The sequence below is a fragment of the Tunturiibacter gelidiferens genome, assembly GCF_014201335.1.
Classification (GTDB): Bacteria; Acidobacteriota; Terriglobia; order Terriglobales; family Acidobacteriaceae; genus Edaphobacter; species Edaphobacter lichenicola_E.
Genome location: NZ_JACHEB010000016.1, coordinates 57,672 through 115,342, shown reverse-complemented (window position 1 = coordinate 115,342; position 57,671 = coordinate 57,672). Strand labels below are relative to the sequence as shown.

Genomic DNA, 57,671 nt, shown 5'->3' with positions numbered 1-57,671 from the left:
GGAGGAAGACTGGTGGAAAGCTGTTCGCGATGCGGGATCTTTGTCCGCACCGGGGGATTCCGCTTTCAGCTGGCTGGTTCGATGGGGAGACCGTGACGTGCAAGTATCACGGGTGGAGGTTTGAGCCCTGCAGTGGGCAGTGTAAGGAGATTCCTTCGCTGACGAGCCATGAGACGCTTGATCCGACGAAGATTTATGCGAGTGCGTTTCCTTGCGAGGAGCGCGATGGATTTGCGTGGGTGTATCTTCCTGCGCCGGGGACGGGGCGGGTGGGTGAGGCGTTGCCGGCGGTGCCGGAGGTGCCGAAGTTTTCTGCGAAGTTTCGCAGTGCGCACCTGGTGGCGGAGCTGCCTTGCAATGTCGATCATGGGATTATCGGGTTGATGGATCCGGCGCATGGGCCGTTTGTGCATCAGGCCTGGTGGTGGCGGAGTAAGGCTAGTATTCATGAGAAGACGAAGCACTTTGAGCCGTTGACCGATGACGAAAATGGCGGGAGGAACGCCGGGTTTCGGATGTCTTCGCATGCGCCTAGTGCGAACTCGGCGCCTTATAAGTTGCTGGGGGTATATGGCGAGCCGATTACGACGACGATTGATTTTGTGTTGCCGAATCGGAGGTACGAAACGATTCGGGCTGGGGAGAAGTGGTTTTCGAGTTTGACTACGGTGACGCCAATTACCGCGTCGACTTGTCGGATTGATGTGATGGCGGCTTGGAATGTTTTTTACCATGTGCCATTTGTAACTTCGATTGCTACGTTTTTTGGAGCGCGGTTTGTAAGGCAGGATCAGCAGACGATGGTGGAGCAGGCGGAGGGGCTACGGTTTCATCCGGGGCTGATGCTGATCGACGATGCGGATAAGCCGGCGAAGTGGTACTTCGCGTTGAAGCAGGCGCGACTGAAGGGGACGGGGGAGCATCCTTTGAGTGGGCCGGTTACTTTGCACTGGCGGAGTTAGTGCGTCGGGTCCTGCCGGACAGGCCCACTACGCGTGGGGCGGTCACTTCGTGACTTGTGTACCTTTACTTGGTTGGTGCGAGGCTTTGGGCCTTCCGTTGGTCGGCGGTTGGCACTAACGCGTAGTGCGGGCTATGGCTGCGCGGAGGGCGGGGATGCCGCCGTTGTTGATGGCGCCGTGGCCGCAGGCGAAACGCTCGATGGGGTAGGCTAGCAGCTTGTTGGCGGTGGCTACCGCGGTGGACTTGCTCCAGGTGCCTACGTTGGGGAAGAACCATGGGGGATAACCGCTGACGGTGACGTGGCCGAGGCTGGCGACGGCGTCTCCGGCGTAGAGGGTACCGTCGCGCTGGTCGAGGAAGGATAGGTGGCCGGGGATGTGGCCGGGAGTTTCGATGACGAGAAGAGAACCGTAGAGTTCGCCTTCGGTGAGGAGACGGGTGGGGCGGGCATCGATGCCGGGGAGACCGCCTCTGATCTCTTCGTTGGACTCGCCGGGTTGGAGAGATTTGTCGGGTGGTTTTTGCAGCAGAGGGAGGGAGCGGGTGTTGGAGGCGAACTCGACTTGCGTGGGGCCTAGTTTCGCCAGGAGGGCATCGACGGAGCCGACGTGGTCGACGTGGGCGTGGGTGAGGAGGATGCGGCGAATGGGAGCGCCGAGAGTCTTTGCGGCGGCGAGGATGTCGTCGTGGGAGTTGGAGAGGTTGGCGTCGATGAGTGTGAAGCCATCGGTCTCGCGGACGAGGTAGCAGTTGACTAAGCCGAGACGGGTGAGTTGAAAAGCATTGGCGGCGACCGGGGTGGTCTTCATGGTGAGTTTGATGCGTAGGGTGTCTGTGAAGACACCATTTGATAGATCACCTGGGGTGACATAGTATTTCCCCACACCTTCTAAAGGCCCGCTGTAGTGAGTGGAGTACTTCCTTCTTCCTCTGTTGTGGATCTCCTCGTCAAAATGAGATTCGAGTTCTGCGCGAGGTGGATCTCACAAGCCCGAGCTTCTAAGGAGAACTGATGCGGTGTGTGTCCAGAACTTTCTTTGCATGTGTTCTGTCTTTGTCTATGGCCTTCGCGGTCAGCCCGTTTGGACGGTGCGATATGTCGCAGCAGATGACGCCACTGCTGCTTACGGTTCATGATGCGCCGGTGCCATTCAAAGGTTCGGACGGTCTGGTGCACCTGGTCTACGAGGTGTGGCTCGCGAATATCTCAAGCGGCGAGGTAGATATACAAGATATCGATGTGATTGGTGACGGCGCGGTTCTGCAGAAGCTCGATGCAACGGCTGTCTCTCATCGTCTTCAGCCTGCGGGTCTGCGAGAATCCTCCGCAGTGCTTACTCGGGGCACTCAGTCGATACTTTTTTTGAATGTCATTCTTCCAAACGGAACTCCGATTCCGAAACAGCTTTTGCATCGGGTAAAGGCGAAGTACAGCGCTGCGCCTCCGGGACAACAGGAGATCGTCGAGAGCGGCGGCGCGACGACGCCGGACCTCCAGCCGGTTGTCCAGATCAGTGCGCCTCTTCGTGGGGATGGTTACGTCTCTGCTGATTCGTGTTGCGACTCCACGCGACACATGCGGGCAGCGATGCCTATCAACGGACGTGTGTATGTGGCTCAGCGTTACGCTGTCGATTGGGAGCAGTTGGATGCAGGCAATCGTATCTATTCAGGCCCACGAGAGAAACTTGAGAGCTATACGATCTTCGGAAAGCCTGTCTATGCGGTTGCGGATGGTGTTGTATCAGTTGCGATCACAGGCTTGCCCGAACAGACGCCTGGAAAGTATCCGGCGAATATTTCGATTGAAGAGGCTGATGGGAACGCGATCATTGAGGATCTTGGGGGGCATCACTTTGCCTGTTACGCGCACATGCAGTCGGCGAGCATCCGTCTTCATCCCGGGGATAGGGTGAAGCGTGGGCAGGTCATCGGCATGGTGGGGAACTCGGGTAATTCTGTGGCTCCGCATCTGCACTTTCATGTGATGAGTTCGGAGTTGTCGCTGGCATCGAACGGGCTGCCGTATCAGATCGATGAGTTCAAAGTTACGGGTGCGACGCCGGGCACGAAGGCTTTCGATGAAGCAGAGGAAAAAGGGGAACCAGTTACGATCACTCCCTTTTCACCACCGCAACTGGTGAAGGATTCGCTACCGCTTGATCAGTTGATTATTTCGTTGACGCCTCGGTAGAAATTAGAAGATGCTGACGCCTTCTTCTATGACTAGCTGATCGACTTTGATGTTCATGATCTCGCCTAGTTTTTTGAAGCCTTCTTTCCACTCGTCGGTCCAGTAGTTGTTGTCGCTGCGGCGGAGGAGATCGTTCCAGATGTTCTGGGCCTGCCAGATGCTTACCTCGAAGGGCATCTTGTGAATGGTCTCGGCGATTTGAAGGGCTGTGGGAAGAGCGTCGACGGCAGAGGGATCGCCTTCGGCAGCGGCTTCGAGGCGAATCATGGCGCGCTTCATGCGTTGGCCGGTGGTGTAGCCGAGGAGCGTTGTATTGAGTTCGATCTGGTCGGCGGTGGCGCGACCCAGGAGGGATTCGATCACCGCGGCGTCGAAGGTATCTGACTCGATGGCGTGGCGCAGGCTGGCGTTGATGGCGAAGCGGGCGGCGGTGGCGAGTGCGGGCGGGGCGGTCATGCCCGATTCGGTGAGGAAGTGGAGGAGCGAGGCGTGGTCTTCGTAGATCTTGCGGAGAGAGTCCTCCATCTCGGAGACGGTCTGGTTGAGGATGCTGGTCAGGATGCGGTGCTGCTCGTCGGCGAAGAGCGAGGTGAGGGAGTAGGCGGTCTCGCCGAAGAAGCGATCGATAAGGCGGATGACTTCGGGTAGGTTGGCGCGGCGGATGGCGGTGCTGATGTCGGAGGAGAAGGTGGCGAAGGCCTCGACTTCGGCGGGGTCGGTGGAGTTATAGGCTTTGACAGCGGCGGATAGGTTTTGATCGCCAAGATGGAGGACTGCGAAGCAGAGCTCTTCGCTCTCCTCGGTGATGCGGGAGTAGACGAGGGCGCGGCCGAGGGCGACGCGGCCGCGACCGGAGTTGAAGACCTCCTGGCCTTCGCGGTGGACGTCGAAGCAGAAGAGTTCGCCTTGTTCTGGATAGGCGCGGAAGATGGAGCTGATGGCGTAGTGGGCGCCGACCTGCTCGAGGCCGATCTTCATGTGGGTGACGTAGCGGCGATAAACTTCGGCCCCGTCGCCCATCTCTGGAACGTTGCTTTTGGCGCGTGCAAGGCGGGTAAGGAACTCGGCTTCGAGAGCTGTGCCGGCGGGGCCGAAGAGTTTGGCGGCGAGCTGGAGGACGCGGCCTGCGTAAGCGATGATCTGGATGGTTTCGATGCCGGAGATCTCGTCGAAGAACCAGCCGCAGCTGGTGTACATCAGCTGGGTGTGGCGTTCGAGCTCGAGAAGTTCGAGGGCGGCGACGCGTTCGTTTTCGGTGAGGGGACGAATGGCGTGATCGGCGAAGAACTTGATGATGGCAGCTGGGGAGCGGTCGAGGACGACCTGGATGTAGGCGTCGCGGGTGGTCCAGAGATCGTTGAAAAAGGACTTGGAGATTTGTTCGGCTAGAGGTGCGGTGGCGTCGCGGAGGTAGTCGAGGGCTTCGCGCAGAGGGGCGCGCCACTCCTGGTTCCATCCGGCCTTGCCGCCATTGCAGCCGCAGTTGGAGCGCCAGCGTTCGATGCCGTGGGCGCAGGACCAGGAGGTGTCTTCGGCTACTTCGGCTTCCCATTTGGGCGGGAATTTTTCGAGAAACTCGCCGTAGTTGGTCAGCTTGGCCTTGCCGCCTTCTTCGATCCAGTGCATGGCGTAGGAGAGAGCCATCTCGCCGTGTTTGTGATGGTGGCCATAGCTCTCGCCGTCGGTGGCTACGTGGGAGAGTTGGGCGACTTCGGGATCGCCGGGAGAGGCGGGGTGAAAGCCTGCGAGGAGGCGGCTGCCGAAGTTTTCGCCGCTGTTGAGGAGGCCTTCGAAGGCGATGGCGCGGGAGCTGGGGCCGTCATAGAAGAAGACGGCGATGGTGCGGCCTTCGTCGAGCTTGACGAGGTAGGGATGGGTGGGATCTACGTTAGCGTTGGGGGTCTGGATCCAGGTGTCTTCGCCGGGAGCGGCAGGGGATTTCGCAGCTGCGACGGGGTCGAGGTCGGGTTTGGAGGCCGTGGTTACGGGGGGCTCGAGGCGGCGAATGCGGGCGCACTGGAGGGGAGCGAGAATGGTGAATTTGATCCCCTCTTGTGCCATGAGGTCGAGGACGCTGCGGTTGACGGCGGTCTCGGCGAGCCACATGCCTTCGGGCTTGTGGCCGAAGCGGAACTCGAAGTCGGCGATGCCCCAGCGGATCTGGGTGAGGGCGTCGCGGCGGCTGGCGAGCGGCATGATGATGTGGTTGTAGACCTGCGCGACTGCCGATCCATGGCCGCTGTAGTGCTGGGCACTGACTTTGTCGGCATCGACGATCATGCGGTAGGTGCGGGGTGCCTTGTCTGAGAGCCAGCTGAGGAGGGTGGGGCCGAAGTTGAAGCTCATCCGCGCGTAGTTGTTCATGATACGGATGATCTCGTTTTGCTTGTTGGTGATGCGGGAGGCGCCGTTGGGGGCGTAACACTCGGAGGTGATGCGGTCGTTCCAGTCGTGGTAGGGGGCGGCGGAGTCCTGAATCTCTACGGTCTCGAGCCAGGGATTCTCGCGGGGCGGCTGGTAGAAGTGGCCGTGAACACAGACGAAACGGGGCGCTTCGACGGCGGAGGCAGAGATATCCGCCGTAGATTTTTTTCTGGGCGCCGGTTTGGCTTGGATCTTTTGTTTGGTCATGTGCCGTTCGAGATTTCTAGCGTTCATGTTTGTGAGATGCAAGGTTTCGATCTTTGGCCCCGTCGCCTAGTTTCTCAGATTTGAGAAGAGGTATGGGGCGGGGAGGAGAGATTCTCGTAACGCGAGAGCGCCCAGAGTGAAAAGGACAGGGTTGAAACGGAGAGGTAGAAGAAGGCGTATCGCAACTGGTCAGAGTAGAGGGCGAAGGTGACGACAAAGGGCGCAAGCAGGATGAAGGTCGTCACGCCGACAAGCAGGAAGAGGCGCGGGAGATTCATGGGAAGGAAAAAAGAGATGCAACTCACAAGGATTGCCAGCAGGGGAAGGGTCATCCGGGGATGGAAGGCGCGGGGGATGTAACGCAGCTTGAGGGAGTTTTGCTGAAGTTGTTGCAGGAAATTCACAAAAGGATGAGGGGCGAAGATGGGCAGAGTGACGGCGCAGGCTGCCACAAGAATCAGGAGGAAGAGTAGAGCGGTTCGGGTGCGGGAGGTGCGCTGCGAGGTGAGAGCAAGGAGGGGAATGAGAACCAGGGCGTAGATGATGCGGGAGGAGAGAGTGACGCCGAGGAACAGGGCGGCGGGAACGGAGGTATAGATCGATGTGCCAAGGGAGCTGTAGAAGAGAGCGATTGCGATGGCGACATAGAAGAAGTTTGTGAGGTAGTCGCCACCTGAGGTGAAGTCGCTGAGATGGCCGGGCGCGAGGAGTAGAAAGAGAGTGAGAAATAGGAGAGCGGTGGCGCGGTAACGGAAGAAGCGCAGGGTGAAGACGAAGAACAGAGCGAGCCAGAGGAAATTTTGCCAGGCGATGTGTCCGACCGCGAAGAAGGGGGCGGCGAGCAGCATCGCGCCGGGTAGAGGGGTGGGTGGATTTCCGAGGAAGGTTCGGGTGGAGTAGGGGTACTGGTGGTGACGGACTGCGTCGAGCTCGATGCGGAGTGCGTCTTCGCGGTCGGAGCCGCGATTGAGGGTGTGCTTGAGCGAGATGGGATAGAGCACCGCGAAGGCTGTTGTGAGAAGGAGAAAGAGGAGGATAAACCAGCCGAGGCCGATCTGAAGATGACGCCGGTTGGTGCGGTCGAGCCGTAGCATTGCGAGAACGATCCCGATAGAACCGAGTGTGATGGCGGCGGCTTTAGTGGAGGAGAGATACTTCCATAGCGGAGCGGCTGAAGTGAGTGTCCATGCCATGCAGAGGCTCACGATCAGAAGGGCTCGATGAAGCCGCTGATTCTGAGGCTGTTTGCTGTCTGATGTGATCTTGTCCGATGCGATCACTGCGGGGTGTCCTGCTTTTTCACGGCGAGATCGCAGGCTCGCCAGAGATACCAGCTTGCTATAGAGCACCAGGGCTGCCATTTTTTTGCACGGCGGTGCATGACGTCGGGTTTGGGCAGGTCCATCGGGGTGACTTTGTCGGTGGGTTTGAGCTTGCCGAACGTGAGAGCGAAGCCTTTGCGGACGCCGTAGTCGTCGACGGGGAGGACGTTGGGGCGGCCGAGGCGGAAGATCAATAACATTTCCACGGTCCAACGGCCTATGCCGCGTACTGCGGTGAGGTGCTCAATGATGGCTTCGTCGGGCATACGACGGATGCGGGCGAGGGTGGGGACGGTGCCGTCGAGGGTTTTGGCGGCGAGGTCGCGGAGAGCGAGGGATTTGTTGTGGGAGAGGCCGGCGGCGCGGAGTTGCTCGTTGGGGCAGTCTAGGAGATGTTGTGCGGCGAAGTGCTCGTTGCCAGTGACGGGGTAGAAGCTCTCTAGCAGGCGGCGATGGATGGTGGCGGCGGCTTTGCCGTGTAGTTGCTGATAGATGATGCTCTCGACGAGGGCTTCGAAGGGTGATTGGGTGCTGGAGACGCTGAGTTTGAAGGGGCCAGCGCGCTCGATGAGCTTGCCTAATTTGGGGTCGGCGGTAGAGAGATCGAGCAGGGCTTGTGCGACGTTGTAGCGAGGCGGACGTGGGGTGTGGAACGGGCGCGGCATGACACTGACGGTATCGCAGGAGGGGCGGGAAAGTCTCGTGCGCGATTAGCAGAATTCGGACTAACTTGGTTTGCATTTACAAGTCCGATACGTTTCGGGCAGGGTAGATGTTGTATTGGTTTTCAGCCGATGAACAAGCATGCACGAGATATTGTGCCGGCGGTCGCGAGTCAGGTTCGATAATCGGATGTTGCAGGAAAAAAATCAGTTGCGAGTGGTTGCAGATGAGTTGAGACATTCTTTTCCACTGCTATACTCTGAGTTTCGAGACAGGAATTTTTTCGGGGCACCTCCGATTGCGGACGCTCCAGCCGCCGGAGTATGGATCGCCCGGTAATTTGATAGCAGCAGTACCTAACCCTTGACAGCAACTTCTCAACCCTTAGCTCAGGTAATGCAGAGGAAGCAGGAACGTACTCATGGCGCAAGTTTTTGACCGCAGTTCGAACGCGCTGGCTCGATTCAGCCTGGTATTGACGGGCGTGATCGTCATTGCGCTCGGCGTAACCCTGGACCAGCTACAGCGATCACCGTGGGTGACGCGGCAGGGCCAGCGGCCAGATCAGCCGATACCGTTCAGCCACAAGCACCACGTTGAGGGACTTGGCCTCCAGTGCCAGTACTGCCATACGCAGGTGGAGAAGGCCGCGTATGCCGGTATCCCTCCGACCAAGACGTGTATTAACTGTCATGCGCAGATCTGGACCAATGCGGAGCTGCTTGAGCCGGTTCGGCAGAGCTGGGCGACCGGCGCGTCGATTCAGTGGATCCGGGTGCATGACCTGCCGGACTACGTTTACTTCAACCATGAGATCCACGTGAATAAAGGTATTGGTTGCGCGAGTTGTCATGGACGCGTGGACCAGATGCCGCTGATGTATCAGCAGAACACGCTGCAGATGGAGTGGTGTTTGAACTGCCATCGCAATCCGGCAGTGAACCTGCGGCCGACCAGTGAGATCTACAACATGGCGTGGGCTGGACCTTCGGGCGACAAGCCGGTGTGGTGCACGAGCACAGGAGTCGGAGCGGCTGGATCTGGTCCGACGGCGCAGAATGTAAGCTGCACGACGACCAATCCTTCGGGCAAGGGTCCTGAAGTGGCGATGCTACAGCTGAACACCGAGTTGAATGGGCCGACGTCGAGCGACGTGCCACCAATGGGGATCACGATGCCGGCGAGCTATCAGAAGTTTACGAATCAGATGGACCTTGGCAGATACCTGACTACTCAGTACCACATCCGCAATCCGGAGCAGCTGTCGAGTTGCGAGACGTGCCACCGATGATGAAGACGACTGGGAATGGAACTGAAGACACGATGGCTGAGATGAAAGCACCGGCAGGACAACCCGTAGTGGTCACGCAGATTGCTCCGGCGAAGATGACGCTGGCTGAGGTTCATGCCAAGCTGGACGGCAAGACGGGGCGACGCTTCTGGAAGAATCTGGATGAGCTGGCGGAGACGCCCGCGTTCCATGAGTTGATGGAGGAAGAGTTTCCGCGACAGGCTGGCGCAGGCGAGTGGGTCGACGCGGTGAGCCGGCGTGGATTTCTGAAGGTGATGGGCGCGTCGCTCGCGCTGGCGGGACTGGCCGGATGTACGAAGCAGCCGGATGAGCCGATCTTTCCTTACATCAAACAGCCAGAGGATTTGATTCTCGGCAAAGCGATGTACTTTGCGACGGCTTATCCGTTCCCGACGGGTGCGATTCCAGTGCTGATTAAGTCGGACTCGTTCCGCCCGATCAAGGTCGATGGAAATCCCGAGCACCCGATGTCGAAGGGCAAGTCGGACGCGTTTACGCAGGCGACACTGCTTGATCTGTATGATCCCGATCGATCGCAGCATGTTCTGCATCGCGGGCAGGTTTCATCGTGGGGCGAGTTTCAACAGGCGTTTGCGACGGCTGCGAAGAAGACTTCGGGCGGACAGGGTATCTATTTCCTGAGCGAGACGATTACTTCGCCTTCACTGGCGGCACAGTGGAAGCAGGTGCAGGCGGTGTATCCGCAGGCGAAGCTGGTGCAGTGGGAGCCAGTGAACCAGGATTCTTCGCGCGCGGCTTCGAAGGCTGCGTTCGGCAGCTACACCGATGCTCAGTACAAGCTCGAAGAGGCGGATGTCATTCTTTCGCTCGATGCGGATTTCCTCGGGGGGATTGGGCATCCGGGGTTCCTGCCGCTGGCGGCTGGATATGCCGAACGGCATCGGTACGAAGAAGGCAAGCCGATGAATCGGCTGTACGTCGTCGAGACGATGCCGACGGTGACTGGATTCAAGGCAGAGCATCGTCTGGGATTGAAGCCGAGCGAGATTGCGACCTTCGCGTTGGCGCTGGCGAATGGCGCGGCTCCGCAGGGTGCAACCGCTGAGCAACAGAAGTTTTTTGCGGCGTTGAGCGCTGACTTGAAGAACAGCGGCGGTAAGTGCGTGGTGATTCCGGGAGAACAGGCTTCGCCGGCGGTACATGCGGCGGCTTATGCTCTGAACTCTTCGCTGGGTGCGGTCGGCAAGACAGTCATCTATACCGAGACTGTGAATCCGATGCCAACCGACCAGCTGGCAGAGTTGAAGTCGCTGGTTGCCGATATGAAGGCCGGCAAGGTGCAGTGGCTGGTGATGTTAGGTGTCAATCCGATCTATTCAGCTCCGTGGGATCTGGGTTTCCGCGATGCGTTTGAGAATGTTCCGGTGACAGTGCAACTCGGAGCGCATGTGGATGAGACGGGAGCGATCTCGAACTGGCATATCAACAAATCGCACTACCTCGAGAGCTGGTCGGATGCGCGGGCGTACGACGGAACGATTACGATCATCCAGCCGATGATCGATCCGATGTATCAGGGCAGGTCGGCTCATGACATGTTGCAGGCGCTGCTGGCAGATCCGCAGCAGTCGGCTTACGACGTTGTGGTGGCGAACGCGAAGACTTACATCAAGGGCGATTTCGCGACCGGGTGGCGTAAGGCGCTGCATGATGGTTGGGTAGAAGGAACGGCGTTTACGGCGAAGGCTGGCGGTGCAGGTAAGAGCGCGATGGCCTCCTTCCCAACACCATCTGGGACGAACGGTCTGGAGATCTCGTTCCGGCCTGATCCTTCGATCTATGACGGTCGTTTCGCGAATGTGGGCTGGTTGCAGGAGTTGCCGAAGCAGGTAACGAGCCTGAGCTGGGATAACGCGGCGATCATGAGCATCAACACCTTGGCTGACTTGAAGCTTGACGAGTCTGATCCAGTGAAGATTACGCTCAATGGTCGTGAAGTGATTGCTCCGGCGATGATGATCCCAGGCCATCCAGACGGCGTGATCACGGTTCACCTTGGATTTGGCCGCGGCGTTGAGGCTGGTCGTGTAGCTCAGGGTGTCGGCTTCGATGCTTACCAGATTCGTATCGCGGATGAATTGCTATTCACCTCAGGTGCAACAGCGAAGAAGGTTCCTGGAACGTACGATCTTTGCATTACGAAGGTTCATAACATTGAACATCGCGGCAGCTTCGCACAGCATGATCTGGAAAAACCGCTCTCTGATAAAGATGGCGTGTATTCGCTGGCTGGGCATGAGGCGGAGGAGCGGTCGATCATCCGGTATGCGACTTTGGATGAGGTCAAGAAGAATCCAAACTTTGCGCATGAGGGTGGCGCGAGCGGAACGCTCATCGACAAGGTTGGATATTCGCCGCAAGGTGAGAAGGTGCCGCACGATAACTCGTTCTTCCCGGACAACTGGAACTACGAGAAGCAGGACCCGTCGACGTTGAAGATTCAGAACGCGTGGGGAATGGCGATCGACTTGAACAGCTGCATCGGTTGCAATGCTTGCATCGTGAGCTGCTATGCGGAGAACAACATTCCGGTGATTGGCCGCGAGCAGGTGAAGGTTGGGCGCATCATGCAATGGCTGCGCATCGACACTTACTTTGAAGGCGATTTGCATGCTCCCAAGGCGCACTTTCAGCCGATGGCTTGCCAGCACTGCGAGAACGCAGGTTGCGAGCAGGTCTGCCCGGTAGGCGCGACAGTGCATACGCCAGAGGGGCTCAACACGATGGTCTACAACCGTTGCGTGGGAACCCGCTACTGCTCGAATAACTGCCCGTATAAGGTTCGCCGGTTCAACTTCCTGCTGTACTCGGACTACGACACGGAGAGCCTGAAGTTCATGCGCAATCCTGATGTCTCGGTGCGTTCACGCGGTGTGATGGAGAAGTGCAGCTACTGCGTTCAGCGCATTGAGCAGGCGAAGATCACGGCGGACAAGGAAAATCGCGAGATTCGTGACGGCGAGATCGTGACGGCATGCCAGCAGGCCTGCCCGACCAACGCCATCACGTTCGGCAATATTAACGACAAGGCGAGCAAGGTGGCAAAGGCCAAGGCTGAGGAGCGCGACTACCAGGTACTCGCTGATCTCAACTTCCGTCCGCGTACCACCTACACGGCCGGAGTCATCAACCCGAATCCGGAGCTGGCATAAATGGCGACCAAAGGACCCATGCAAGACCCGATCGTCGATCCCATGATCGACCCGCGTACTGGCGAGTATGCGGTTATCGCGCCGGGCCATAACTTCAAGTCGGTAACGCAGAAGATCGCCGGAATCGTGCTGACGTCAAACACCCCGTTGGGGTGGTTCTTTGGCCTAATTGTGGGCGCAGGCGTTGCGCTGGGCGTTGTGATCGGATGCACCTGGCTATTTCTGAAGGGCACTGGAATCTGGGGCGTCACGATTCCAGGCGCGTGGGGATTCGCCATCATCAACTTTGTGTGGTGGATTGGTATCGGCCACGCGGGTACGCTGATCTCCGCGATTCTTCTGTTGTTCAAACAGACATGGCGAAACTCGATCAATCGGTTCGCGGAAGCGATGACGATCTTTGCGGTGGTCTGCGCTGGAACCTTCCCACTGATCCACGTTGGCCGTCCGTGGCTGGCCTACTGGCTCTTCCCTTACCCCAACACGATGAATGTGTGGCCGCAGTTCCGCAGCCCGTTAGCGTGGGACGTGTTTGCGGTTTCGACGTACGCGTCGATCTCGATCATCTTCTGGTATATCGGTATGATTCCCGACTTCGGGACTCTGCGTGACCGCGCGACGATGCCGGCGGCGAAGTATTTCTACGGGATGCTGTCATTGGGTTGGCGTGGTTCGACCCGGCACTGGATCCGATATGAGTCGGCTTCCCTGCTGCTGGCGGGTCTTTCAACGCCACTGGTGCTCTCGGTACACACGGTCATCAGCTTCGACTTCGCGGTGGCGGCGCTAGCTGGCTGGCACACAACGATCTTCCCGCCTTACTTCGTTGCCGGCGCTGTGTATTCAGGTTTTGCGATGGTGCTGACGCTGGCGATTCCGATCCGCAAGTTCTACCACATGGAAGACCTAGTAACGCTGCGGCATCTGGACAACATGGCGAAGGTCATGCTGGCGACGGGTTCGATCGTGGCGTACGGGTATGGCATGGAGGTCTTCATGGCGTGGTTTTCGGCCAGCCATTGGGAGTTCTTCATGATGTGGAATCGTATGTTCGGGCCGATGGGCTGGGCGTACTGGATCCTGATCCTGACCAATATCGCGATTCCGCTGACGACGTTGTGGTCGCGGAAGCTTCGGGTCAACGTAACGTTCCTGTTTATCCTCTCGCTCATCGTGAATACGGGCATGTGGTTCGAACGCTTCGTCATCGTTGTGACGAGTCTCTATCGCGAGTATCTGCCTTCGAGCTGGGGAACCTATCGCGCGACGAAGTGGGATTACATGATCTACGTGGGAACGATGGGACTGTTTACCTTCCTGTTCTTCCTGTTTGTCCGGTTCCTGCCGATGATTCCGATGTCTGAAATTCGAATGATGCTGCCGCAGACCAAGGTGACGCGCGGCGGGCCCGATGCTGAAACGGTCAGTAAGGAGACAGTCTAATGCCCGCCCGCGAAGGAACTTACGGATTGCTGGCCGAGTTCAATACGCCGAGCGAACTAGTGCATGCCACGGAACAGGCGCGCCATGCGGGCTATCGCCGTATGGAGTGCTACACGCCCTACCCGGTGGAGGAGGCAGCCGAGGCGCTGCACTTCCACAAGACGCGTGTGCCGATGGTGTGCCTGATCGGCGGCTTGATGGGCGTGACGACGGCGTTTCTGATGGAGACCTGGATCAATGTCTGGGCTTATCCGCTGAATATTGCTGGCCGGCCATTGTTTTCATGGCCTGCGTTTATTATTCCGGCTTACGAGTGGACGATTCTGTTTGCCGGGTTTTCGGCGGCGCTTGGAATGATTGCGCTGAACGGTCTGCCACAGCTTTATCATCCGGTCTTCAACGCGCCGAACTTTAGAAATGGCGCGACGACCGACAAGTTTTTCCTGTGCATTGAGGCGGTCGATCCTAAGTTCTCACTCGCGGAGACGCGGACATTCCTCGAGCAGTTCCCTGCGGTTTCCGTGGTGGAGGTGGATCATTAATACGCAAGTGAGATTGACATCCCGACGGTTTGCATTCGCTGCGGCGGCTATGTCGTTGCTGGTCGCAGTGGGCTGTCGCCAGGATATGCACGATCAGCCAAAGTTCTTCCCCCAGCGCGGCACGGATTTTTATGCGGATGGCCGCTCGGTGCGCCCGCAGGTTGAGAACACGGTTGCACGGAGCCAGCTGCGTGAGGACTCCTACTTCTATACGGGCCTGGTCAACGGTAAAGAGGGTGATGGTATGCCTTTCCCGGCGACGATGCAGGTGCTGGAGCGTGGACAGGAGCGTTACAACGTTTACTGCACGCCATGCCACTCGCGTGTGGGCAATGGGATAGGGATGATCGTGCAGCGCGGCTACTCGAAGGCTGGCAGCTTCCATTCAGCCCGGCTTGAGAGCGCGCCGCTGGGACACTTCTTTCATGTGATCTCGAACGGCTATGGCTCAATGCCAGACTATTCGTCGCAGATCGCGCCGGCGGACCGCTGGGCCATTGTGGCGTACATCAAGGCTTTGCAGTTGAGCCAGAAGGCGACTCAGGCGGATGTTGCGCTGGGGGCTCACGTTGAGCCGCTCGCAAGCATCGCAGAGCGGGAGGGCTTACCCGCCTCTTTTGCGAACGAGTGGGTGTTGCCGCCGACAGCTGTGACCGGCACACCCGACAATGGACTGTATGTGCTTCCGGTTCCCGGAGCTGCGGGAACGACTCCTGTCACACCGTCTCATAACAACGCAGTTGCTCCGGCCGCTGGATCTGCCGGACAAACCGAACCGAAGCAGTAACCTCGGAAGCTTCCGAACGAAGGCTTGAAACGCATGTCATCTGGACACGAACATAACGGAGAAGCGGGCGGCCACCACGGCCACTATGGGCCGCGCGTGTTGCCTGCATCGCTAGCTGCACCGGAGATTCTCTCCGCATGGCGGATGCGTGCGCTGATCGTCTTTGTGGTCGCAACGATCCTGTCGGCTTTCTTCGCCTTCAGCCATGAGGGAAAGAATCACATCCTTCGTGCCTACTTATTGGGCTACATGATCTGCTTCAGCTTTGCCGGTGGTGGACTGGCGATGCTGATGCTGCAGTATGTCAGCGGTGGTAAGTGGGGTTTGTTGCTACGGCGGCCGCTCGAAGCGATGACACGCACGATCTGGCTGGTGGGGCTGATGTTCGTGCCAATCATCTTTCTGTGGAAGCATCTATATCAGTGGGCTGCGTTTCCGACTGCCAGCGCGGTGGCTCAGGCATTGTCGAATCATGCAGTGACGCTCGAGCAGGCGATGACGCTGAACGCGAAGCGCGCTATGTTGAATCCTGGCGCTGCGATCTTTCAGACGTTTTTGATCTTTGCGATCATCGGCCTGTTCGCGTTCCTTCTCAATAAGTGGTCGCTTCAGCGCGATGCCGATCCCGAGCGCGGTACGGAGCCGAGTTTTGACCGCTGGCGGGTGAAATTTGAGAATTTGAGCGGCATTGGAATTCTGATCTACGTTATTCTCCTCACCGATGGCGCGATTGTTTGGATCAAGTCGCTGGATATTACCTGGTACTCATCGATCTGGGGCTTACAGTTCCTGGTTGGTCAGGGCTATGCGGTGCTTGCACTCGGCATTCTTACGGTGATTCTGCTGTCGCGATTTGAGCCGATGAAGACGATGTTGAGAGCGACTGAGCAGCATGATCTGGGCAAGCTTGCATTTGCCTTCGTAATGCTCAACATCTATCTCTGCTTCGCCGAGTTTCTGATTATCTGGTCAGGTAACGTGCCGGATGAGATTCCCTGGTATCTGAATAGAATTCATGGCGGATGGTGGTATGTCTGCTCTTTGGATTTCATCTGCCACTGGTTGATTCCCTTCTGTCTGCTGCTGTCGCGCGATTTGAAGCGGAACAAACAGAAGATGATCTGGCTGACGTGTTTCATGATCTTCGCGCGCTGCCTCGATATGTTCTGGCTGATTGAGCCGAACTTCGCGGATGCTGCGGGGAATCTGCACATCGCTGGCAATATTGGAATTCTTGCCTACATCACTGTTCCCGTGGCTGTGATTTCTTTGTGGGCCGCTTATTACATGACCCAACTGCAAGCACGTCCTTTGCTCAACGTGAATGATCCTCACGTTGAAGAGATGCTGGAGCCAGAACATGCCCACTAATGATCACGAGATGCATCAAACGCCAGGACCACACGACGCGCATTTACGAGACGACGATTCGCCGGGCTACGAAACGACCGACGTCAACGCCGGCGGCGTGGCTGTATTTTTGGCTGGCCTGTTCGGATTTGTGCTGGTCTTCTTTGTCTTTTGCTTTGTGATGGGTAAGGTCATCAATTCTGCGATCGAGAAGTCGGATGGGCCGACAACAAAGTGGAACAAGCTGTCTGCGTTTGCCGGGGCGGAGACGACCAATGGCAAGCGGCAAGATCTTGCCAGCAACCCTGAGATGCAACAGAAAGAGTTCCAGCAGATGACGTCGACCTTCCCGGAACCTCGCCTTGATATTGACGATGGCAATCAGGCGACGGCGGACATGCATGCGAGGGAAGATCTCCTGCTGAGCTACTACAGTGTCACTCCGGCGGAGACCGGGGGGGCGATTCGGATTCCAATTTCACGTGCGATGGAGTTGATCGCGCAGCGCGGGTTGCCGGTCAATAGCCAAGCTGCCTCGGCTACCGTCGAGATGGCAGGGGACGAAAAATCGGTTGTCCAGGCGCCTTTGACCTCGGGGTTTGCCCGGACCGGCTACGAACTTGAGGTCATCGAAGCACGAGAGCAAAAAATGTCCTACGGCAAAGCTGAGGCTGCGACGCAGGCGGAGCTTGCTCCAGCGAAATAATAGATTTGCCGAAGCGATTTAGCATAGAGAAGAGACGATATGTGGGCAGGGCGAACAATTCGGGGTGGATGGCAGGCGGCGATTCTTTGCGGCGCCCTGCTGTGCGCTCCTGTGTTCGCGCAGGTCTCAAGCTATGGGGAGAAGCAGAGCGGCGAAAATGCAGGCGACCAGTTGCCGCAGGTGCTCCAAAAGGTTGGGGTCTCGCAGCATTTGAATCAGCAACTTCCATTGGATGCGTCATTTGTGGACGACACGGGGAAGACTGTCAGGCTAGGGGACTATTTTGGGAAGCACCCTGCGATTCTTTCGCTGGTCTACTACAACTGTCCGATGCTGTGTTCGGAGGAGCTGGATGGCCTGACGGGCGCGCTTGAGATGGTCAAGCTGACGCCGGGCAAAGATTTTGATGTGGTCATTATCAGCATTGATCCGAGTGAGACTCCGGAGACTGCAGCAGCGAAAAAAGCTTTCTATGTCAAGCGTTACGGGCGTCCGGAGACCGCTGCCGGCTGGCATTTCCTTACGGGCCAGAGACCGGCAATCGACGCGGTCACAAATGCAGTCGGTTTTGGGTACGTCAAGGTTCCAGGGCCCGATGGAAAGCTGACGCAGTTTGCGCACGCCAGCTCAATCGAGATTGTTACGACCGACGGGAAGTTGGCTCAGTACTACCTAGGAGTTGAGTATTCGCCGAAGGACATGCTGCTGGGGCTGATCGACGCTTCGGGCAATAAGATTGGGTCCCCCGTGGCGAATATTTTGACTTATTGCTATCACTACGATCCCCAGACGAACAAACATTCCCTGATCATTGCGCGCGTTGTGCAGTTCGGGGGAATGGTAACGGTGGCAGGTTTAGGTGGCTTCATGTTTTTGATGTTCCGTAGAGATGTCAACCCAGCGCGCGAACACGACCTGACGAAGAAAGAGAACGGATAAGGGTAACGATGCATATTAGTCCAGTCCTGTGGCAATTTTTGGTGAAGTGGCTTAACGCTTCGGCGCTTTTCCCGCGCGAGGCGTCGACCATAGCGCCCTACGCTGACGCGCTCTACTTCTTCCTGCTGTTGATCACGGTAGTCGGCCTTGCGCTGGTGGGCGCACTTATCTTCGGTTTCTCGATCCGCTACCGTAAGGAGAAGCACCCCGTGGCTGTTCAGGTGGAGGGCTCGACTCTGCTTGAGGCGACCTGGACCATCATTCCCCTGGCCCTGTTTCTGATTGTGTTTGTGTGGGGTGCGCTGCTGTACTTCAGGATCTACAATCCTCCGACAAACGCGATGAATATCTACGTGGTCGGCAAGCAGTGGATGTGGAAGGCAGAGCACCCGGGCGGACAGCACGAGATCAATGCGTTGCATGTGCCGACTGGCGTTCCTGTGCAGTTGACGATGATCTCCCAGGATGTGTTTCACAGCTTCTCTATTCCCGACTTTCGGGTGAAGCGTGAGGTGATTCCGGGACGCTACTCGACGGTGTGGTTTCAGGCGACGACTCCGGGGACCTACCATATCTTCTGTACGCAATATTGCGGGACAAACCACTCTGCGATGATTGGCGAAGTTACGGTGTTGACTCCGGATGATTACGCTAAGTGGACGCAGGAGTCGACGAGCGGCATGTCACTGGCACAGAACGGCGAGCGGCTCTTTGCCAGCATGGGCTGCAACGCTTGTCACTCGGGAAGCGCGGCTGCACGTGGACCGAACCTTGCGGGGGTTTACGGATCGAAGCTGCAGTTGACAAATGGCTCGCAAGTGCTGGTCAACGACGCTTACCTGCGTGACGCAATTCTGAATCCGTCGCAGCATATTACGGCTGGATATGCGCCGATCATGCCGACCTACCAGGGACAGATTAGTGAAGACGGCCTAATCGACCTGGTTGAGTACATCAAAGCTATGCAGAACAACTATCGTGTGCAGCAGACGCTGACCACGTCAACGTCGAACCAAGCGGCGCCGACAACGCCAGGGATGGTGAAGCCATGAGTGCAACAAGTCACACAATTGTCAATTTGCCTGATCAGAGAACGGCTACGATTCCCAAGCGCAATTATCTGAACAATGAGGACGGGCTGCTCAGCTGGCTGTTCACCGGCGATCACAAGCGCATTGCGATCCTGTATCTCATCTCGATCACGTTCTTCTTTTTCATCGGCGGTGCGTTTGCGGGTTTGATACGCCTCGAGCTGCTGACACCTCAGCCTGATCTAGTAGCTTCGGACACTTACAACAAGTTTTTCTCGATGCACGGCATTGTGATGATCTTCCTCTTTCTGGTGCCTTCGGTGCCGGCAACGCTGGGGAATTTTCTGATACCGATCATGATTGGTGCGAAGGACCTGGCGTTCCCGAAGGTGAATCTGCTGAGCTGGTACCTGTACTGGATCGGCGGGTTGTTCACGATGGCGGCGCTCGTTCTCGGCGGCGTGGATACGGGGTGGACGTTTACGACTCCTCTTTCGACCCACTATCTGAACACACACGTGGTGACAGCTGCCACGGGAGTTTTCATTATCGGGTTCTCGTCGATCTTCACTGGATTGAATTTCATTGTCACGCTCCATCGGATGCGGGCGCCAGGGATGACTTGGTTCCGGTTGCCGCTTTTTTGCTGGTCGAACTACGCTGCGTCGATTCTGATGGTGCTCGGTACGCCGGTGTTGGCGATTACGCTGGTACTGGTTGCGCTCGAAAGACTGGTTGGAATCGGGGTCTTCGATCCGACCAAAGGTGGTGATCCGCTGCTGTTCCAACACCTTTTCTGGTTCTACTCGCATCCTGCTGTGTACATCATGATTCTTCCAGGTATGGGAGTGATCTCTGAAGTCATCAGTACGTTTAGCCGTAAGCGGGTCTTCGGTTATACGGCGGTTGCGTTCTCGTCCGTAGCGATCGCGCTATTTGGTTTCTTCGTGTGGGCTCACCACATGTTCATCATGGGCGTGTCCAACTATTCGGCCCTGGTGTTTTCGCTCTTGACGATGCTAGTTGCGGTGCCGTCTGCGATCAAAATCTTCAATTGGGCGTTTACGCTCCAGAAGGGTTCTATCACGTTCGAAACGCCAATGCTCTACGCATTTGGATTTCTGGGACTCTTCACGATCGGCGGCATGACGGGAGTGTTCCTCGGCGCGCTGGGCATGGACATTCACCTGACGGAGACATATTTCATCGTTGCTCACTTTCACTTTGTGATGGTGGGCGGGATGCTGATGGCGTTCCTCGCGGGTATTCACTTCTGGTGGCCAAAGATGACAGGCCGCATGTATCCAGAGTCGCTTTCGAAGCTTGCGGCGGTCACGACCTTTATCGGATTCAACTTGACCTTCCTCCCGCAGTTCATTCTTGGCTACCTGGGGATGCCGCGACGCTACCATGCCTATCCGCCTGAGTTCCAGGTATTGAATGTTCTTTCAACAGCGGGAGCGACGGTGCTTGGTGTTGGTTATATGCTCCCACTGCTTTATCTGGGTTGGTCGCTGAAGTACGGCGCGATTGCCGGTAACAATCCATGGCAGGCTACCGGTCTTGAGTGGCAGATTCAGTCGCCGCCGCTGACCGAAAACTTTATCGAAACGCCGGTCGTTGATCATGAAGCGTATGACTACGAGTGGCTCGAACACAAGACTGCACAAGAGGTGACGACCGTTGGATAATGCGATCGTAGCTACGCGTCCCCATTCGCATGAGACTGCAGTTGCGGCAGAACATGAACACGTTGTTCTTCCGCAGCACCGTCATCACTTTGAGACGAAAGAACAGCAGCGCGAGGCCGCCACGTTTGGTATGTGGTTGTTCCTGCTCACCGAAATTATGTTCTTCGGTGGTCTCTTCTTCGCGTACCTGTTGTATCGCAATTGGTACCACGATGCGTTCGTCGTCTCTTCCAATCAGCTCAGCATCCCTCTCGGTGCAGCTAACACGGCGATCCTAATCAGCTCTGGCTTTTTCATGGCGCTGGGGGTTTGGGCGGCAGAGGTTCAGAAGAAAAGCCTTCTGGTTCTTTTTCTTGTTCTCACCACTGTTTTTGGTGTGGCCTTTCTCGGGATTAAAGGTGTCGAGTATCACGAGAAGTGGGAGAAGCACCACATCCCTGGCTCCCACTTCGACGTATCGGAGTTCATTAATCCTCCGATAAATCCCAAGACTGGCAAGCCAACAGAGACCCCGCTGGCGCCTGATATGGCGCAGAAGACTCAGGTGTTCTTCTTCCTATATTTTGCGATGACTGGGATGCACGCATTCCACATGATTCTCGGTATTGGGCTATTGTTCTGGCTTACCTGGCGGGCGAATCGAGGGGAGTTCTCTGCGGGATATGTTGCGCCGATCGAGAACTTCGGATTGTATTGGCACTTCGTGGATATCGTCTGGCTCTTCCTGTTCCCCTTGCTCTACCTCATCAACCGACACCCCGGCTACTAGCCGCGACTGCAGTTGCAGCTTCGCTGGAAGGAGAAGACCATGTCCGAGTTTCATGATCCGTCGAATGTCCTCAATCCGGAGCACGCTGATCATCAGATCATCACGCCGGCCACCTATGGGATGGTCTTTGCAACGCTACTGATCTTTACCGGAGTCACGGTGGGAGCGGCTTATATAGATCTCGGGATCTTTAATCCCGTCGTCGCGCTGGCTATTGCATGCTTCAAGGCTGTGGTCGTGATCCTGTTCTTCATGCACGTCAAGTATCAGTCCAATCTGATCAAGTTGACGGTGGCCGCTGGATTTTTTACTTTCATCGTTCTGATCACGATGACCATGAGCGACTATATTAGCCGCGCATGGGGTCTTTGGTAGTGGTCAAGTCTAGTTTCACAGGGATGCGACCTGCGGGTCGCATTTTTGTTGCGGTCAAACCTGCACTGAGAGCGGATCGTACACTTTTAACATGGCGATCGCGCGATCCGCATCCCCGGAAGAGCTCATTGAGTGGTCGAACGATCCTCGCGTAACAGTCCGGCGGGAGGGAGCGCCGGATCCGACTGGCAAGTGCGTTGTGTACTGGATGCAGCGGGCACAGCGCGGCATCGATAATCATGCGGTTGATCTTGCGGCTAAAGTCGCGAATCTGCTTGGCCTTTCGCTCGTGGTGTATTTTGCAGGTATCTCTAACTTTCCCCATGCCAATCTGCGGCACTATGTCTTTCTCAACCAGGGTCTGCCTGACATTGAGGCGGACCTTGCAGCTAGGAACATCACGTTCATTATGCGACGGGCACCGCGTGAATCGCATGAACAACTGCTGGTCGATGTTCGCGCAGCCTTCTTGATCGGTGATGAAAATCCTACACGTGTGCCAGAGCAATGGCGCAAGCGGCTGGCTTCGCGGATAAGGATTCCGTTCTGGACAGTAGATACCGATGTGGTGGTTCCTTCGAAGCTGATGGAGAAGGCCCAGTACGGTGCTTACACGATTCGGCCTCGACTGTATCGCCTGCTGCCGGAATATCTTGTTCCTTACGAGAATCTGCACGCTGACCATTCGTGGAAGCGGCCGAAAGGATTCCATGCCGACTCGGTTCATCAGGATATGACTCGCGACTGGAAGGAGCTTGACCGCAGCGTGCTACCAGTCGAGGCCTGGAAGGGAGGGACGCGTGCTGCGCTTCAACGGCTAAAGTACTTTTCAGGGAAACTTCTGGAAAGCTATGACGCACAACGAAATCGTCCCGAGATCGATGGAACCTCCTGCATGTCGCCTTACCTCCATTACGGACATATCGGCCCGATCACGATCGCGCTTGCAGTTGACGCAGTGACGAAAAGGCAACCCACGTTGAAGACTGCACGTGACAGCTACTTCAATGAGTTGATTGTGTGGAGGGAACTCGCTGTCAATTTCGTCCGATACACGCCGAACTATGACTCGCCTGACTGTGCTGAGGACTGGGCGAAGAAGACTATCGCTGACCACGCACGTGATGAGCGAGAACATTTGTATACGCTTCGCCAGCTGGAAAACGCGGACACTCATGATGATTTATGGAATGCCGCACAGATTCAGATGGTGAGATTCGGGTGGATGCACAACTATTTAAGGATGTACTGGGCGAAGAAGATTGTGGAGTGGACCCCTAACGTTGCTACGGCAATGAAGTACTCGATCCACCTCAACGATAAATATTTTTTGGATGGCCGCGACCCAAATGGTTACGCGGGTATTGCATGGGCAATCCTAGGAAAGTTCGATCGTGCCTGGGGAGCACGGCCCATCTTCGGCAAGATTCGCTACATGTCGGGAGCGTCCACTGGTAGAAAGTTCGACTCGAGAGAATACATCCGGCAGATGGGAGTTCTGCCCCAGCAAGGCTCGCTGGCGCTTTAGATGTTTAGGCTAGCCTATGTGGGGCTGGGCGGCATACTCAGTCGCGTCTCTTTAGGGCGTCCTGAAAAAACCTACAACCATGGTGAGATTGTGGCGTGGTTGCAGGGGGTGTTAGATTCTAAAAACAGTCGACGATTGGCTGATTGCGGCCTACATCGGTCGATGGGGTAAGCTTTGAAGAGTGGCCGTAGAGCCTCGTACAATTTGGAACGGCGAACATGATGAGAGATTTCTCATCCCGTTCCGGCACTGTCTGTCGTATCTTCTCCCGCTCCAGCGTTGACTCCTCCGACGTCAGCTTGCAGCATCAGTGTTAGCTGTTTTTCCTTTGCTGATCGCAAGCTATGGGCCTGGTCGTATTCTCACAACACGAGCGTCTCGCAGCTCTGCTCCGCCACGGCGTGCGGTGCGCGTTTTTTGCTCTGTTGTTTTTCCTCGAGCTCGCCGCACCCGTCCTTGCCTCTGGTCAATTGCCCTCGGCACCGACAACTTCACAGCAAGAAGGCAGAGTGCCTTCCGCCGCTTCCGTTTCGCCACACACGATTCGTTCCCGGCGTTTCCTGAGTGGTCGAACTCTGGCCGGAGCAGTTCCGGCTGCACGAGCCATGGACACCGCTCGTCAGGAGCATGCGGCGATGCTGGTGCAACAGGCGGCTTCTTTGCCTCAACTGTCGAGCTTGAGTGCGCCGTGGCAGGCAGTGGGGCCAAATCAGGTTGACAGCATCGCCTATGGCAACGTGACCGGCCGAGTCACGGCGATTGCGGTCGATCCAGCAGATGCAAGCGGCAATACAGTCTATTTGGGAACAACTGGTGGCGGCGTTTGGAAGTCGACCAATGCGGCAGGTCCATCGGCCAGTGTCACCTTCGTCCCTCTGACTGACACCCTGCCTGTCTTCAGCGCGAATGCGGGAACCGCGGCCATACCATCGCTCAGCATAGGTGCGATCAGCGTTCAACCCGGGGTGATCCTGGCCGGGACAGGAGATCCTAACGACGCTTCCGATTCTTTTTACGGCAGCGGCCTCTTGCGATCTGCCGACAACGGGGTGACGTGGACACTTATTCAGAATTCGCAGGATGGTACTTCAGGAAAGCATCTTTTCAGTGGGCTCGGCTTTGCAGGATTTGCATGGAGTACGGTGACGCCGGGTACTGTCGTCGCCGCCGTGTCGCAGGCGGCGGAGGGGGTTCTGGTCAACGCGCCGGACGCGATCAACAGCGTGATGGGTCTCTATTATTCGACTGATGCTGGTATGACTTGGCAGATGTCTACCCTTATGGACGGCACCCAAACTGTGCAAACCCCCAAGCCCACCGGCGGAGATCTTGGGGGCAGAGCAGCAACAGCCGTAGTTTGGAATCCTGTTCGTCAACGCTTCTACGCTGCAGTCCGCTATCACGGGTACTACGAGTCAGCGGACGGTGTGACCTGGACGCGTCTGGCGAATCAGCCAGGACTGGGTCTCACTACGACGGCGTGTCCGCCGGATCCAGGGTCGATCGGCAGTACGACATGTCCCATCTTTAGGGGGGCACTGGCGGTGCAACCAGAGACAGGCGACACGTTTGCGTTGACGGTTGATCAGAACAATCGCGATCAAGGATTGTGGCAGGATGTGTGTGGCCTGTCTGGCGCTGATTGCAGCAGCAGTACGATCATCTTCGGCCAACAGTTGCCATCGTCCGCGCTGGAGGTCGGCAGTGGCAGTACCGTCATACCGCAGGCAGATTATAATCTTGCGCTCGCCGCTGAGCCGTCGGGACCAACCGGCTCGAACCAAGACTCGATTTTGTATATTGGGACAACCGATCTTTATCGCTGCTCGCTTGCAGCTGGGTGCGTACTGCGGAACACCACGAACGCGATCAACGGATGTGCGGCTCCTGCGCAGGTTGCGCCAGCTCAGCATGCGGTTGCCGCGTTGGCGACCGCGTTGCAACCACTTGTGTACCTAGGCAACGATGGTGGCGTTTGGCGATCGAATGACGGCGTCGACGAACAAGGAACTCCGTGCTCTACCGATGACGCAACTCATTTTCAAAACCTTAACGGCGGGCTGGGCTCGCTGGCAGAGGTCATCAGCTTTGCTCAGCATCCTACCGACGCCGGTACGGTGGTTGTTGGACTGGGCGCGAATGGTACTGCCGCCACGTCTTCTGCAACTGTCAACGCTAGCTCGTGGCCGCAGCTTTCCACCGGTGAAGGCGGCACGGTCGGGATCGACCAGGCGAATCCATCGCTCTGGTATGTCTCTACTGGTGCTGGTGTGAATATTCGGCAGTGCTCTAGTGGAGCTGGTTGTACTGCCGCGGACTTCACGGGAACGCCGACGATTGGTCCTTCGCAAGTAGATCATGATGACTCCGTGATCGATGCTCCCTGGTTGCTCGACCCCACGCTTCCTTCCAACATTCTTGTCGGAACCTGCCGTGTGTGGCGTGGCCCTGCGGGCGATGGGTCAACCTGGTCTTCGTCGAATGCGATCAGCAATCTTCTGTCGGGCCCTCAAGGGGCATCGTGCGCCGCGACTAACCCGGTGCTACGATCTCTGGCTGCAGGGGGAGTTCTCACTAATATCTCGGGGGTGCAGGATGCGGGCTCGCCAGTGCTTTACGCAGGAATGGCGGGGGTGCTGGATGGCGGTGGAGTCGTTGGCGGTCATGTTTACTCCATCACCACGGCGGGGACTGCGAACAATACGACAGCCTGGACGGATCTTGCCACCTCTCCTGTCACAAATGGTCAAGGAATCGGATTTAACTCCGCGGGCTTTGATCTCTCTTCGCTAGCGGTAGATTCTCACGATGCTAGTGGGGCGACCATTTACGCGACAGTAATGGGTTTCGGCGCAAATGGGATTGATCTGCCGCATCTGTATCGCTCCACCGACGGCGGAGCGCATTGGAGCAACATCAGCAGCAACCTGCCGGATGCGCCGGCCAACAGTGTCATCGTTGATCCGAATGATGCCAATACACTCTATGTAGCGATGGATACGGGAGTGTACGTTACGACAGAGGTTACGACCTGTGCCACTGCGAATTGCTGGAGCGTCTATGGTATCAACTTGCCGAATGCTCCTGTCGTCGAACTTGCGGCTGCGCCCGCTATGGCCACTGGCGATGGTCGCGTCGGTGAGCTGCGCGCTGCAACTTATGGTCGTGGAATATGGCAGATCCCCTTGGTTACGGCAGCTATCGCAGCACAACCTTCGATTAGCCTCAATCCTGCGGCGCTTACTTACAGTGTGCAGTCGATTGGCACTGCGAGCCCTATACAAACTATTACGGTTACAGATACGGGCCTTGCCCCGCTAACAATCAGTTTGGTGGCAGTCACAGGCGATTTCAATGAAACTGATAACTGTGTGGCTGCAACGGTTGCCATCAACCAGAGCTGCGCGATTCAGGTGAGATTTCTGCCTACTGCGACCGGTAGTCGCAGCGGTATTCTCACTGTCTACGGCAACGTTGCCGGCGGACAGGCGACGGCGACACTTTCGGGTACCGGGTCGGCTGCGGCGGCTATCGTTCTTGATCCTGTAGTGCTCGCGTTTCCTTCGACACCTCTCAATGCGACTAGCGCAGTTCAAAACATCACAATTTCCAACACAAGCAATGCCGCTGTGAGGTTGCAGTCACCGACCATATCCGGCGGAGACTTCAGAATTACGGTTAACACCTGTGGCCCGAGTCTCGGACCCGGGGTCGGATGCACAGTTGGTATTGCTTTTACGCCCACCGCCTCTGGAACGCGCAGCGGAACCTTCAGCATGGTCGATGACGCTGGCACGCAGACTGCCTCTCTGAGCGGAGTGGGGACATCTCCGGCGACAGACGCGCTTTCTCCGTTGACGCTGACGTTTGGAACGCAACAGGTTGATACTGCAAGCCAAGCGCAGCAGGTCACTCTGTCCAATACCGGCGATCTGCCGCTGACGCTGATCGCGGCCCAGATCACAAGCGGAGATTTTACCGTGGTCAATTCGTGTGGAAATTCGCTGAACCCGCACTCTACGTGCTCGATGAACGTGGCGTTTGCGCCTAAGGATGTTGGTCCGCTGAGTGGCGTGCTTGCAGTTTCAGACCAATATCGAACTCAGACCGTCGCCCTGAACGGTATCGGTATTGCTCCACCCGGTGTGTCACTTGCCCCGTTCTCGACGGTCGTGTTTCCCCCAACTGGCGTCGGCCTTCAGTCTCCGTCAAAGACCGTGACACTGACTAATAACGTTGGTGTTCCGCTCTCGATACAAGGCATTTCGATTAAGGGGGACTTCGTGATTCTTCCGAATGGTAGTACCTGCGGTGCAACTGTCGCGGCATACACCGCGTGCATTTTGCAAGTCGCGTTTGCGCCCAGTGTCGGTGGACCCGGTTCGGGATCTCTGACGGTGACAGATAGCGCCGGCAATTCGCCACAAACACTTTCACTTACGGGCGCTGGTGTCGACTTCACACTGACTACAAATGGAATTACCAGCGTTACTATTAAGAGTGGCCAGAACGCAGTATTTCCACTCCTGCTTAGTTCGAACTCAAACGTCTCTGGAACGGTCACGTTCGCTTGCACCGGAATGCCGGGTAACTCGACCTGCAATGTAACGCCGTCGAGTATCCCGCTCGGAAGCATTTCTACTGTCTCCGTGACCGTGTTGACCGGTGTCTCGGCAACTTCGTCGTCCAATCATCCTTTGCCGAATCGGAAGGGCGTCTTCTGGTTCGCGACCTTGTCTCCGTTGGGCTTGCTGACGTTGCGTCGAGCACGGCGCTCCGGTGTGGCGAGTCTTGCTGTTTTGTGTTTGCTGCTGGCGGCTAGCGGTTGCGGCGCGGGACGCGAGATTCCTCTGTCGAGTGGATCGAATCCCGGTACGCCGTCAGGCCCAGTGACAACGGCTGGGACATATACAGTGGTCGCAGCGGCTACGAGTGCCGGCTTGACTCGAAGTGTCAATCTCACGTTGATCGTTCAATAAATGCTAGCGCATCGACAGGCGGATCCTTCATGCTGACAGTCCCGCACTTACTCCGGAAGCCCATGCCCATTGAAAGTTGTATCCACCCAGCCATCCGGTTACGTCGACGATCTCGCCAATAAAATAAAGACCTGCCACCTTACGGCTTTGCATTGTCTTTGCATCCAGCTCCGTAGTGTCAACGCCTCCTACTGTGACCTCAGCTTTGGCGTAGCCTTCGGTTCCTGCTGGCGTAAGGTGCCACGCATGGAGCTGTTGTTCCATCATGGTCAGAGACGCATTCGTCCAGTCATCGGGGGGATAGATAGAAATCCATCGTTCGGCCATACGCGCTGGCAATACCGTGCGGATGGCGTTGATTGCTGCTGCGGTATCTCTTCTTGCGTTTCGCAAGAGGAGTGGGGCCATCACATGTACATCTGGCGCGAGATCAAGAGATACCGATTCGCTGGGGTGCCAGTAGGAAGATGCCTGCAGGATCGCGGGACCGCTCAGCCCGCGGTGTGTGACCAGCATCTTCTCGCGAAAGCTTCCTCGTTGTGAACGCGCTCCCGCTTCTGCCACGACCTCGGCCGAAACGCCAGCAAGGTCGCACCATTGTTCGCGATCTTTCGCGTTCAAGACAAGGGGGACCAGGCCTGGCCGGCATTCAACGATGCGCAGGCCGAATTGTTCGGCCAAAGTATAGCCGAGGCCGGTTGCGCCCATCTTCGGGATGGAGAGGCCACCGGTGGCGACAACTACGGACTCGGACTGGAATACTGTGTCGGCTGTGTGGACCTGGAACTGCTCGCTGCGGTTGACGGAGATGATGTTGGCTCCAACGACTGTGCGGACACTGGCCTCTGCGCACTCTCGTTCCAACATCGCGATTATGTCGTGGGCGGAGCGATCGCAGAAGAGTTGTCCGAGGGTCTTCTCGTGATAGCGGATGCCGTGTTTTTCGACCAATGCGATTATGTCGGAGGGAGTAAATCGGGCTAGCGCAGATTTTGCGAAGTGGGGATTTTCTGAGAGGAAATTTTCTGCGCGGCAGTGAATGTTCGTGAAGTTGCAGCGGCCTCCGCCGGAGATGAGGATTTTTTTTCCGACGCGCTCGGCGTGATCGAGCAGGACCACCCGGCGACCGCGCTTTCCGGCTTCAATGGCGCACATCATTCCGGCTGCGCCTGCGCCTAGTATTGCGACATCAACCTTCTGCACGTGCGATTTGTTTGTCATTCCTCTTTATAGGGAGTTTCTCTGATCGCGTGGTTTGAATTGATCTGTCTTTGTGGCCAGGCTTTACGAACGGCGATTTTGGATTTGGCTTCGTCGCTTTTTACCCCACCCGGCATATGAGGCACTTGAGGTAGCTGGTCTCGGGGAGGGTCAGGATGGCGGGGTGGTCGGGGGCGGCACCCCGGGTCTCGAGGAGCTGGACTCGGCGGCCGGTGTCGGATGCGGCGGCGGAGACGACGTCGGTGAACTCCTGCAGGGGGACGTGGTGGGAGCAGGAGCAGGTGATGAGGGTTCCGCCGGGGCGGAGCATCTTCATGGCGCGGAGGTTGAGCTCCTTGTAGCCGCGCATGGCGCCTTCTGCGGCGCGCTTGGACTTGGCGAAGGCGGGTGGGTCGAGGACGATGGTGTCGTATTGCTGGCCGGTGGATTCGTACTCGCGGAGGAGCTCGAAGGCGTCGGCTTCTATCCACTCGACCTTGGCCGGAAGTTCGGGGTTGAGCTCGCGGTTGCGATCGGCTACTTCGAGGGCGCTGCGGCTGGCGTCGACTCCGGTTACGTGGCGGCAGTTCTGGGCCATGTGGAGGGCGAAGCCACCTTGATAGGTGCAGATGTCGAGCGCTTTGCCAGTTGCGTAGCGGGCGGCAGCGGCGTAGTTGAGGCGCTGGTCGAGGAAGGCTCCCGTCTTCTGGCCGGAGCCTGCGTCGAAGTGAAAACGAAGGCCGTTGATGGTGAAGATGGTGGTGAGTTGTGGTGATTCGGTGGTGTTTTGGTGGAGTGGGCCTGGTGCTGGGTGGGCGAGTTGTTCGAGTTCGCGGATCTTTGGGTCGGGGCGCTCCCAGAGGGTGATGCCCCCGGTGTCGGGACGGAGGTGTTCGCGGAGGACTTCGGTGAGTACTTGTCGGACGTCGTCCTGGGCGGTGCCCTGGGTAAGGAGTTGGAGGATGACGAGGTCGTTGTAGCGGTCGGCGACGATGCCGGGGAGTCCGTCGGCCTCGGAGAAGATGAGTCGGCAGGCGTCGTCTTCCATGGACTCGGGGGCTACTTCGTCCCGGAGTGCGAGGGCGGCGAGGACTCGTTCGCGTACCTGGTCGAGGTAGGCGGCGCGGGGGAGTGCGACTTCGTTTGAGACGATTCTTACTGCGATCTGCGAGGCTGCGCTGTAGAGGCCGGTGCCCAGGGGGATGCCTCGGCTATCCATGACCGTGATGAGGGCTCCGGGCTCGAGGTCGGTGGCTCCGATTGGGGGGACCAGAGACTCTATGTCCGAGCGATAGACCCACAGGTGTCCGGCTCGGAGGCGGTCTGCGGCGCGCCGGGTGATCGCTGCGGCTGGTCCGTGCGGCTGGGCCGCTACGACTCGCGGGGCCCGATCTTCTTCTTTTCTAGACATCTTTCCATGGTCGCATAGCGTTTGTGCCTGCTGACCCCCTCCCCCTTCCCTTTGGGGGGTATTTTGTATGGAAGTCGTTTTGTTTCAGGTGTTTGGCGGGTATGGTGTCTGTAGAATATTCATTCTAAGTGGGTTGCGTGCAAAATACTTATAATGAGTGAGTTACGGGACCACTAGGGAAGGCCCCTGGTTAGCCAGGGGCCTTTTATTTCTCTGCTTCCAGTATAGCGGTTGGAGACTAACTGATACGCCACGCGAATGTGCTGGATTGACGCGGGGATTTGCGGTTTTGGGGCTTGACAGGTTTGGCGGTCGGGGTCTGAGTTGGCTGCCAAAGGCGGAATCGCGACTGAGCCTGGCAACGGCGGTTCGCGCTTTGCGCGAATGCCCACATCTCAAAATCGAGATATGGGGCACCCGGCCAGTTGAAGAACGTTCCTGTGTTCAGTAACTGGCACGACTATTCATAGCCCGGCGTAGACCAACCTGACAAAATGAGCGGGGTCGATCACACCCACCCCCCATTTCTCATCGAAGGTAGCTGAAGGTTTCGCGGCAATGACTTCGTCGAGCGATTTACCCTGTCGTTTCAGTGCGGCCACGTTGTCTCGTACCGTTACCAACATGTCGCGAAACTCAATCAGCTGTGCGCGCGTTCCCACGGGACCATGGCCGGGAATCACAATAGTTTTGTCAGTGGTGCGTTCGATTGCCATGTCGGCCCATTTGATGGCGTCATTGATGTTGCCACCATCTTGATTGTCAATAAATGGGTAGTTCCCATTCCAGAAGGTATCACCGAGAGCCAACACGTCGGCTTTTTCAAAATAGACCCAGACGTCTCCATCTGTATGACCAGGACCGTTGTGCTTTACATCGATCGTGTCCCCGGCAAAGATGAATGTTGTGCTGTCATCTACGAGTATTGTGGGGCGCGCACCAGCCTGTACGGGGGGCATGGTCCAGTTCCAATCGTCGACGTGAGTTGCCTGGGACAAGTGCTTCAGTGTGTTCCGGTGCGCAACGATCGTTGCGCCAGACTGATGCATCCATCCATTACCGTCAGTGTGGTCCCAATGCCAATGAGTATTGACCACATATACGACCGGAGCGGGGCTAATCGCGTTGAGTGCGGACTTTACTTTGGCTTCCGATACGCTGATTCCAGCGTCGACCAAAAATTTCCCACGGTCGCCAGACAAGACGATGATGTTGGCACCCGAACCCATCAATACGCTGATATTTCCACGTAATGGTTGCGTGACGATGTCTCCTTCTGCTCTGCGTAAATAACGAGCCCCGGCACCGGTGTGAAAGTAATCGTGTGGCGTGACAACTGATGACTGCTCAACCGAAGTGGGTGGAACTTGAGAGACTGCAAGTGGGGCAGAGAAGATCATCCCGATTGCCACGTAGACAATTTTCGAGAACGAACGAGTGTGCAAAGTCATTTCCTTCTTCGGGTGCTTTGTGATGGTATTCATCTCAATTCCTCTTTCTAAGCACTGCATGCTAGCTCAGCTTAGCCCAGGCAATCACCTAATGCCACGACATGGATACGTCAATTTAGGACATCGTTTGCAAGGAGAAATTGCGGGGGTGCGAGCGGCTTTTGCGCAACGGACGGATCTCGCAAAGCCGGGGTTTGCCCGCCTGCCCCGCAAGTCCCAAGAATGTTCCGGCAGCCGGTTTGCCTTCGTGATCGCTCTGCAACTCAAGGTCTCAACTGTTGCCAACAGGCCGATGCACTTATTGAGCTTGGACTAGGCGCGAAGATTAGTCCTCATAAACGCGCATCTCGTCACTTGTCCGAGAAGTCGGCTAAGGATTGGTCTACTCGGTGCGGAGGGCTTGCATGGGTCCTATGGAGGCGGTTCTTCTTGCGGGGGACTGCGGCTAGTGTGAGCATGATTGCGGCTAGAAGGACTGCTCCGGCTGGGGTGAGGGGATCGGATGCGGTGACGCCGTAGAGCTGGCTACGGGAGAGTCGGGCTAGCAGGACGATGGCGGATACGGCGAGCTTTTTCTTAACCTACCTCCCAGCTTTCAGCCCTCTGCGAAATGACGCGGAGAGGTGAGCGAAGAAACCAAATACAAAAGCGGAATATAGGGATTCTTCGCTTCGTTCAGAATGACGACAATAACAGGCAACTGCAACGACAACGACAACCGCAGATCCCCTCCAGGGATGACAACCAAAAATGCAACAGCAACAGCAACAGCAACAGCGACAGCAACTGCAACTGCAACTGCAACTGCAACTGCAACTGCAACTGCAACTGCAACTGCAACACTGTCGGTCTACTCTGTGCGGAGGGCTTGCATTGGTTGCCTCAGTAGGACACAGGTCAATGAGTCAGCATTGACGGAAGGTCCCACGCTGTGCGGGATATGCTTTTCTCTGCGTGACGTCGCAATGAGGGCGCTCCCTTGCTGTTCGCTGTCTTTGGCAACTGGTTCAACTGCGGCTTAGGGGCGACCCTAGTGTCGGGCCGCGTCCGCTGTGGCACGCCTGCCTGACGCGCGGCCGACTGAGGAAACGGCGTTGCGGCGGGCAGGGGCAGGCTGCTCAAATCCAGAAATGACACTCCTGTAGGAGTGATCACGCCGATCGTATCCTTGTCGTCTGTCGTCAGCAGCGCGTCGTATACACCATTCAAGCCTCCGGACACCTGCACACGAAATAACAAGCGGCCCGTATTCCTCGAAAGGATGTCGATGCCATCCGTCAGCGGCTGAAACAGCAGGCTGCCGTCACTATTCAACTTTTGTCCAATCACTGCTTCAGGCAGCCACGTCTCCCACTCCACATAGGCGGGGACGTTTTCCGGGTTGAGGTTGCTGTCCGTTACGCAGTCGTCAATAACGACCGTGCTGCCATCGGCCGAGATCGCGAGATCCTGCTGCCCGCCGTCATTGCTGCCTACACTGTTGGCTGAGGAGAACGTATCTGTCGCTGTGTCCACTGTGAATGTGGCACCTTCTACTTCGCCGTATACTCGGCTTCCATCGGGGCTCAGCACCAGATGGTCATATTTGTCGACCGCACCGCCGCTGGACACGCTGCCGAAGGAGCTGATGGTTCCAGTTGCGGGATCGAGCTTCCATAGTGCTGATACGCCTGTGCCTCCAATATCATTCGTCGTCATGTATACCTTGCCCGAATCCAGTACGACTACGCCCGCCGGGGCTTCCAGCGTTTGGGCGAAATCGCCTGGCGGCATCGGGTAACGCTTTACTGCTGACGGTTCGCCTGGATTCAGCGTGAAGATCGCCTGGCCGCCATAGTCCGCCACGGCAAGATAGTTTCCGCTGGGCGACTCCGCCAATCCGAGAAGGGTGCTAGCCGAAGTTGTTCCAGGCAGGGTGATCGGCGCTAGCCACTTGCCCTGACTTCTGCTAAGCACCTGGATGCTATTTGTGTCGGTGAAGAAGTAAAGATCGCGCCCCGGATCGTAAATACCCTGCTGGAGAGTACTGTCCAAGGGAAAGGCCTGCGCCGCTGCTGTGTAGTGAAATCCACTCTTGATGGTTGTGGTCCCCGAAGGCGCTGTGAGTGTGAGGTCGGCTGGACCAGCGACGCCAGGGGGCACGGTAAATACGAGGGCTTCGACCGGAAACGGGTACGGAGATATGGGAGCAGAGTTGTAAAGAGTCTGCACAGTCGCTGCGTGGTTGCCGATGCTCACTTGCAGACCGCTTATGCTGTTTCCTAATCCGTAACCGATCAGCGCTCCTGTTTGTCCGCCATCCGCCGTGGCTCCGTTTGGCACTACTTCCAGCACAACAGGTCCATAGCTAAGAGCCTCGGGCGAGATGGCGATCGTGCCATCGGAAAAGGTCGCAGTCAGGTCGACAGCCATGCCGGAAGACGCGCCGGGAACTGTCGCGCTGATTTTTCCGGAACTATCCATGGACGCTCCGGTGACGAGGCTATTGCCAACAAAGAACTGCGAGAGGCCAGTATTTTCCTCGGGCACCGTGATCGTCGTTCCGCCTGACAACAGGCTGGTGTTCGGGGTAGCAAAGTCAGGAAAAAATCCTTTATCCAGGACCTTAGGCATCGGTGCCGATGCATCGGCGAATCCGACACCGTGGCCGATTGGCCCTGCGATGAGTCCCGTCTCATCGATTGCGGCTGGAACCATCCAGCTTTGGCCGTCATTCACCATGGGGTGTGCCAGTGAAACGGTCGGCTGTAGGGTCGAAGTGTCGTAACCAACAATCCCTCCGACCGACTGATCTGCAAGGTAAAGGGTCTTGCCATCCAGGCTCATGACCGCGCCGCCCGCCGCATCCGGAAGGTCATCACTATCATCGGCCAGGATGGTAGCCACAACCTGAAGTGTTTGTGCGTTGAACTCTATGACGCCATCGAGGTTTGTCGTCAGAAAGAACTTCGTCCCATCTGACGTGGGGATGATCTGCCGCATAAAGGTTACTGTCTGCTGAGGAAAAGACGCATACGTACCCTTCTTTGCGACCGGATCGTAAGAGCACAGCGGATAAGTCTCGTTTTCATCGACGGTAGTATTTAGAACCAGCTTGCGATCGCCGCTTAGCGCGAACCCGCCATTGGTGTAAGGGCAAACGCCTTGACCGTCTGTGCCGCTATCCATTGCGTTGGTCGCGGGGTCCCACACGGAGATGGTGCCGAAACCATCGACACCCAGCATGCCCCCGGCGGCTCCCTGTAGTGCCAAGCGGCCATCCGACAACACCAGTGCAGTTGTCGCCGCAAAGCCACCGGGTCCGATCGACGATGACGTGTAGCGCTTGTTCAGTGTGAGAGTGTTCGTGTCGATGTTGTATAGATCGCCGAGCAGTGTGCCAGCCCACAGGCTGCCGTCAATAGGGGAGATATCTAACCCCCACGCGGTCGGAATGCTGATGCTGGCCTTCTGGATCTCCTGCGTGGCATCGAAAACGTCGATCTCATTCAGGTAAGGATTGCTCACAAAGAACTGCCGGTGCGCGGCGTCGTACACCGTGAATTGCGGTGGCGCATACTCCAGGCTGTTTGGGTTGTAGAAGGAGTTTATTCGCAGGTATCTTGTGCGCGAGGAGGCGTGTGCAGCAGTCACCTGAGGACCACTGCTTCCACCACTGCCAGACCCTGAACCGCCGCCAGACCCGCCGCCGCCAGACCCGCCGCCACCAGATCCGCCGCTACCAGATCCGCCGCCACCGCTTCCACTCGTCTGATTGCCAGCTGAACCACAGCCGATCTGCATGAGAAGGATAACAAGGACCATTGGACACAGCACAACCCGAAGCACAGCAGAGCGGGAGAGAGGGGGCATGCCGCATCATAAACCAGCATTATGTAACACCCGCAGGCAATATTGCGGGGAGGGCTGCGCGGAGTGCGGCTTCGTTTGAGACGATTCTTACTGCGATCTGCGAGGCTGCGCTGTAGAGGCCGGTGCCCAGGAGGATGCCTCGGCTATCCAGTACCGTTATGAGGGCTCCGGGCTCGAGGTCGGTGGCTCCGATTGGGGGGACCAGAGACTCTATGTCCGAGCGATAGACCCACAGGTGTCCGGCTCGGAGGCGGTCTGCGGCGCGCCGGGTGATCGCTGCGGCTGGTCCGTGCGGCTGGGCCGCTACGACTCGCGGGGCCCGATCTTCTTCTTTTTTAGGCATCTTTCCATGGTCGCTTAGCGTTTATGCCCGGTGACCCCTCCCCCTCCCCTTCGGAGGTATTTTGTACGGAAGTTGTTTTGTTTCAATTGTTTGGCGAGGGGTGGTGTCTGTGAATATGATTCTAAGTTGGTTGCGTACAAAATACTTAGAATGAATGAGTTACGGGATCATAGGAAAGGCCCCTAGCTTAGTCAGGGGCCTTTTTATTTCTCCACTTCGAGTATAGCGGTTGGAGGGTAACTCATACGCCACGCGAATGTGCTGGTTTGACGCGGTGATTCGCGATTTTGGGGCTTGACCGAACTGACCAAGGAATTAAATCAAGGCATCGAGCATCACTTTCCGGAAGCCGACTTCTCGTTACTAATCTCCGTCGATGAGCGCATTGGCGATGTAGCGCCAAATGACGAAAGTGCGCCGGAATTAAGATTCCACCTCCCGCGAAGTTCAAATCTGCCGCTTAGCTAGCTTGAAGTGCTTTCGCGCCCGGGTTAGGCTGTCGTGCGCTAAAAACGAATACTTGCCGCATTCTGCGCCTACAGGCAAGATGTTGGGGTGAAAGAACTGGCTTCTGGAACACTGCTCGGGCACTACAAGATCGTCCGCAGGTTAGGCCAGGGCGGTATGGGCGTGGTCTACGAGGCGGTCGACCAGAAGCTTGGCCGCCATGTCGCCATCAAGCTCCTCGCACATGCTGCTGACGCATCCGCCATCCGCGACGGCGACCCTGCGCTGGAGCGTTTCTGGCGCGAGGCCCGCGCTGCTTCTTCGCTGAATCATCCCGGCATCTGCATCATCCATGAACTCGATGAGACCGCGGCGCCACCGTTCCTGGTTTTGGAGCTGCTTGAAGGCAGCAGCCTGGAAAAACTCTATCGCGGCCACGCCATGCCTTACCCGAAGCTGGTCGCGATGGGCATACAGCTGGCCGACGCGCTGGACGCCGCTCATCACAAGGGAATTTTGCACCGCGACCTTAAGCCGGCGAACATTTTCATCACTAGCTCGGGGCAGGCCAAGCTCCTTGATTTCGGCTTGGCGAAACTCGATGAGGCCCGCGGTGGCTCCGACGCTTCGACCGTGGTAATCTCGCTCACCGATTCCGGTTCGACACTCGGCACCGTTGCCTACATGTCCCCCGAACAGGCGCGCGGCGATCCCCTGGACCTACGCAGCGACCTCTTTTCGCTCGGAGTTGTTCTCTACGAAATGGCGACCGGGCAGCGCCCATTCAGCGGGTCCACGACGGCTGTGGTCTTCGATGGCATTCTGAACCACCCTCCGCCGCCACCAACTTCGCTCAATGCGGAACTCCCCGCAGAGTTTGAAAACATTTTGAATAAAACGTTGGAGAAAGACCGAGAGCTTCGCTGCCAGTCTGCCGCCGAGCTTCGCGCCGACCTGAAGCGCCTGCAACGCAACAGCAGCTCCGGTAGTGTAGCGATACCTGCTGCTCCCGCGGCTACCCGTCCGGCTTCCCCTCCACAGACCCAAACTTCGCAGAACCCGCAAGAGTCGAACGCTGGCGGCATCGCCGCGCCTGCCGCGGGCGGGAGGCGAAGAGCCACTATCGCGTTGGCAGTGTTGGCCGTTCTCGGGATTGCCGGATTTGTGGGGTGGCGCTTCTGGCCGCGTTCCCGGCCCTTCGCCGCCGTCTCCGTTGAACAGATCACCAATATCGGGACCATCGAAAGAATCGCTCTCTCAGCCGACGGACGCTTTCTGGCCGAAGTGAAAAACGAAAAAGGGCAGCGCACATTGTGGGTGAGAAATACAGCGACCAACACTGAGACACAGATACCGGGCGCATTTGGACATGGCTTCCTTGGACTCACCTTCTCGCCGGATGGCAATCATCTCTACTTCACCCGTTTAAATCCGGAGAACGAAATGGCGAATGATCTTTACGTGATGCCCGTCTTTGGCGGGACGCCGAGGCAGCTGATCTTTAACGTCGACAGCCCGGCAAGCTTTGAGCCCAATGGCAACAGGATTAGTTACCTCAGATGGTGGCCCGAGAGGAAGGACGAATTCGCGGAGATCCATATCGCCGATAAAGATGGCGGCAATGACCAAGTGCTTTATTCGACTCCGGAGAAAGCGCTGGCGCCGGTGTGGTCTCCGGATGGAAGGCGGATCGCATGGCTACAGGCGGAAGCAGGGACGACGAGGTTAGAGCTGAAAGTGATAGAGATATCTTCCAAGAAACTTACGACTGTGGCGCCGCCAGCGGGGATCTCCTGGGTGGACCCCGGTCTCGCCTACATAACGCTTGCCTGGATGCCCGACAGCATTCATCTGCTGACGCTTTATCACAAGCAGCACAGCGACCGCGCGCAGATTGGCGTCATCACGGAGTCATCTGGAGAATTCCATTCGGTGACCAACGATGTAAATTCGTACAGCGAGTTGGCGGTCTCCGGCAACGGACGCAGCCTCGCCACGGTGCTGACCAATGTCGATTCGAACGTCGCTCTGTATGGACCCGATCGCGGTGAACCGCTCTCGACGTTCCCGTTGAGGATTACGCCGAATGCCATTGCCTGGGCCACGGAGGATCGTCTGCTCTATATAGTTCAAGGTTCGAGTATCGGAACCATCGATCGAGCGACGGGGAGCGTGCAGAGCTTCGATACTGGCGAGATCACCCCCGGAGACTTCATCGCCTCCTGCACCGACGGACACATTTTGTTCACCGGATTCCCGAAGGGCGGTAACGAGGCGCGTCTTTTCCGCATGAAAGCGGACGGAGGAGAGATCGCTCAACTCACGAGCAGCGGATTCGCGCGATCTCCCAGTTGTTCCGCCGACAGTCAGAAGGCGTATTTCAGTATTGGAAGCGACGTCAGCGTTGCCTTGTGGAGCGTCCCTATCTCCGGAGGCGAGCCGAAGCAGCTGATTCCAGCGGTAAATTACGCCGAAGCGTCGGTATCGCACGATGGAACACAGGCAGCTCTTTTCGCGCTTCGGCAAGAAAAAGTTTGCGTCATTATCACTGAGCTGAGCTCCGGGCGAATGCAAGTACCCTTCTTCCTCGATCAGAGCCTAGTGAACCTTTCCAAGTTTTCGCCAGACGGCCGGGCCATCGTAAACGACGCACTCCGGAGTGGCGGGATTACTTTGTTGTATCAGCCCCTGGATGGCTCTACGCCCTATGTGCTCTTCAACCCGGTGCCTGAGACGATCAACGACTTTGACTGGTCTCCTTCCGCCAGGGAGCTGGCGGTGGCACGTTTCAAGACTAGCTCCGACGTGGTGCTAATCATCGACCAGGCTGGCAAGGAAACGCGTTAGAAGCTTGCTTAACGATTCTGCGACAGGATCGTCTGGTCCTTGGAGTCTGGACTACTGGCAGAGTCGATTCTCAATTGTTGCCAACAGGCCAAGTCACTCATCGAGCTCAGTCTTCCAATGATTATTCTCAATAACCGCGTTTAGCTGCAGTTTGGGACTCACAACGCCGCAAGGGGCTCGTAACGAATGTCTCAGGTCCACAACGTAACGCGTGTCCCGGTACACTGACCCTCTGATGACGAGACTACTCGGTGCGGAGGGCTTGCATGGGTTCGATGGAGGCGGCTCTTCTTGCGGGGAGGACTGCGGCTAGTGTGACCATGACTGCGGCTAGAAGGACTGCTCCGGCGAGGGTGAGGGGATCGGATGCGGTTACGCCGTAGAGCTGGCTGCGGAAGAGTCGGGCGAGCAGGACGATGGAGGGGAGGGCTAGCACGATGGCGATTGCTGCGATGAGGAACATCTCGCGGACTATGAGCATGACGACGCCGCTGCGTTGCGATCCCAGGGCGAGGCGCACGCCGATCTCGCGGGTGCGCTGTTCGGTGGAATAGGCGAGTACGCCGTAGAGTCCGACGGCTGCGAGTACGATCGCGAGTGCAGAGAAGCCGACGGCGAGGAGAGCGAGAGCCCTTTCGTCGGCGGCGCTGCGGTCTACCTGTTCGTCCATCGTTCGCAGCTCGGCGACCACGAGGGTGGGGTCGACGCCGTGGATGGTTGAGCGTATCGCGGTCTCGATCATCTCGGGAGACTGGCTGGTGCGGGCATAGATCGTGACACTGGATGGATGCGGATTCTGCGGATAGGGGCGATAGACTGCCATTCCCATGTCGGTGCGTAGATTCTGGTGTTTGACGTCACCTACAACTCCGACGATGGTGGTGTCGGGTGGGGTTGGGGTATCTCCTCCTTCGGAGACCATGCGGCCGAGCGCGTTTTGAGCGGAGCCGAAGAATCGCTTTGCGAAGGTAAGGTTGACGACGGCTACTTTGGGAGCATCGTGCGAATCCGCGGCGGTGAACTCTCTTCCGACGAGCAGTGGTTGCTTGATTGTGGCGAAGTAACCGGCGGTGATCCAGGGAGCTTCGAAGTCTGTCTTTTCTTCCTCTGTTGTTTTATGGCCCTCTACGGAGAAGCCGCTGAAGTGGGAGTCTCCGGTGAGCTCGGCATCGTTGGTTGCGGCGACGGAGAGGACGCCGGGAATGTGCTGCACGGCATCGAGCGCGCTGGTCAACATGGGGACCATGCGGTCCTGTCCGTAGCCGGAGTCTGCGGGATCGAAGCTGAAGGTGGCGAGATGGCTGGTGTCGAAACCTACCTGCTGGTGGCGGAGGTTGTTGAGTGTTCTGACGAACAGGCCCGCGCCGCCGAGCAAGAGCACGCTGAGAGCGATTTGCACGCCGACTGCGACTTTGCGGAATCGCTGCGAGTTTTTGGATGCGGTTCCGGCACTTTGGCGGAGGGCGTTGGCGAGGTCGGGGCGGAGGAAGTGAAAGACTGGCGCCATGCTGAAGAGCAGGCTTGCGACTACGGCTACAGACAGGGTGAAGAGGAGCACGCGGGCGTCGATGGCGGTGGAGTAGGGCTCTTCGCCGGGATTGGCGCTGGTGAGAAGACGTACGAGGGTGTTGGTGACTAGGGGAGCCATTAGCAAGCCGGCTACGGCGCCGGCTATACCGAGGAGTCCGCCTTCGAGGAGAAGCTGCGAGACGATTCGGCTCTGCTTTGCGCCGAGTGCGTAGCGCATGGACATCTCGCGGGCTCGGCTAGAGGCTTTGAGGAGGAGGAGGGTGGCTACGTTGATGGCGCACATCGCGACGAGCAGCCCGGCCATGCACATGAGGATGACGAGGGGTGTCTTCAGCTCCATGCGCTCGGGGGCGAAGCCAGTGGAGTCGTCGAGAACTTTGAGGGACGTGTCGTCGAGGTAGCGTTTTTTGAAGTGCTCGGTTCTGTTCTTGTAGAGCGACAGCTCGTACGCGCGCAGAGAGTGCCATAGAGGTGCGAGTGAGGCCTGGGCTTGCGTGGGAGTGACTCCTGGCTTGAGGCGGCCGACGAGTGTGAGCCAGATGGCCTGGTGATTGTTGAGGTTGTCGCGGGGGACGGCGCTGGGCAGAACTGTGTCGACCATGCTGATGGGGAGGAAGGCGCCGGGCTTGTAGCCTCCGATGGCGGATTGGAAGTTGGCGGGAGCGACACCGAGGATGGTGAAGGGATGGCCTTCGATGAGGATGGTCTGGCCGATGACGTCGGGGGATGCGGTGAAGCGGGTCTTCCAGTAGTCGTAGCTGAGGACGACGACTGGATTGGCGTTCTTCGCGGTGTCGTTCTGCGCGGTCATGAGCTGTCCGAGGGCGGGCTTGAGACCGAGGAGGTCGAAGTAGTTTCCGCTGACGAGCTCGGCGTCTTTGTCTTCTGCCTGGTTGTGCCAGGAGATGCCGGTGTTGATTCGGACTGCCGCGAGCATGCCGGAGAAGACTTGATTCTGATCGCGGAGATCTTTGTACATGGGGTAGGAGAAGTAGTTGTTGAGATCGCCACCGAAGCTGCTGGCCGAACCGGAGAAGCCGCCATGCCACTCGAAGCGTACGAGCTCTTTGGGATGCTGGACGGGAAGCATGCGGAGGAGAACCTGGTCGAAGAGGGTGAAGACGGCCGCGTTGGCGCCGATGCCCAAGGCTAGGGTGAGGATGACGGTCAGGGCGAAGCCGGGAGACTTGCGGAGTTGGCGAAGGGCGAAGCGTAGATTCTGAAGAAAGGTCTGCATAAGGTCTCCGGGCGCATGGCTGGGCATGTAGGGTGTCGCAGGTTTTTGGCCAAATGGGGTGCGCTGGAAGAGCTTTATTTTGTGTAGATCGGGATGAGGGGACGGCGGTTTGGGTGGAGATCTGTCCGAAAACGAAAATCTTCGTTCGCAAGTGAACAGTTTGGGGGCCTGAGGAAGGGTCTGTGAGGAGCTTTGGGGGATTGGTTAGATGGTGTATCGGTCGAAGCTTGATTGGGCTTCGTTGACGAGAGTTTGCATCGAGTCGTGTAGGGCTTTGAAGTCGGGGTGTTTGCGGAGTGGGCTGAACCACGGATCGGAAGTGAGGGTTTGTGGTGCGCAGACGAAGCCGGACTGGGCCGCCTGCTTTAGTGCTGTGATTGCCAGCTCAGGTTTTTTTAGCCGAGAGTAGTGGCGTGCGAAGTAGAGGAGGATTTCAGGCTCGCGCGTTATGTTGGCGGATTTCATGAGGTTGATTGCTTCGTCTATTTTGTTTTCGAGAAGAGCTAAGAGAGAACTCATCAGGGCAATCATCAGCGGGGAGAGCGGCATCTTGTCGAGACGTTCGCGTAAGAGGGAGATTGCACGTTTTCGATTGCCTAGAGCGGCCCAGGCTGCGGCGTCTAAGTAGTACGCGGCGCGTCCGCTGTAGGTTTCGATTGCAGAGGCGTACTCGCCGGAGAGGAAGAGAGTGTGAGCAACACTGGTGATGACGGCTGGATCTAAGCGGACGGCGCGACGGTGCGCTTCGATCGACTGCGAGAGCATTCCGCCGAAGCGCAAGACATGGACGAGACTCGCGAACGACTCGGGTTCGGTGGGATTTTGTTTGAGACGTTCGAGGAGTCGAACCATTGCCTCGGCTGCGTGGCCTGTGTCTACCTGGACGAAGGTATAGAACTGGTGGGCGGAGGCGAGGTCTGGGTCGAGCGTAAATGCTCGCTGGAAGGCTGCTTGGGCCAGTTCAAGATTTGTCGATGAGTTGTCGCTGAACTTTTCGAGAAACCAGCAGCATCTGCCTAGCCCGGCCCATGCGGGTGCGAAGGTGGGATCTTCGGCGAGGCAGATCCAGTAGAGGTCGCGCGCGAGGATCATCGAGTCGAGAGAGCGTTGGGCGGTTAGCTCTTTCGCGCGTGCGAATTTTTCGTAGGCGGCTGGTGCTACGCCGGGCTCTCCGGTCACGGGGAGTTCGAAGCGGTATCCGTGTTTCGAGACTGTTCGGATGGCGTCGCGGCCAACGATCTTTCTGAGGCTGACGATGGTGTTAGTTAGGTTTGCCTCGCTGACGTGCACGGAGGGCCAGAGCGTTTGGATCAACTCTTGTTTGCTGACGAGATGTTCGGCTTTGCGAACGAGGCAGAGGAGAGCGTCGAACGCTTTGGGTTGGAGCGGAATTGAGACGGCGGTTTTTTTGAGGAGACGTTCGTTGGGGTGGAGTTCAAAGTCGCCAAATCGATAGGCGGAGTTGGGCGAGCTTTGATTTTTCTTTGAAAATCCCTGTGTCATACGTTGGCTGATCTGTTTGGAAACAAGCCTACACTGCTTGCGAGTCAGAAGGCAGGAGGAGATCAATGATGCGTTTATTTACTGAGGTAGCTGGCGTGCGTGGTGGCAGGTTTTTAGGCGGAGGCCGGAAGAGTTTCGGCTTATTTGTTGCCTTAGTGTTTGCGGTATGTGTTTTTGGCGGCGGAGCTGAGGAGGTTGTTGGGCAGACAGCGGCGGCCGCATCCGACCAGGGATCGCAACAGGCCGTCGCTTTGCGGGATGGGAAGAATGACTTCGATTTCAACCTGGGTGTCTGGCATACGCATATACGACGTGTGCTCGATCCGTTTTCGGGGTCGGATAAGTCGATGGAACTCGATGGGACGGTGACGGTTCGGAAGGTCTGGGATGGCCGCGGGCAACTGGAGGAGATTGAAGCTGACGGGCCGAAGGGACATTGGGAAGGGCTGACGATGTTTCTTTACAACCCCCAGGCTCATCAGTGGACGCAGTCGTTTATCGACAGCCAAGCGGGCGTGCTGACTACTCCATTGGTGGGGTCGTTCAAGGATGGCCGGGGCGAACTCTATTCGCAGGAGACCTTTCGTGACAAGACTGTTCTGATTCGGGGAACGTGGTCCGACATAAAGCCAGACTCTCATCACTTCGAAGAGGATTTTTCGAATGATGGCGGAAAGACCTGGGTACCTGCTTTTATTGGGGAGTTGACGCGCGAGAAACAGTCGGGTGAGGCGGGAGCTTCCTTGACACATGTAAGCATGGCGCGCGTCGATGCATCCAGCGGACAACGCGATTTTGACTTCGATTTAGGCACGTGGAAGACGCACTCGACTCGGTTGCTACATCCGCTGACGGGCTCTACGACCTGGGTGGAGATGGACGGCGCGACGGTGGTTAAGAAGGTCTGGGGAGGCAAGGCTAATCTGGCGGAGTATGAGGCAGATGGTCCTGCGGGGCACGTGGAACTGTTGTCGCTGCGATGGTTTAATCCAACGACGCATGAGTGGAATCTGGATTTCGCGACGCCGAGTGTGGGCACGCTGGGTATTCCGGGTGTTGGAGGATTCAAAGATGGTCGCGGCGATTTCTATGACTATGAAGAGATCAACGGGCGGTCGGTGCTGGTGCGATTTTCTATCTGGAAGACCTCGCAGGATACGGCCCAATCGGAGCAGGCGTTTTCAGAGGATGGCGGAAAGACCTGGGAGGTTAATTGGATCAATAAATACACGCGCTGAGGAGTGAGGCGAAGCTGTTCGAAGCCATCTCACTGGATGACACATAGTGAGATGGCCGTCGGGTGGGTTATGGATTTGCGGGTACTGATGATGCGGGGTTTCCGGCGTGCTGTTGGCCGAGATTGGCGTCTACGGTTCCGATGCGGCCGGTGAAGCTGACTCGCACGACGAAGCGAACGCGGACTGCCTTGGGGTCGGGGTCGACGTTGTAGGCGAGATCGACGCCGCGTTCAATTCTTCCAGTGGGTGGCACGGTGGTTGGAGCGCTGGCGTGAATCAGTTTGGCAACACTCTTGAGCACCTTGCCCTTGCGGTCGAAGGTGGTAACGGCGAGAACTAAGTCGGAGTGACGCGGTTCGGTGTCGGTGGCGGGCGACCAGTAGGTTCCGCTCGAAGCAACGTGGATGATGAAGCGGTTGGGGTCGGTGGGTGAGGGTTCGAGGGTGACGGGAACGCCGTCGTAGACCATGGTGCTCGTGTCGGCGGAGATGATGTCCGTCATGAGGCGGCGCGAGGGGTTCACGGGGTCGACGCGGCCGGGACCACGTTGGAGGTAGTAGCCCTGGCGGGTGTAGACGGTAAGGCCGGGGCGATCGATGGTGATCTTGATGTTGCGGAACTTCGAGGGGTCGAGCGAGGTGTTTTCAGGCCGGTAGGTGAGGCTGTAGAAGCTGGCGCCGTCTCGGATGGAGGTGCCGATCTCGGCGTCAACGTCATTTCGTCCGTAGAGAGTGCGACCGCCGGTGGCTTTTGCGAGGATATTGAATTGATATTCGCCACCGAAGGGGTCGTCGCGTCCGGCGATGCGGCCGTAGGCTTGAGGTTCAATTTGAACACCGGCTGGGTCGATGGTGTAGAGGGTGACGCGGGCGTCGCGGAGGATGTTCACGCAGTCCTGCACGGCGTTGTTGACGAGGTTTACTGTGTCGACTGGGACGCCCTCCCAGCGGACAGAGGGAAAGCCGCGACCGATCCAGATCATATTTTTGTGGCCGGGATGGCCGATGACGGCTTCGGCGACGCGGCGGAGGGTGAGGAAGGCTAGATTGATGCGGTCGGCGCGCCATTGACCCTGCTGGGCCTGCCAGGGGTAGGCGGCGAAGTGATGATCGAGAGCGGCGATGATGTCGTCTTTGTTCTGGGTGTAGTCGTGGACGACGGTGAAGTGTTGGAGGTCGACGGCGAGGAGCATGGTGGGGGTGTCGAGCTTGCCGGGCTGGCGGTTGAGGAATTTTTTGAGGGAGTAGCGGGCGAATGCCATGTCCTCGAAGCGGGTGTTGAACTCGTCGAGGAGGATGATGTTGACGGGGGCGTTGGGGGCGAGGCGGTCGAGCTCTTCGGTGGAGTTGATGGTGAGCTCGGGGTTAAGGGTGTGAGCGGCGGGGGCGTCGAAGTTGAGGATCTTCTCGGGTTCGTTGGCCTCGGTGACGTGGAAGTCGTCACGCTTGAGATCGGTGACGATGTTGCCTTTGGCGTCGGTGACGACCATGTCGAGGATGACGAGGCGGGCGTTGCGGCGGATGGTGTAGACGCCGTTGGCGTCTTTGGTGGGCTGCGATGCGGCGGGCGGAGGATTGGTCGGGGGTTGGGTTTGGGTCCGCGGATCTTGGGTTGCAGCTGGGGCCGGTGATGGCTGTTGCGCAGGGACGGAGTGAGAAAGGCCGGCGGCGAGAGCGAAGAGGAACAGCGCGTGGAGGAGCGGAAGTTTGATGGGACCCTCGGGTTTGGTAGTGCAGACACGGTATATCAAGCGGTGTTACGGTCTTCGAAAAAAATTATGGCCTTAGAAGGGTGTTCCCACAACGTCAGATGTCTTCCGAAAGGCCTCCACGTAATGATCCTTTCTTGAGTGACTCAGATTTAACTGCGATTCAGCGACCTGGGGTAAGGGTTTTCCGTCTGGTCGGCGAGCAACATCTAACGGTTAGGCAGCACAGCAGCAGGTTAAAAGGAGAACAGATCATGGCGGCAAAGACGCAAGGTAGTTCAGAAGTTCCTCCCGACGATCTCAGTCGTAAGCTCGCGCTCGGTAAGGTTGAGAGCCTGCCACACATCGGCCTGGTGGGGGATACCTACACCGTCACGGTAACGGGCGAAGATACTGCAGGACGATTCTGTGTGATCGATATGCATGTCCCACCGGGGGGCGGACCACCGCCTCATCGACACGACTTTGAGGAGACCTTCATCTTGCTGGAAGGTGAGCTGGAGGCGACGTTTCGTGGGGAGAAGATAACGGTAAAGGCAGGCGAGACGGTGACCATTCCTGCGAATGCGCCGCATCGGTTCCACAACGTTTCGTCGCAGGCTGTGCGGATGATTTGTATCTGTTCCCCTGCTGGGCAGGAGAAGTTCTTCCTTGAGGTTGGGGTTCCGGTGGCTACTCGCACGACTGCTCCTCCGAAGCCTAGTGAGGCGGAACAGGCCGCCTTGATGAAGAAGGCCGAGGAACTCGCTCCACGGTACCGCACAGAGTTTCTGCGAGAGGCCTAGAGCGGGGAGCTGACCTGGGTTGGCCCGGAGGGACTTATATTGCTTTCCAATAGAGGTGGGTGCATACTCCTATTTATAGGCAATAGGAGCAGGCATGGGTGAGAAGAAGGATGTTTGGCAGGGGACGCTGGCGTTGATGGTGTTGAAGACGCTGGAGAGCATGGGCGAGCTGCATGGGTATGGGATCGCGCGGCGGATTGAACAGACCAGCGGGGACGTGCTCTCGCTGAACTATGGGACGCTGTATCCGGCGCTGCTGAAGCTGGAACAGGAGGGGGCGATTGTTTCTGAGTGGGGTGTGTCGGAGAACAATCGGAAGGCGAAGTTTTATAAGCTGACGCGGGTGGGCCGCAAGCAGATCGAACGAGAGACCAACAACTGGGAGCAGACGACGGCGATTCTGGCGCGGTTTTTGCGCGGAACGGAGGATCCGGCATGAAGAACCTGCGTGCAGCGATGAGGCGGTTTGCCGGGATGTTTTCGAGTGCGCGGCGGGAGGAGGAGTTTGCCAGCGAACTTGAGGGACATCTGCAGATGCATATCGACGACAACATGCACGCGGGCATGACGGCGGAGGAGGCGCGACGCGATGCCCTGGCGAAGCTGGGAGGGATGGAGCGGACCCGGCAGGCTTATCGCGAGCGGGGTACGGCGCCATTCTTTGAGACGTTGTGGCAGGATCTTCGCTTTGCGCTGCGGCAATTGACGAAGAATCCTGGGTTCACGATTACGGCTGTGCTGATGCTTTCGCTTGGAATTGCGGCGAGTGTCGCGATCTTCGCGTTTGTGGATGCTGCGCTGCTGAAGCCGCTGCCTTATGAAGATCCACGTACTTTGGTGGATGTGACAGAGAGCGTTGCAGTGTTTCCGCATGCGAATCTTTCTTATCCCGATTATCTCGACTGGAAGAAGATGAATCACAGCTTTCGTTCGCTGGATATCTACCAGGGGGCGGGCTATCTGCTGGACACGCCATCGGGGGTTGAGCCAGTGACTGGAATGCGGGTGTCGGATGGGTTCTTTCATACGCTGGGGATAGCCCCTCTGCTTGGGCGCGACTTTTATTCTGGGGAGGATCTGCTGAGTGCACCGCGAACGGTCATTTTGAGTTACACGGCCTGGCAGAAGCGGTTTGGCGGCAGGAAAGAGATTGTTGGGCAGAGCGTTTCGTTGAGCGGGACACCGTACGTGGTTGTCGGCGTGTTGCCTGACAGCTTTGAGTTTGCGCCGCGCAATAATGCGGAGCTCTGGACCACGATGCATGCCGGGGGAGCGAACACATGTGACCTGAGACGGAGCTGCCATGGGTTAGTCGGAGTTGCGCGGCTGAAGGATGGAGTTTCGATTGCGACGGCGCTTGCGGACACAAAGGCTATTGCGCAGCAACTGGAACGTCAATATCCAGACTCAAATCGCGGGCAGGGCGCGACAGTTCAGTCGCTGACAGAGGCGGTTGTTGGAGATATCCGTCCGATACTGCTTATTCTGCTGGCGGGCGCAGGTCTGCTTCTGCTGATTGCGTGCGTGAATGTGGCGAGTTTGCTGCTGGTGCGATCGGAGAGCCGGAGGCGGGAGATTGCGGTGCGGGGTGCGTTGGGTGCTTCGCCGCTGCGGCTTGCGCGGCAATTTGTAACCGAAGGTGTTCTGCTTGTGTGCGGGAGTTCGCTGTTGGGATTGATCTGTGCAATCTTTGCTTCGCAGGCGCTGCTGCGGCTTATCCCGAAGGAGATGCTGCCCCATATGCCCTACCTGCGCGCAGTTGGGCTGAACTTACATGTTGTATGTTTTGCGGCGGCGATTGCAGTGATGGCCACGGTGATTTTTTCGTTGACGCCGATTGTGCAGTTGTCGTTCGGCGAGATGCGGGAGGGGTTGACGGAGGGCTCCCGGGGCTCGGCGGGTGTTTTTTGGCGGAAAATCGGCGCGAATCTTACGGTGCTGGAGCTTGCGATTGCCACCGTGCTGCTGGTGGGTGCGGGTTTGCTGGGGAAGAGTTTCTACCATCTGCTGCATGTTGAGTTGAACTTTCAACCTGATCACCTGGCTACGCTTTCGGTTGCGCTGCCGGAGAAGGTCTATGCGAAGGATGAACAGGTAGTGGCGGCGCGGAGACAACTTCTGGATCGCATCTCGGTGTTGCCGGGCGTGACCTCGGTAGCCACAACGAGCCAACTGCCAGTAACGATGAACGGCAATACGGAGTGGGTGCGATTTGTAGGTCGTCCGTATAACGGCGAGCACAATGAAGTGAACGAACGGGATGTCACGGCGAATTTCTTTACGACGCTGAAGGCGAAGCTGATTCGCGGGCGATTCTTCAACCCAGACGAAGACGCTACAAAGCCTCGTGTGGTGATCATCAATGAGGCGTTTGCGAAGCTGTATTTTCCTGATCAGGACCCACTGGGTGCGAGGATGGGCGATACGACGTTGTCGCCTAAGTCGATCAAGGAGATTGTTGGGGTGGTGGACGATCTGCGCGAGTCATCTCTCGATGAGCAGACTCTGCCTGCGGTGTACTATCCGGCGGATCAAAGCCCTGACGTGTACTTCAATCTGATTGTTCGGACGAGTCAGGATGAGAAGGCGCTGCTGCCTACGCTTGTCTCGACGATTCACCAGTTCGATCGCGGCATCGGCACGGCGGATGAGTCGACGATGATGTTGAATATCGAGGAGTCGCAGACGGCTTATTTGCATCGGTCGTCGGCGTGGCTGGTGGGAGGGTTTGCGGCGCTGGCTTTGTTGCTGGGGATGATCGGATTGTATGGAGTGATTGCATATTCGGTGGGGCAGAGGACGCGGGAGATTGGCGTGCGGATGGCGCTAGGCGCGCAGAGGGAGATGGTGCAGCGGATGATTATGAGGGAGGGTGGGAGGCTGGCGGCGCTGGGTATTGTGGTCGGTCTGGTGTGCTCGCTGGGTGTGACGGTGGCGCTGCGGAGCATGCTGTTTGGCGTGCAGTCATGGGATGTGGGGACTTTGGCGGGGGTGGCGGTTCTGCTGGTTGCGGCGGCTCTGCTGGCCAGTTACGTTCCGGCGCGGAGAGCGGCGTCAATCAATCCAGTGGAGGCGCTGCGGGCGGAGTAAGGGATTTCTGGGTGGGTTGGTTTTTGGTGGTAAGACGGATGGGTGGAGCAACATCAACGGCAACAGCAGATCCCCTTCGGGGATGACAACTAGAACTGCAACTGCAACGGCAACTACAATTGCAACGGCAACGGCAACGGCAACGGCAACGGCAAGGGCAAGGGCAAGGGCAAGGGCAAGGGCAAGGGCAAGGGCAACTACAACTGCAACGGCAACGGCAACGCAACGGCAATGCAACTGCAACTGTAGCGGCGACGTAGATATACTTCTCGCACTGGGAAATCTGGCTTTGGAGAGTGTGAGGATGTCGAGGAATTTGCTTTTGAAGGGTGCGTCTTGCGGCGTGCTGATGGCTGTCGCTTTTGCGATGGGGGCGGGGGCGCAGGAGAAGAAAGACAGCGATAAGAAGAAGGACCAGAAGCTGGTGGTGACGGGGACGCCGGTGGTGGAGTCTGCGGAGCCGCCGGCGGATTCGACTACAGAGGGCTCGGTGACGGTGGGAGGGGAGAAGATTGCTTATCGTGCGGTCGCGGGCACGCTGACGGTGGGCTCGACGGACTCCCAGGACGCAATGCTGGGGCTGGATGGGAAGATGTTGCCGGATACGGGAGTGAAGGCGCCAGATCCGGAGAAGCCGGAGGAAGCGACTGCCACGGCGCGGATGTTTTATGTGGCGTACTTCAAGAAAGATGCGCCAGCGGGGCGGCCTGTAACGTTTTTGTATAACGGTGGGCCGGGGTCGGCGACGATGTGGCTGCATATGGGTTCGTTTGGCCCCAAGCGCGTGGTGACGACCGATGCACAGCATGATGAAGCCGCGCCGTACAAGATCGTCAATAACGACTACAGTCTGCTGGATGTGAGCGATGTGGTCTTTATCGACGCGCCGGGGACCGGGTTCAGCCGGATTATGGGCGAGGATAAGGAGAAGGCGTTCTGGGGCGTGGACCAGGATGCGCATGCGTTCGACCGATTCATTCGCAGGTTTCTGACGAAGTTCAACCGATGGAACTCGCCGAAGTACCTGATGGGCGAGAGCTATGGGACGCCGCGGAGCGCGGTGCTGTCGGCCGTTTTGCAGAACGTGGATTTGAATGGAATTGTTCTGCTGTCGCAGATTTTGAGCTTTGATAACAGCATCGATGGGCCGAAGTGGAATCCTGGGGTGGACCAGGCGTATGCGCTGGGTCTGCCTACGTTTGCGGCGAGCGCTTTTTATCATCACAAGCTGCTGACGCAGCCTGCGGCGCTGGAGCCGTTTCTGGCCGAGGTGGAGCAGTACGCACTGGGCGACTATATGAGCGCTCTGCTGAAGGGTTCGGAGCTGCCCGAGGCTTCGAAGCAGGCTGTGGCGGAGAAGCTGCATCAGTACACCGGGCTGCCGGTGGCGTATTTGATGAGGGCGAATCTTCGGGTAACAGGTGCTGCATTCAGCAAGCAACTGCAGCTTGACGATGAGACGACGACAGGACGGTTGGATACGCGGTACAAGGGGCCGGATATCGATCCGCTGAGCTCGGATGCGGAGTATGACCCGCAGAGCAATGCAATCTCCTCTGCCTATACGGCGGCGCTGAATCACTACATGCGGACGGATCTGAAGTATGGCGAGAATCAGACGTATAAGCCGGGGGCTTATGAGGATCCGGACTTTACGTGGGATTTGCGGCACCAGCCACCGGGTGGCCCGCCGGCGAATCAGCAGTGGGGCGGGACGAATGTGATGCCGGATCTGGCGTACACGATGAAGTCGAATCCGAAGATGAAGGTGATGCTGGCAGGTGGGTACTACGACCTGGCGACGCCTTACTTCGAGGGCAAGTTCGAGATGCATCATCTGCAGATTCCACAGAAGCTACAGGCGAATATCAGCTATCACTACTACCAGAGCGGCCATATGGTGTATGTGAATGAGGACGTGCTGAAGCAATTCCATGCGGATGTGGCGGCGTTTATCCGGGGGACGGAGGACGGGAAGTAGCAGGGTTTTTGGCGATCGAGAGGTGGCGGGCTAGAAGGACGACTCGGTTTGATTCGTGTTGCCTTTAACCCGCCACTTCGATTTGCTGATGATCTCGGAGGAGATGTACCAGGGGCGCAGGAGAACGGCGAGGGCCGCGTTGCCTACGGTGTGGAGATACTGCTTTTTGGCGAAGTGTCCGACGGCGGCTTTGTAGAAGATCTGCGAGAAGTCGACTCGCTCTTCGTTGATTCGGCGCTTGATGGGATACTTGCGGCGGAGGGAGAGGAACTGGTCCCACGTAAGCTCGGGTTCGTTTCTGCGGCGGCGGAGCATGGAGTCTTTGAGCCAGCGGACTTTGATTCGGGTGAGGTGTGCGCGGGAGATGGAGGCCGAGCCGCCGTGGATGCGGTAGTCGAGGAGCGTTTCGGGCTGGACGAGGATCTTGTGGCCTTGCTCGGCGAGGCGGTTCCAGAGGTCGATGTCTTCGGCTGGCCAGAACTCCTGCCGATATCCTCCGATGCTTTGAACGACGCTTTTGCGAAGCACGACGGCCGGGTGGTTGAAGCCGATGAGCTTGTTGAGGCGGATTTTTTCTTCGATCTCCTCGTGAGTGAATAAGAAGGAGTTGTCCCGGCCAATGACTCTTCCGCTGTCGTCGATGTGGCGGACGAGGCTGCTGGCGACGGCGAGTTCCGGATGTTCCTCGAGGAAGGCTAACTGGCGCTCGAGGCGATTGGGGTGCATGAGGTCGTCAGAGTGCATGATGAAGACCCACTCGGAGGAGGCGAGGTCGATGGCCCGATTGAGTGCGAGTGCGGTGCCGGCATTGGGCTGACCGAAGACCTTGACGCGCGGATCAGTCTCGGCAAAGGACTGGGCGACGGCGAGCGAATCGTCGGTCGAGCCGTCATCGACGATGATGAGTTCGAAGTCGGTCCAGGTTTGGCCGAGAACGCTGGCGATGGCGTCGCGGAGGAAGGGCCGAGCGTTATAGGTGGGCATTACGACAGAAACAGTCATTCGCTAGCCCTCTTGCTGCTTTGGAGGATTGTAGAGCAGATGGCTGGTGTAGGCGATTACACCGAGGGGTTATGTTTGCCCTTTGAGGGTTGATTTGAGGCTCAGGGAGCTTCTAAACGATTCATTTTTAGCACTATGCAATATATGAGTGATTTATTATCAAATTATATGCAACTATTTAAGCTGATCTGCGTCTAAAGTAGTGCGGGGCGGTTTGAAGGCCTGCTCCGAGACATTCAAGTATCTGAATAGGAGGGTTTTATGACAACGATGACTCGATTTGTGCCGTTGCGGACGCCTTTTGAAGATGTTGCAGGGTTGCAGAAGCGGTTGAACTCGATCTTCAACGACTTTGCGGGATCGGTGGAGGGCTCGAACGCGGGCTTTACTCCGGCGGTGGACGTTTATGAAGACGCGGACAAGCTGGTTGTGAAGCTTGAGATTCCCGGCGTAAAACAGGAGGATCTGGACATCCGTCTGGAGAATCAGACGCTGGTGATCAAGGGCGAGCGGAAGTTTGAGCAGACCGAGAAGGCTGAGAACTTCCACCGGATCGAACGGCGATTTGGAAGCTTCGTTCGCAGCTTTACTCTGCCGCAGACTGTGAACACGGAGGGTGTAACAGCTTCTTCGGACGCTGGCGTGTTGACGATCGCGCTGCCAAAGAAGGCAGAGGCGCAGCCGAAGCAGATTAAGGTGCAGGTGGGCGGCTCGAGGCAGGTTGAGGCTGAGACGGCTCAGTAATTCGCTCTAATATTTTTTGAAGGGGAGGGCGCATGCCCCCCTCTTCTTTTTTGCGGGACGGCTAAGTTCGATATTGGTTACTAAAGAGACCTAAACAGCTGTATGCGCAAAGTGCTATAAAGTCCGCCGGAAGCAGGTGCACTGTGCGCTCAGGGTGCGAGCCTGTTGAAATTATCAATCACTCATGGTTTGTTGCACCTATCCGCCGATTTCTTCTGGTTCTCGCGCCTGAACAAGAAGTGCGGACCGACGAGTACGGCAACCATGTCGGCAATACGGTCTTCTGGGACGGCACTCACGCTGGACTGGACCAGATGCGGCGAATGATGCCTGAATGCCAGATTACGTGTTGCGTGAAGGGGCGCCAAGCCGATGGGATGCCCAGGCATGCCAGTGATTTGGAGCGACCAACACTCAAGATAGACTATCCCGGCGGCGAAGTGGAGTATGTCGAAGCAGGGTGAAGTCGACCGAAGGTCTTCTTGTGAGTGAGGGTGGGTTGAAAGCTATTTCGAAGGGACTGCGTTTGGGGCAGCGACGTGGGGTGATTCGGGTTTAGCGGCGCGGCGAAGGTTCCGGAGAGCTACGAAGAAAAGCAGCGGTTCGGTGAGCCAGAGGGAGCGGTTGGCGAGATGGGGCGCGGCCCAGGCTCCGAGAACGGCTCCAGCCAGGAAACAGAGACAGATGAGGCCAAGGGCGAGGCCTTGGGCGCGGCCTTTCTCGCGGGTGTCGGGCGTGCCGAAGGGGTCGAGAGCGTCATGAACTCCCTCGATTGCGTTGCGTAGATTTCCGGTAATGAAGGTGGAGTTGAACGAGAGCTGGTTGACATGGCGGAAGCTTGTGACCTGGAACGCAGCGACGTAGGCGACGATAGCGGTGAATAGGGTGTCGGGGAAGCTGGCTGGCATCCAGCCCAGGGCAAAGAGAGTGATTATCTCGAAGGCCAGGGCAATGGTGACGGCTCGGTTGCTTCGTGTGCGCAGATGCCGGGAGGACGAAACGCCGGCGAAGAAGCCAAGGATAGGGACCAGGTGGGGGACGACTTCGCGCCATTGATGGCCCAGGATTGCTATCCCAAGTAAGACGACATTTCCGGTCATGGTGTTGGCGAAGACGTGGCCATGGTTGAGGTATACGAAGGCGTCGAGGAGGCCGCCGGTGCTAGCGAGTATCAACGCATCAGACAGCTCGCTGGGCTCGGGGATGGTGTTGGTAGTCATGAGAGTTGAGGACAAGTCTACTTTCATTGGGCACGAGCCTTAGATCTTCACTGTTTGGGTTCGGCGTCATGGTTCTCCTTTGTCGGAGGAGCTTGTCTGGACTAGAGGGCTGATTGCCAGATGTGAGTGAGTTATTATCAGATTCCGCATCTTCTGTTGATTTCAGGCGTCTAATTAAAGGGTAAAGCTCAAAATTTAGTTGAAGTAGTTGAGGAGATGGAGATTTATGGCGATCAAATGGGGTCGGTTGACGGTGAAGTCGCAGGAGGCGGTGCAGGCGGCGGGTGGGCATGCGGGCGAGAACGGCAATCCGGAGGTCCTGCCGCTGCATCTGATGGCGGCGTTGCTGGAGGACCGCGAGGGAGTGGTGATCCCGGTGCTGGAGAAGATTGGGGTGCCGGTGGAGCAGTTGTTGTCGGGGGTGAATTCGGCGGTTGAGAAGCTGCCGAAGGTTCAGGGCGGTGGACAGCCTGGGCTGTCGAATGCGCTGCAGAAGGTGTTGGAGCAGGGGTTCAAAGAAGCGGAAAACTTCAAGGACGAGTTTGTGTCGACGGAGCATCTGCTGCTGGCGCTGTCGAAGGCGAAGAACGATCCGGTGCAGCTTGCGTTGGCGACGCTGGGTGGAACGTATGAGGCGATTCTGAAGGCGCTGAGTGCGGTGCGGGGGAGTCAACGGGTGACGGATCAGAATCCTGAAGGGAAGTTTCAGGCGCTGGAGAAGTATGCCAAGGACCTGACGGATCTGGCGCGGCGCGGAAAACTGGACCCGGTGATTGGCAGGGATGAAGAGATTCGCCGGGTAGTGCAGGTGTTGAGCCGGCGGACGAAGAACAATCCGGTGCTGATCGGCGAGCCTGGCGTGGGTAAGACTGCGATTGTGGAGGGATTGGCGCGACGGATTATTCAGGGCGATGTGCCAGAGATTCTGAAGAATAAGCGTGTGTGCTCGCTCGACCTGGGAGCGATGATCGCGGGGGCGAAGTTCCGTGGCGAGTTCGAGGATCGGTTGAAGGCGGTGCTGAAGGAGATTGAAGAGTCGAACGGCGAAGTGATTTTGTTCATCGATGAGTTACATACTCTGGTGGGGGCTGGAGCGAGTGAGGGGTCGCTGGATGCCAGCAATATGCTGAAGCCTGCATTGGCTCGTGGAGCACTTCGGGCGATTGGCGCGACGACGCTCGCGGAGTACAGGAAGTACATCGAGAAGGACGCTGCGTTGGAGCGGCGGTTCCAGATTGTCTTTGTCGGCGAACCGAACGTCGAGGATACGGTTGCGATTCTGCGTGGGTTGAAAGAGAAGTACGAGGCGCATCACAAGGTCCGGATCAAGGACTCGGCGATTGTGGCTGCGGCTACTTTGTCGCATCGGTATATCTCGGATCGGTTCCTGCCAGATAAGGCGATTGATCTTGTCGATGAAGCTGCTGCGGCGTTGGCGATTCAGATCGGTTCAGTACCGGTTGAGATCGATGACCTGGAGCGGAGGGCAACGTCGCTGGAGATTGAGCGAGCGGCGTTGAAGCGGGAGAAGGATGCGACGTCGCAGGAGCGGCTGGAGATTGTGGAGCGAGAGCTGGCTGAGGTGAAAGAGAAGGCTGCGGGTCTGCGCGCAAGATGGCAGAAGGAGCGCGGTGCGATTGGGAAGATTGCGGAGCTGAAGGAGGAGTTGGACTCGCTGCGCTTT

39 protein-coding genes (2 of these 39 cut by a window edge) are annotated in these 57,671 nt (G+C 57.5%); 25 read left to right on the top strand and 14 right to left on the bottom strand.

What is annotated here, in order from left to right; all coding sequences use genetic code 11:
• Window positions 1-962, top strand: partial view of a Rieske 2Fe-2S domain-containing protein gene (locus HDF14_RS24860; RefSeq protein ID WP_183981450.1) — the 3' portion only. 136 nt of this gene lie to the left of the window's left edge; only the last 962 of its 1,098 coding nucleotides appear in the window; its start codon lies off the left edge, out of view; the stop codon is at window positions 960-962.
• Window positions 963-1,076: 114 nt separating this feature from the next.
• On the opposite strand, the gene HDF14_RS24855 is transcribed toward HDF14_RS24860, so the two are convergent.
• Window positions 1,077-1,847, bottom strand: coding sequence for an MBL fold metallo-hydrolase (locus HDF14_RS24855; RefSeq protein WP_313899689.1), 771 nt, complete (start codon window positions 1,845-1,847; stop codon window positions 1,077-1,079).
• A gap of 212 nt (window positions 1,848-2,059) precedes the next feature.
• Here HDF14_RS24855 and HDF14_RS24850 point away from each other — a divergent pair, with 212 nt between their 5' ends.
• Entirely contained in the window at window positions 2,060-3,157 is a 1,098-nt protein-coding gene (locus HDF14_RS24850; protein ID WP_183981449.1) for a M23 family metallopeptidase, read from the top strand.
• A 3-nt stretch (window positions 3,158-3,160) separates the two neighbouring features.
• On the opposite strand, the gene HDF14_RS24845 is transcribed toward HDF14_RS24850, so the two are convergent.
• The 3 genes from HDF14_RS24845 to HDF14_RS24835 all read right to left on the bottom strand — a co-directional run bounded on the left by HDF14_RS24845 (window position 3,161) and on the right by HDF14_RS24835 (window position 7,775).
• Window positions 3,161-5,788, bottom strand: coding sequence for a DUF3536 domain-containing protein (locus tag HDF14_RS24845; protein ID WP_183981448.1), 2,628 nt, complete (start codon window positions 5,786-5,788; stop codon window positions 3,161-3,163).
• A gap of 74 nt (window positions 5,789-5,862) precedes the next feature.
• Complete coding sequence (locus HDF14_RS24840) at window positions 5,863-6,981, bottom strand: hypothetical protein (protein WP_260698571.1); 1,119 nt, start codon at window positions 6,979-6,981, stop codon at window positions 5,863-5,865.
• An 83-nt stretch (window positions 6,982-7,064) separates the two neighbouring features.
• Window positions 7,065-7,775, bottom strand: coding sequence for a DNA-3-methyladenine glycosylase family protein (locus HDF14_RS24835; protein ID WP_183981447.1), 711 nt, complete (start codon window positions 7,773-7,775; stop codon window positions 7,065-7,067).
• A 419-nt stretch (window positions 7,776-8,194) separates the two neighbouring features.
• Here HDF14_RS24835 and HDF14_RS24830 point away from each other — a divergent pair, with 419 nt between their 5' ends.
• From HDF14_RS24830 to HDF14_RS24765, 14 genes are all read left to right on the top strand, one after another.
• Complete coding sequence (locus HDF14_RS24830) at window positions 8,195-9,064, top strand: cytochrome c3 family protein (RefSeq protein ID WP_183981446.1); 870 nt, start codon at window positions 8,195-8,197, stop codon at window positions 9,062-9,064.
• Window positions 9,061-12,258 (top strand): TAT-variant-translocated molybdopterin oxidoreductase, encoded by a 3,198-nt coding sequence (locus HDF14_RS24825; RefSeq protein ID WP_183981445.1) that lies wholly within the window; start codon window positions 9,061-9,063, stop codon window positions 12,256-12,258. The genes HDF14_RS24830 and HDF14_RS24825 overlap by 4 nt, the downstream gene beginning before the upstream one ends.
• Window positions 12,259-13,701, top strand: a complete 1,443-nt coding sequence (gene nrfD, locus HDF14_RS24820) for an NrfD/PsrC family molybdoenzyme membrane anchor subunit (protein ID WP_183981444.1) — start codon at window positions 12,259-12,261, stop codon at window positions 13,699-13,701. It abuts the gene before it with no gap.
• The gene (locus tag HDF14_RS24815; RefSeq protein ID WP_183981443.1) at window positions 13,701-14,243 is read left to right on the top strand and encodes a DUF3341 domain-containing protein; all 543 of its coding nucleotides are present in this window, start codon (window positions 13,701-13,703) and stop codon (window positions 14,241-14,243) included. The genes nrfD and HDF14_RS24815 overlap by 1 nt, the downstream gene beginning before the upstream one ends.
• A gap of 7 nt (window positions 14,244-14,250) precedes the next feature.
• On the top strand, window positions 14,251-15,030 hold the full coding sequence (locus HDF14_RS24810) for a c-type cytochrome (protein ID WP_313899688.1): 780 nt from the start codon (window positions 14,251-14,253) through the stop codon (window positions 15,028-15,030).
• Window positions 15,031-15,063: 33 nt separating this feature from the next.
• A complete protein-coding gene (locus HDF14_RS24805) occupies window positions 15,064-16,401 on the top strand; it encodes a hypothetical protein (RefSeq protein WP_183981442.1) in 1,338 nt (445 codons plus the stop codon).
• Window positions 16,391-17,086 (top strand): hypothetical protein, encoded by a 696-nt coding sequence (locus tag HDF14_RS24800; RefSeq protein ID WP_183981441.1) that lies wholly within the window; start codon window positions 16,391-16,393, stop codon window positions 17,084-17,086. Before HDF14_RS24805 ends, HDF14_RS24800 begins: the two co-directional genes overlap by 11 nt.
• Before the next feature lie 39 nt (window positions 17,087-17,125).
• The gene (locus HDF14_RS24795; protein WP_183981440.1) at window positions 17,126-18,025 is read left to right on the top strand and encodes an SCO family protein; all 900 of its coding nucleotides are present in this window, start codon (window positions 17,126-17,128) and stop codon (window positions 18,023-18,025) included.
• An 8-nt stretch (window positions 18,026-18,033) separates the two neighbouring features.
• Window positions 18,034-19,077 carry a cytochrome c oxidase subunit II gene (gene coxB, locus HDF14_RS24790; protein ID WP_183981439.1) on the top strand — a complete coding sequence of 348 codons (1,044 nt, stop codon included), beginning with the start codon at window positions 18,034-18,036 and terminating at the stop codon, window positions 19,075-19,077.
• Window positions 19,074-20,747, top strand: coding sequence for a cytochrome c oxidase subunit I (locus tag HDF14_RS24785; protein WP_183981438.1), 1,674 nt, complete (start codon window positions 19,074-19,076; stop codon window positions 20,745-20,747). The genes coxB and HDF14_RS24785 overlap by 4 nt, the downstream gene beginning before the upstream one ends.
• The gene (locus tag HDF14_RS24780) at window positions 20,740-21,516 is read left to right on the top strand and encodes a cytochrome c oxidase subunit 3 (protein WP_183981437.1); all 777 of its coding nucleotides are present in this window, start codon (window positions 20,740-20,742) and stop codon (window positions 21,514-21,516) included. Before HDF14_RS24785 ends, HDF14_RS24780 begins: the two co-directional genes overlap by 8 nt.
• Before the next feature lie 39 nt (window positions 21,517-21,555).
• A complete protein-coding gene (locus HDF14_RS24775) occupies window positions 21,556-21,891 on the top strand; it encodes a cytochrome C oxidase subunit IV family protein (RefSeq protein WP_183981436.1) in 336 nt (111 codons plus the stop codon).
• 91 nt (window positions 21,892-21,982) lie between these two features.
• Window positions 21,983-23,419, top strand: coding sequence for a deoxyribodipyrimidine photo-lyase (locus tag HDF14_RS24770; protein WP_183981435.1), 1,437 nt, complete (start codon window positions 21,983-21,985; stop codon window positions 23,417-23,419).
• Window positions 23,420-24,024: 605 nt separating this feature from the next.
• On the top strand, window positions 24,025-28,398 hold the full coding sequence (locus tag HDF14_RS24765) for a choice-of-anchor D domain-containing protein (protein ID WP_260698570.1): 4,374 nt from the start codon (window positions 24,025-24,027) through the stop codon (window positions 28,396-28,398).
• 27 nt (window positions 28,399-28,425) lie between these two features.
• Here HDF14_RS24765 and HDF14_RS24760 read toward each other — a convergent pair whose 3' ends face one another.
• From HDF14_RS24760 to HDF14_RS24740, 5 genes are all read right to left on the bottom strand, one after another.
• Window positions 28,426-29,619, bottom strand: a complete 1,194-nt coding sequence (locus HDF14_RS24760; protein WP_183981433.1) for an NAD(P)/FAD-dependent oxidoreductase — start codon at window positions 29,617-29,619, stop codon at window positions 28,426-28,428.
• A gap of 100 nt (window positions 29,620-29,719) precedes the next feature.
• Window positions 29,720-31,009: a class I SAM-dependent rRNA methyltransferase gene (locus tag HDF14_RS24755; RefSeq protein ID WP_183981432.1), complete on the bottom strand. Its 1,290-nt coding sequence runs from the start codon at window positions 31,007-31,009 to the stop codon at window positions 29,720-29,722.
• A 464-nt stretch (window positions 31,010-31,473) separates the two neighbouring features.
• Window positions 31,474-32,493 (bottom strand): MBL fold metallo-hydrolase, encoded by a 1,020-nt coding sequence (locus tag HDF14_RS24750; RefSeq protein ID WP_183981431.1) that lies wholly within the window; start codon window positions 32,491-32,493, stop codon window positions 31,474-31,476.
• A gap of 864 nt (window positions 32,494-33,357) precedes the next feature.
• Window positions 33,358-36,312: a YncE family protein gene (locus HDF14_RS24745; RefSeq protein WP_183981430.1), complete on the bottom strand. Its 2,955-nt coding sequence runs from the start codon at window positions 36,310-36,312 to the stop codon at window positions 33,358-33,360.
• A 19-nt stretch (window positions 36,313-36,331) separates the two neighbouring features.
• Entirely contained in the window at window positions 36,332-36,655 is a 324-nt protein-coding gene (locus tag HDF14_RS24740; RefSeq protein ID WP_183981429.1) for a hypothetical protein, read from the bottom strand.
• 555 nt (window positions 36,656-37,210) lie between these two features.
• Between HDF14_RS24740 and HDF14_RS24735 the strand changes: the two genes are divergently transcribed.
• Window positions 37,211-39,949, top strand: a complete 2,739-nt coding sequence (locus HDF14_RS24735) for a protein kinase domain-containing protein (protein WP_183981428.1) — start codon at window positions 37,211-37,213, stop codon at window positions 39,947-39,949.
• Window positions 39,950-40,193: 244 nt separating this feature from the next.
• Here the strand turns inward: HDF14_RS24735 and HDF14_RS24730 are convergent, their stop codons facing one another.
• Both HDF14_RS24730 and HDF14_RS24725 read right to left on the bottom strand, forming a co-directional pair.
• Entirely contained in the window at window positions 40,194-42,716 is a 2,523-nt protein-coding gene (locus HDF14_RS24730; protein ID WP_260698569.1) for an ABC transporter permease, read from the bottom strand.
• A gap of 204 nt (window positions 42,717-42,920) precedes the next feature.
• Window positions 42,921-44,219 (bottom strand): winged helix-turn-helix domain-containing protein, encoded by a 1,299-nt coding sequence (locus tag HDF14_RS24725; RefSeq protein WP_183981426.1) that lies wholly within the window; start codon window positions 44,217-44,219, stop codon window positions 42,921-42,923.
• Window positions 44,220-44,284: 65 nt separating this feature from the next.
• On the opposite strand from HDF14_RS24725, the gene HDF14_RS26995 reads away from it, so the two are divergent.
• Window positions 44,285-45,457, top strand: coding sequence for a DUF1579 family protein (locus HDF14_RS26995; protein ID WP_183981425.1), 1,173 nt, complete (start codon window positions 44,285-44,287; stop codon window positions 45,455-45,457).
• A gap of 67 nt (window positions 45,458-45,524) precedes the next feature.
• Here HDF14_RS26995 and HDF14_RS24715 read toward each other — a convergent pair whose 3' ends face one another.
• Window positions 45,525-47,207, bottom strand: a complete 1,683-nt coding sequence (locus tag HDF14_RS24715; protein ID WP_183981424.1) for a VWA domain-containing protein — start codon at window positions 47,205-47,207, stop codon at window positions 45,525-45,527.
• A gap of 212 nt (window positions 47,208-47,419) precedes the next feature.
• Here HDF14_RS24715 and HDF14_RS24710 point away from each other — a divergent pair, with 212 nt between their 5' ends.
• From HDF14_RS24710 to HDF14_RS24695, 4 genes are all read left to right on the top strand, one after another.
• Window positions 47,420-47,950, top strand: coding sequence for a cupin domain-containing protein (locus tag HDF14_RS24710; protein ID WP_183981423.1), 531 nt, complete (start codon window positions 47,420-47,422; stop codon window positions 47,948-47,950).
• A gap of 94 nt (window positions 47,951-48,044) precedes the next feature.
• Window positions 48,045-48,389: a PadR family transcriptional regulator gene (locus tag HDF14_RS24705; RefSeq protein WP_183981422.1), complete on the top strand. Its 345-nt coding sequence runs from the start codon at window positions 48,045-48,047 to the stop codon at window positions 48,387-48,389.
• Window positions 48,386-51,040: an ABC transporter permease gene (locus HDF14_RS24700; RefSeq protein ID WP_183981421.1), complete on the top strand. Its 2,655-nt coding sequence runs from the start codon at window positions 48,386-48,388 to the stop codon at window positions 51,038-51,040. Before HDF14_RS24705 ends, HDF14_RS24700 begins: the two co-directional genes overlap by 4 nt.
• A 304-nt stretch (window positions 51,041-51,344) precedes the next feature.
• Window positions 51,345-53,021 (top strand): S10 family peptidase, encoded by a 1,677-nt coding sequence (locus HDF14_RS24695; RefSeq protein ID WP_260698568.1) that lies wholly within the window; start codon window positions 51,345-51,347, stop codon window positions 53,019-53,021.
• 30 nt (window positions 53,022-53,051) lie between these two features.
• Here HDF14_RS24695 and HDF14_RS24690 read toward each other — a convergent pair whose 3' ends face one another.
• Window positions 53,052-54,023, bottom strand: coding sequence for a glycosyltransferase family 2 protein (locus tag HDF14_RS24690; protein WP_183981420.1), 972 nt, complete (start codon window positions 54,021-54,023; stop codon window positions 53,052-53,054).
• A gap of 261 nt (window positions 54,024-54,284) precedes the next feature.
• Between HDF14_RS24690 and HDF14_RS24685 the strand changes: the two genes are divergently transcribed.
• Together HDF14_RS24685 and HDF14_RS24680 are read left to right on the top strand one after the other, a co-directional pair.
• Complete coding sequence (locus HDF14_RS24685) at window positions 54,285-54,767, top strand: Hsp20/alpha crystallin family protein (RefSeq protein WP_183981419.1); 483 nt, start codon at window positions 54,285-54,287, stop codon at window positions 54,765-54,767.
• Window positions 54,768-54,910: 143 nt separating this feature from the next.
• Window positions 54,911-55,231, top strand: coding sequence for a hypothetical protein (locus tag HDF14_RS24680; RefSeq protein WP_183981418.1), 321 nt, complete (start codon window positions 54,911-54,913; stop codon window positions 55,229-55,231).
• A 42-nt stretch (window positions 55,232-55,273) separates the two neighbouring features.
• Here the strand turns inward: HDF14_RS24680 and HDF14_RS24675 are convergent, their stop codons facing one another.
• Complete coding sequence (locus HDF14_RS24675; RefSeq protein WP_183981417.1) at window positions 55,274-56,002, bottom strand: YoaK family protein; 729 nt, start codon at window positions 56,000-56,002, stop codon at window positions 55,274-55,276.
• Window positions 56,003-56,213: 211 nt separating this feature from the next.
• Here HDF14_RS24675 and clpB point away from each other — a divergent pair, with 211 nt between their 5' ends.
• Window positions 56,214-57,671: the 5' portion of an ATP-dependent chaperone ClpB gene (gene clpB / locus HDF14_RS24670; protein WP_183981416.1), read on the top strand. Its footprint extends 1,200 nt past the window's final position; 1,458 of the gene's 2,658 nt are visible here — the first part of the coding sequence; it begins with the start codon at window positions 56,214-56,216; its stop codon lies off the right edge, out of view.

What these genes read in the sequence shown, in the direction of transcription:
- HDF14_RS24850 (WP_183981449.1), top strand. Translation starts at nt 2,060, where the DNA reads ATGTCGCAGCAGATGACGCCACTGCTGCTTACGGTTCATGATGCGCCG.
- HDF14_RS24845 (WP_183981448.1), bottom strand. Translation starts at nt 5,788, where the DNA reads ATGACCAAACAAAAGATCCAAGCCAAACCGGCGCCCAGAAAAAAATCT.
- HDF14_RS24840 (WP_260698571.1), bottom strand. Translation starts at nt 6,981, where the DNA reads ATGGCATGGACACTCACTTCAGCCGCTCCGCTATGGAAGTATCTCTCC.
- HDF14_RS24835 (WP_183981447.1), bottom strand. Translation starts at nt 7,775, where the DNA reads ATGCCGCGCCCGTTCCACACCCCACGTCCGCCTCGCTACAACGTCGCA.
- HDF14_RS24830 (WP_183981446.1), top strand. Translation starts at nt 8,195, where the DNA reads ATGGCGCAAGTTTTTGACCGCAGTTCGAACGCGCTGGCTCGATTCAGC.
- HDF14_RS24825 (WP_183981445.1), top strand. Translation starts at nt 9,061, where the DNA reads ATGATGAAGACGACTGGGAATGGAACTGAAGACACGATGGCTGAGATG.
- nrfD (WP_183981444.1), top strand. Translation starts at nt 12,259, where the DNA reads ATGGCGACCAAAGGACCCATGCAAGACCCGATCGTCGATCCCATGATC.
- HDF14_RS24815 (WP_183981443.1), top strand. Translation starts at nt 13,701, where the DNA reads ATGCCCGCCCGCGAAGGAACTTACGGATTGCTGGCCGAGTTCAATACG.
- HDF14_RS24805 (WP_183981442.1), top strand. Translation starts at nt 15,064, where the DNA reads ATGTCATCTGGACACGAACATAACGGAGAAGCGGGCGGCCACCACGGC.
- HDF14_RS24800 (WP_183981441.1), top strand. Translation starts at nt 16,391, where the DNA reads ATGCCCACTAATGATCACGAGATGCATCAAACGCCAGGACCACACGAC.
- HDF14_RS24795 (WP_183981440.1), top strand. Translation starts at nt 17,126, where the DNA reads ATGTGGGCAGGGCGAACAATTCGGGGTGGATGGCAGGCGGCGATTCTT.
- coxB (WP_183981439.1), top strand. Translation starts at nt 18,034, where the DNA reads ATGCATATTAGTCCAGTCCTGTGGCAATTTTTGGTGAAGTGGCTTAAC.
- HDF14_RS24785 (WP_183981438.1), top strand. Translation starts at nt 19,074, where the DNA reads ATGAGTGCAACAAGTCACACAATTGTCAATTTGCCTGATCAGAGAACG.
- HDF14_RS24775 (WP_183981436.1), top strand. Translation starts at nt 21,556, where the DNA reads ATGTCCGAGTTTCATGATCCGTCGAATGTCCTCAATCCGGAGCACGCT.
- HDF14_RS24770 (WP_183981435.1), top strand. Translation starts at nt 21,983, where the DNA reads ATGGCGATCGCGCGATCCGCATCCCCGGAAGAGCTCATTGAGTGGTCG.
- HDF14_RS24765 (WP_260698570.1), top strand. Translation starts at nt 24,025, where the DNA reads ATGGACACCGCTCGTCAGGAGCATGCGGCGATGCTGGTGCAACAGGCG.
- HDF14_RS24760 (WP_183981433.1), bottom strand. Translation starts at nt 29,619, where the DNA reads ATGACAAACAAATCGCACGTGCAGAAGGTTGATGTCGCAATACTAGGC.
- HDF14_RS24755 (WP_183981432.1), bottom strand. Translation starts at nt 31,009, where the DNA reads ATGTCTAGAAAAGAAGAAGATCGGGCCCCGCGAGTCGTAGCGGCCCAG.
- HDF14_RS24750 (WP_183981431.1), bottom strand. Translation starts at nt 32,493, where the DNA reads ATGAATACCATCACAAAGCACCCGAAGAAGGAAATGACTTTGCACACT.
- HDF14_RS24745 (WP_183981430.1), bottom strand. Translation starts at nt 36,312, where the DNA reads ATGCCCCCTCTCTCCCGCTCTGCTGTGCTTCGGGTTGTGCTGTGTCCA.
- HDF14_RS24740 (WP_183981429.1), bottom strand. Translation starts at nt 36,655, where the DNA reads ATGCCTAAAAAAGAAGAAGATCGGGCCCCGCGAGTCGTAGCGGCCCAG.
- HDF14_RS24730 (WP_260698569.1), bottom strand. Translation starts at nt 42,716, where the DNA reads ATGCAGACCTTTCTTCAGAATCTACGCTTCGCCCTTCGCCAACTCCGC.
- HDF14_RS24725 (WP_183981426.1), bottom strand. Translation starts at nt 44,219, where the DNA reads ATGACACAGGGATTTTCAAAGAAAAATCAAAGCTCGCCCAACTCCGCC.
- HDF14_RS26995 (WP_183981425.1), top strand. Translation starts at nt 44,285, where the DNA reads ATGATGCGTTTATTTACTGAGGTAGCTGGCGTGCGTGGTGGCAGGTTT.
- HDF14_RS24710 (WP_183981423.1), top strand. Translation starts at nt 47,420, where the DNA reads ATGGCGGCAAAGACGCAAGGTAGTTCAGAAGTTCCTCCCGACGATCTC.
- HDF14_RS24705 (WP_183981422.1), top strand. Translation starts at nt 48,045, where the DNA reads ATGGGTGAGAAGAAGGATGTTTGGCAGGGGACGCTGGCGTTGATGGTG.
- HDF14_RS24700 (WP_183981421.1), top strand. Translation starts at nt 48,386, where the DNA reads ATGAAGAACCTGCGTGCAGCGATGAGGCGGTTTGCCGGGATGTTTTCG.
- HDF14_RS24695 (WP_260698568.1), top strand. Translation starts at nt 51,345, where the DNA reads ATGTCGAGGAATTTGCTTTTGAAGGGTGCGTCTTGCGGCGTGCTGATG.
- HDF14_RS24690 (WP_183981420.1), bottom strand. Translation starts at nt 54,023, where the DNA reads ATGACTGTTTCTGTCGTAATGCCCACCTATAACGCTCGGCCCTTCCTC.
- HDF14_RS24685 (WP_183981419.1), top strand. Translation starts at nt 54,285, where the DNA reads ATGACAACGATGACTCGATTTGTGCCGTTGCGGACGCCTTTTGAAGAT.